Annotated in this window: 56 protein-coding genes, 1 tRNA gene and 1 other RNA gene (2 of these 58 running past the window's edge); 30 read left to right on the top strand and 28 right to left on the bottom strand. The window is 70.5% G+C overall.

The window, feature by feature from the left end:
* Nucleotides 1-563, top strand: partial view of a class I SAM-dependent methyltransferase gene (locus AC5Y4Z_RS07375; protein ID WP_499962154.1) — the 3' portion only. It extends 124 nt beyond the left edge of the window; 563 of the gene's 687 nt are visible here — the last part of the coding sequence; its start codon lies beyond the left edge, outside the window; the stop codon is at nt 561-563.
* A gap of 32 nt (nt 564-595) precedes the next feature.
* Here the strand turns inward: AC5Y4Z_RS07375 and AC5Y4Z_RS07370 are convergent, their stop codons facing one another.
* From AC5Y4Z_RS07370 to AC5Y4Z_RS07330, 9 genes are all read right to left on the bottom strand, one after another.
* A complete protein-coding gene (locus AC5Y4Z_RS07370) occupies nt 596-1,849 on the bottom strand; it encodes a PE family protein (RefSeq protein ID WP_499962152.1) in 1,254 nt (417 codons plus the stop codon).
* An 81-nt stretch (nt 1,850-1,930) separates the two neighbouring features.
* On the bottom strand, nt 1,931-3,073 hold the full coding sequence (gene egtE / locus AC5Y4Z_RS07365) for an ergothioneine biosynthesis PLP-dependent enzyme EgtE (protein WP_499962150.1): 1,143 nt from the start codon (nt 3,071-3,073) through the stop codon (nt 1,931-1,933).
* Nucleotides 3,070-4,035 carry an L-histidine N(alpha)-methyltransferase gene (gene egtD, locus AC5Y4Z_RS07360; RefSeq protein WP_499962148.1) on the bottom strand — a complete coding sequence of 322 codons (966 nt, stop codon included), beginning with the start codon at nt 4,033-4,035 and terminating at the stop codon, nt 3,070-3,072. The genes egtE and egtD overlap by 4 nt, the downstream gene beginning before the upstream one ends.
* A gap of 21 nt (nt 4,036-4,056) precedes the next feature.
* Nucleotides 4,057-4,740: an ergothioneine biosynthesis protein EgtC gene (gene egtC / locus AC5Y4Z_RS07355; protein WP_499962145.1), complete on the bottom strand. Its 684-nt coding sequence runs from the start codon at nt 4,738-4,740 to the stop codon at nt 4,057-4,059.
* Nucleotides 4,740-6,032, bottom strand: coding sequence for an ergothioneine biosynthesis protein EgtB (egtB, locus tag AC5Y4Z_RS07350; RefSeq protein ID WP_499962142.1), 1,293 nt, complete (start codon nt 6,030-6,032; stop codon nt 4,740-4,742). The genes egtC and egtB overlap by 1 nt, the downstream gene beginning before the upstream one ends.
* On the bottom strand, nt 6,029-7,306 hold the full coding sequence (gene egtA, locus AC5Y4Z_RS07345; RefSeq protein WP_499962140.1) for an ergothioneine biosynthesis glutamate--cysteine ligase EgtA: 1,278 nt from the start codon (nt 7,304-7,306) through the stop codon (nt 6,029-6,031). Before egtA ends, egtB begins: the two co-directional genes overlap by 4 nt.
* Before the next feature lie 166 nt (nt 7,307-7,472).
* Complete coding sequence (locus AC5Y4Z_RS07340) at nt 7,473-8,120, bottom strand: sensor domain-containing protein (RefSeq protein ID WP_499963261.1); 648 nt, start codon at nt 8,118-8,120, stop codon at nt 7,473-7,475.
* A gap of 65 nt (nt 8,121-8,185) precedes the next feature.
* A complete protein-coding gene (locus AC5Y4Z_RS07335; RefSeq protein WP_499962137.1) occupies nt 8,186-8,659 on the bottom strand; it encodes a hypothetical protein in 474 nt (157 codons plus the stop codon).
* A gap of 152 nt (nt 8,660-8,811) precedes the next feature.
* Complete coding sequence (locus AC5Y4Z_RS07330; RefSeq protein WP_499962133.1) at nt 8,812-9,189, bottom strand: hypothetical protein; 378 nt, start codon at nt 9,187-9,189, stop codon at nt 8,812-8,814.
* Between the two features lie 382 nt (nt 9,190-9,571).
* Between AC5Y4Z_RS07330 and AC5Y4Z_RS07325 the strand changes: the two genes are divergently transcribed.
* Nucleotides 9,572-10,237, top strand: a complete 666-nt coding sequence (locus AC5Y4Z_RS07325; protein WP_499962131.1) for a class I SAM-dependent methyltransferase — start codon at nt 9,572-9,574, stop codon at nt 10,235-10,237.
* On the opposite strand, the gene AC5Y4Z_RS07320 is transcribed toward AC5Y4Z_RS07325, so the two are convergent.
* From AC5Y4Z_RS07320 to AC5Y4Z_RS07310, 3 genes are read right to left on the bottom strand one after another with little or no spacing between them, the layout of a single operon-like run.
* Nucleotides 10,234-11,373 (bottom strand): DUF4185 domain-containing protein, encoded by a 1,140-nt coding sequence (locus AC5Y4Z_RS07320; RefSeq protein WP_499962128.1) that lies wholly within the window; start codon nt 11,371-11,373, stop codon nt 10,234-10,236. The genes AC5Y4Z_RS07325 and AC5Y4Z_RS07320 overlap by 4 nt on opposite strands.
* Nucleotides 11,370-12,413: an aspartate-semialdehyde dehydrogenase gene (locus AC5Y4Z_RS07315; protein ID WP_499962126.1), complete on the bottom strand. Its 1,044-nt coding sequence runs from the start codon at nt 12,411-12,413 to the stop codon at nt 11,370-11,372. Before AC5Y4Z_RS07315 ends, AC5Y4Z_RS07320 begins: the two co-directional genes overlap by 4 nt.
* The gene (locus tag AC5Y4Z_RS07310) at nt 12,414-13,679 is read right to left on the bottom strand and encodes an aspartate kinase (RefSeq protein ID WP_499962123.1); all 1,266 of its coding nucleotides are present in this window, start codon (nt 13,677-13,679) and stop codon (nt 12,414-12,416) included.
* Nucleotides 13,680-14,000: 321 nt separating this feature from the next.
* Here AC5Y4Z_RS07310 and leuA point away from each other — a divergent pair, with 321 nt between their 5' ends.
* Entirely contained in the window at nt 14,001-15,803 is a 1,803-nt protein-coding gene (leuA, locus tag AC5Y4Z_RS07305; RefSeq protein ID WP_499962121.1) for a 2-isopropylmalate synthase, read from the top strand.
* Nucleotides 15,804-15,807: 4 nt separating this feature from the next.
* Here leuA and AC5Y4Z_RS07300 read toward each other — a convergent pair whose 3' ends face one another.
* Nucleotides 15,808-16,800, bottom strand: a complete 993-nt coding sequence (locus tag AC5Y4Z_RS07300) for a DEDDh family exonuclease (protein ID WP_499962119.1) — start codon at nt 16,798-16,800, stop codon at nt 15,808-15,810.
* A gap of 88 nt (nt 16,801-16,888) precedes the next feature.
* Between AC5Y4Z_RS07300 and AC5Y4Z_RS07295 the strand changes: the two genes are divergently transcribed.
* The 3 genes from AC5Y4Z_RS07295 to AC5Y4Z_RS07285 all read left to right on the top strand — a co-directional run bounded on the left by AC5Y4Z_RS07295 (nt 16,889) and on the right by AC5Y4Z_RS07285 (nt 19,601).
* Nucleotides 16,889-18,118, top strand: a complete 1,230-nt coding sequence (locus tag AC5Y4Z_RS07295; protein WP_499962117.1) for a MurT ligase domain-containing protein — start codon at nt 16,889-16,891, stop codon at nt 18,116-18,118.
* 4 nt (nt 18,119-18,122) lie between these two features.
* Complete coding sequence (locus tag AC5Y4Z_RS07290; RefSeq protein ID WP_499963260.1) at nt 18,123-18,818, top strand: type 1 glutamine amidotransferase; 696 nt, start codon at nt 18,123-18,125, stop codon at nt 18,816-18,818.
* Between the two features lie 156 nt (nt 18,819-18,974).
* A complete protein-coding gene (locus AC5Y4Z_RS07285) occupies nt 18,975-19,601 on the top strand; it encodes a C39 family peptidase (RefSeq protein WP_499962115.1) in 627 nt (208 codons plus the stop codon).
* A 10-nt stretch (nt 19,602-19,611) separates the two neighbouring features.
* Here the strand turns inward: AC5Y4Z_RS07285 and recR are convergent, their stop codons facing one another.
* Together recR and AC5Y4Z_RS07275 are read right to left on the bottom strand one after the other, a co-directional pair.
* The gene (recR, locus tag AC5Y4Z_RS07280) at nt 19,612-20,223 is read right to left on the bottom strand and encodes a recombination mediator RecR (protein WP_499962113.1); all 612 of its coding nucleotides are present in this window, start codon (nt 20,221-20,223) and stop codon (nt 19,612-19,614) included.
* A gap of 13 nt (nt 20,224-20,236) precedes the next feature.
* Nucleotides 20,237-20,590 carry a YbaB/EbfC family nucleoid-associated protein gene (locus AC5Y4Z_RS07275; RefSeq protein ID WP_499962111.1) on the bottom strand — a complete coding sequence of 118 codons (354 nt, stop codon included), beginning with the start codon at nt 20,588-20,590 and terminating at the stop codon, nt 20,237-20,239.
* Between the two features lie 98 nt (nt 20,591-20,688).
* Here AC5Y4Z_RS07275 and AC5Y4Z_RS07270 point away from each other — a divergent pair, with 98 nt between their 5' ends.
* Nucleotides 20,689-21,462, top strand: coding sequence for an Rv3717 family N-acetylmuramoyl-L-alanine amidase (locus AC5Y4Z_RS07270; RefSeq protein ID WP_499962109.1), 774 nt, complete (start codon nt 20,689-20,691; stop codon nt 21,460-21,462).
* On the opposite strand, the gene AC5Y4Z_RS07265 is transcribed toward AC5Y4Z_RS07270, so the two are convergent.
* The gene (locus tag AC5Y4Z_RS07265; protein ID WP_499962107.1) at nt 21,459-21,896 is read right to left on the bottom strand and encodes an SRPBCC family protein; all 438 of its coding nucleotides are present in this window, start codon (nt 21,894-21,896) and stop codon (nt 21,459-21,461) included. The two genes, AC5Y4Z_RS07270 and AC5Y4Z_RS07265, sit on opposite strands and share 4 nt — an antisense overlap.
* Before the next feature lie 128 nt (nt 21,897-22,024).
* On the opposite strand from AC5Y4Z_RS07265, the gene AC5Y4Z_RS07260 reads away from it, so the two are divergent.
* The gene (locus tag AC5Y4Z_RS07260) at nt 22,025-23,359 is read left to right on the top strand and encodes an FAD-binding oxidoreductase (protein WP_499962105.1); all 1,335 of its coding nucleotides are present in this window, start codon (nt 22,025-22,027) and stop codon (nt 23,357-23,359) included.
* Complete coding sequence (locus AC5Y4Z_RS07255) at nt 23,356-24,675, top strand: class I SAM-dependent methyltransferase (protein WP_499962103.1); 1,320 nt, start codon at nt 23,356-23,358, stop codon at nt 24,673-24,675. The genes AC5Y4Z_RS07260 and AC5Y4Z_RS07255 overlap by 4 nt, the downstream gene beginning before the upstream one ends.
* Here AC5Y4Z_RS07255 and AC5Y4Z_RS07250 read toward each other — a convergent pair.
* The 3 genes from AC5Y4Z_RS07250 to ffs all read right to left on the bottom strand — a co-directional run bounded on the left by AC5Y4Z_RS07250 (nt 24,672) and on the right by ffs (nt 28,001).
* Nucleotides 24,672-26,459 (bottom strand): DNA polymerase III subunits gamma/tau, encoded by a 1,788-nt coding sequence (locus AC5Y4Z_RS07250; protein WP_499962100.1) that lies wholly within the window; start codon nt 26,457-26,459, stop codon nt 24,672-24,674. The genes AC5Y4Z_RS07255 and AC5Y4Z_RS07250 overlap by 4 nt on opposite strands.
* Nucleotides 26,460-26,559: 100 nt before the next feature.
* The gene (locus AC5Y4Z_RS07245) at nt 26,560-27,855 is read right to left on the bottom strand and encodes an aspartate aminotransferase type Ic (RefSeq protein ID WP_499962098.1); all 1,296 of its coding nucleotides are present in this window, start codon (nt 27,853-27,855) and stop codon (nt 26,560-26,562) included.
* A 51-nt stretch (nt 27,856-27,906) separates the two neighbouring features.
* Nucleotides 27,907-28,001, bottom strand: an RNA gene (gene ffs, locus AC5Y4Z_RS07240) — signal recognition particle sRNA small type.
* A gap of 53 nt (nt 28,002-28,054) precedes the next feature.
* Here ffs and AC5Y4Z_RS07235 point away from each other — a divergent pair.
* Both AC5Y4Z_RS07235 and lucA read left to right on the top strand, forming a co-directional pair.
* A tRNA-Ser gene (locus AC5Y4Z_RS07235) sits at nt 28,055-28,143 on the top strand.
* 58 nt (nt 28,144-28,201) lie between these two features.
* Nucleotides 28,202-28,987, top strand: a complete 786-nt coding sequence (lucA, locus tag AC5Y4Z_RS07230) for a lipid uptake coordinator LucA (protein ID WP_499962096.1) — start codon at nt 28,202-28,204, stop codon at nt 28,985-28,987.
* Between the two features lie 7 nt (nt 28,988-28,994).
* Here lucA and AC5Y4Z_RS07225 read toward each other — a convergent pair whose 3' ends face one another.
* Nucleotides 28,995-29,735, bottom strand: coding sequence for an enoyl-CoA hydratase/isomerase family protein (locus AC5Y4Z_RS07225; RefSeq protein ID WP_499962094.1), 741 nt, complete (start codon nt 29,733-29,735; stop codon nt 28,995-28,997).
* Nucleotides 29,736-29,844: 109 nt separating this feature from the next.
* Here AC5Y4Z_RS07225 and AC5Y4Z_RS07220 point away from each other — a divergent pair, with 109 nt between their 5' ends.
* From AC5Y4Z_RS07220 to AC5Y4Z_RS07210, 3 genes are all read left to right on the top strand, one after another.
* Entirely contained in the window at nt 29,845-30,324 is a 480-nt protein-coding gene (locus AC5Y4Z_RS07220) for a lipoprotein LpqH (protein WP_499962092.1), read from the top strand.
* A 95-nt stretch (nt 30,325-30,419) separates the two neighbouring features.
* Nucleotides 30,420-32,117, top strand: coding sequence for a hypothetical protein (locus tag AC5Y4Z_RS07215; RefSeq protein ID WP_499962090.1), 1,698 nt, complete (start codon nt 30,420-30,422; stop codon nt 32,115-32,117).
* Nucleotides 32,114-33,445: a CHAT domain-containing protein gene (locus AC5Y4Z_RS07210; RefSeq protein ID WP_499962088.1), complete on the top strand. Its 1,332-nt coding sequence runs from the start codon at nt 32,114-32,116 to the stop codon at nt 33,443-33,445. Before AC5Y4Z_RS07215 ends, AC5Y4Z_RS07210 begins: the two co-directional genes overlap by 4 nt.
* Here AC5Y4Z_RS07210 and AC5Y4Z_RS07205 read toward each other — a convergent pair.
* The gene (locus AC5Y4Z_RS07205; protein ID WP_499962086.1) at nt 33,417-33,776 is read right to left on the bottom strand and encodes a hypothetical protein; all 360 of its coding nucleotides are present in this window, start codon (nt 33,774-33,776) and stop codon (nt 33,417-33,419) included. The genes AC5Y4Z_RS07210 and AC5Y4Z_RS07205 overlap by 29 nt on opposite strands.
* A gap of 44 nt (nt 33,777-33,820) precedes the next feature.
* On the opposite strand from AC5Y4Z_RS07205, the gene AC5Y4Z_RS07200 reads away from it, so the two are divergent.
* The 3 genes from AC5Y4Z_RS07200 to AC5Y4Z_RS07190 are packed head-to-tail and all read left to right on the top strand — an operon-like array spanning nt 33,821 to nt 37,367.
* Nucleotides 33,821-35,140 (top strand): hypothetical protein, encoded by a 1,320-nt coding sequence (locus AC5Y4Z_RS07200; protein WP_499962084.1) that lies wholly within the window; start codon nt 33,821-33,823, stop codon nt 35,138-35,140.
* Complete coding sequence (locus AC5Y4Z_RS07195) at nt 35,137-36,273, top strand: hypothetical protein (RefSeq protein WP_499962082.1); 1,137 nt, start codon at nt 35,137-35,139, stop codon at nt 36,271-36,273. The genes AC5Y4Z_RS07200 and AC5Y4Z_RS07195 overlap by 4 nt, the downstream gene beginning before the upstream one ends.
* A gap of 38 nt (nt 36,274-36,311) precedes the next feature.
* A complete protein-coding gene (locus AC5Y4Z_RS07190) occupies nt 36,312-37,367 on the top strand; it encodes an NAD(P)H-dependent amine dehydrogenase family protein (RefSeq protein ID WP_499962080.1) in 1,056 nt (351 codons plus the stop codon).
* On the opposite strand, the gene lipL is transcribed toward AC5Y4Z_RS07190, so the two are convergent.
* Nucleotides 37,357-38,625, bottom strand: coding sequence for an esterase/beta-lactamase LipL (lipL, locus tag AC5Y4Z_RS07185; protein WP_499962078.1), 1,269 nt, complete (start codon nt 38,623-38,625; stop codon nt 37,357-37,359). The two genes, AC5Y4Z_RS07190 and lipL, sit on opposite strands and share 11 nt — an antisense overlap.
* A gap of 13 nt (nt 38,626-38,638) precedes the next feature.
* Nucleotides 38,639-38,791: a hypothetical protein gene (locus tag AC5Y4Z_RS07180; RefSeq protein ID WP_499963356.1), complete on the bottom strand. Its 153-nt coding sequence runs from the start codon at nt 38,789-38,791 to the stop codon at nt 38,639-38,641.
* A gap of 83 nt (nt 38,792-38,874) precedes the next feature.
* On the opposite strand from AC5Y4Z_RS07180, the gene AC5Y4Z_RS07175 reads away from it, so the two are divergent.
* The 4 genes from AC5Y4Z_RS07175 to AC5Y4Z_RS07160 all read left to right on the top strand — a co-directional run bounded on the left by AC5Y4Z_RS07175 (nt 38,875) and on the right by AC5Y4Z_RS07160 (nt 42,013).
* Entirely contained in the window at nt 38,875-39,048 is a 174-nt protein-coding gene (locus AC5Y4Z_RS07175; RefSeq protein WP_499962076.1) for a CsbD family protein, read from the top strand.
* 2 nt (nt 39,049-39,050) lie between these two features.
* Nucleotides 39,051-39,737, top strand: coding sequence for a cutinase family protein (locus AC5Y4Z_RS07170; RefSeq protein WP_499963259.1), 687 nt, complete (start codon nt 39,051-39,053; stop codon nt 39,735-39,737).
* A gap of 30 nt (nt 39,738-39,767) precedes the next feature.
* Complete coding sequence (locus AC5Y4Z_RS07165; protein ID WP_499962075.1) at nt 39,768-40,745, top strand: SDR family NAD(P)-dependent oxidoreductase; 978 nt, start codon at nt 39,768-39,770, stop codon at nt 40,743-40,745.
* A gap of 104 nt (nt 40,746-40,849) precedes the next feature.
* A complete protein-coding gene (locus AC5Y4Z_RS07160; RefSeq protein ID WP_499962074.1) occupies nt 40,850-42,013 on the top strand; it encodes a zinc-binding dehydrogenase in 1,164 nt (387 codons plus the stop codon).
* On the opposite strand, the gene AC5Y4Z_RS07155 is transcribed toward AC5Y4Z_RS07160, so the two are convergent.
* Nucleotides 42,010-42,393, bottom strand: coding sequence for a PPOX class F420-dependent oxidoreductase (locus AC5Y4Z_RS07155; RefSeq protein ID WP_499962073.1), 384 nt, complete (start codon nt 42,391-42,393; stop codon nt 42,010-42,012). The genes AC5Y4Z_RS07160 and AC5Y4Z_RS07155 overlap by 4 nt on opposite strands.
* 252 nt (nt 42,394-42,645) lie before the next feature.
* Here AC5Y4Z_RS07155 and AC5Y4Z_RS07150 point away from each other — a divergent pair, with 252 nt between their 5' ends.
* Both AC5Y4Z_RS07150 and AC5Y4Z_RS07145 read left to right on the top strand, forming a co-directional pair.
* Nucleotides 42,646-42,951, top strand: a complete 306-nt coding sequence (locus tag AC5Y4Z_RS07150; protein ID WP_499963355.1) for a nucleotidyl cyclase domain-containing protein — start codon at nt 42,646-42,648, stop codon at nt 42,949-42,951.
* Nucleotides 42,948-45,284 (top strand): ATP-binding protein, encoded by a 2,337-nt coding sequence (locus AC5Y4Z_RS07145; protein WP_499962072.1) that lies wholly within the window; start codon nt 42,948-42,950, stop codon nt 45,282-45,284. Before AC5Y4Z_RS07150 ends, AC5Y4Z_RS07145 begins: the two co-directional genes overlap by 4 nt.
* Nucleotides 45,285-45,293: 9 nt before the next feature.
* Here AC5Y4Z_RS07145 and AC5Y4Z_RS07140 read toward each other — a convergent pair whose 3' ends face one another.
* Both AC5Y4Z_RS07140 and AC5Y4Z_RS07135 read right to left on the bottom strand, forming a co-directional pair.
* On the bottom strand, nt 45,294-46,745 hold the full coding sequence (locus AC5Y4Z_RS07140) for an aldehyde dehydrogenase (protein WP_499962071.1): 1,452 nt from the start codon (nt 46,743-46,745) through the stop codon (nt 45,294-45,296).
* 9 nt (nt 46,746-46,754) lie between these two features.
* Nucleotides 46,755-47,459, bottom strand: a complete 705-nt coding sequence (locus AC5Y4Z_RS07135) for an SDR family NAD(P)-dependent oxidoreductase (RefSeq protein ID WP_499962069.1) — start codon at nt 47,457-47,459, stop codon at nt 46,755-46,757.
* A 77-nt stretch (nt 47,460-47,536) separates the two neighbouring features.
* On the opposite strand from AC5Y4Z_RS07135, the gene AC5Y4Z_RS07130 reads away from it, so the two are divergent.
* The 7 genes from AC5Y4Z_RS07130 (at nt 47,537) to AC5Y4Z_RS07100 (ending at nt 53,815) form a co-directional block, all read left to right on the top strand.
* Entirely contained in the window at nt 47,537-48,502 is a 966-nt protein-coding gene (locus tag AC5Y4Z_RS07130) for a TIGR03621 family F420-dependent LLM class oxidoreductase (RefSeq protein ID WP_499962067.1), read from the top strand.
* Nucleotides 48,503-48,565: 63 nt separating this feature from the next.
* The gene (locus tag AC5Y4Z_RS07125; protein WP_499962065.1) at nt 48,566-49,447 is read left to right on the top strand and encodes an enoyl-CoA hydratase/isomerase family protein; all 882 of its coding nucleotides are present in this window, start codon (nt 48,566-48,568) and stop codon (nt 49,445-49,447) included.
* Nucleotides 49,444-50,748 carry an aromatic ring-hydroxylating oxygenase subunit alpha gene (locus AC5Y4Z_RS07120; RefSeq protein ID WP_499962063.1) on the top strand — a complete coding sequence of 435 codons (1,305 nt, stop codon included), beginning with the start codon at nt 49,444-49,446 and terminating at the stop codon, nt 50,746-50,748. The genes AC5Y4Z_RS07125 and AC5Y4Z_RS07120 overlap by 4 nt, the downstream gene beginning before the upstream one ends.
* A complete protein-coding gene (locus tag AC5Y4Z_RS07115) occupies nt 50,745-51,077 on the top strand; it encodes a hypothetical protein (RefSeq protein WP_499962061.1) in 333 nt (110 codons plus the stop codon). The genes AC5Y4Z_RS07120 and AC5Y4Z_RS07115 overlap by 4 nt, the downstream gene beginning before the upstream one ends.
* A 7-nt stretch (nt 51,078-51,084) precedes the next feature.
* The gene (locus AC5Y4Z_RS07110; RefSeq protein ID WP_499962059.1) at nt 51,085-52,284 is read left to right on the top strand and encodes a CaiB/BaiF CoA transferase family protein; all 1,200 of its coding nucleotides are present in this window, start codon (nt 51,085-51,087) and stop codon (nt 52,282-52,284) included.
* Between the two features lie 17 nt (nt 52,285-52,301).
* Nucleotides 52,302-53,216 carry an HpcH/HpaI aldolase/citrate lyase family protein gene (locus tag AC5Y4Z_RS07105; protein WP_499962057.1) on the top strand — a complete coding sequence of 305 codons (915 nt, stop codon included), beginning with the start codon at nt 52,302-52,304 and terminating at the stop codon, nt 53,214-53,216.
* Nucleotides 53,213-53,815: a TetR/AcrR family transcriptional regulator gene (locus AC5Y4Z_RS07100; protein ID WP_499962055.1), complete on the top strand. Its 603-nt coding sequence runs from the start codon at nt 53,213-53,215 to the stop codon at nt 53,813-53,815. Before AC5Y4Z_RS07105 ends, AC5Y4Z_RS07100 begins: the two co-directional genes overlap by 4 nt.
* Before the next feature lie 7 nt (nt 53,816-53,822).
* On the opposite strand, the gene AC5Y4Z_RS07095 is transcribed toward AC5Y4Z_RS07100, so the two are convergent.
* Both AC5Y4Z_RS07095 and AC5Y4Z_RS07090 read right to left on the bottom strand, forming a co-directional pair.
* On the bottom strand, nt 53,823-55,025 hold the full coding sequence (locus AC5Y4Z_RS07095; RefSeq protein ID WP_499962052.1) for a cytochrome P450: 1,203 nt from the start codon (nt 55,023-55,025) through the stop codon (nt 53,823-53,825).
* A 90-nt stretch (nt 55,026-55,115) separates the two neighbouring features.
* Nucleotides 55,116-55,376, bottom strand: the 3' portion of a protein-coding gene (locus AC5Y4Z_RS07090) for a type II toxin-antitoxin system VapC family toxin (RefSeq protein WP_499962050.1). 126 nt of this gene lie beyond the right edge of the window; only the last 261 of its 387 coding nucleotides appear in the window; its start codon lies beyond the right edge, outside the window — the gene reads right to left on this strand; it ends in the stop codon at nt 55,116-55,118.

Below are 55,376 nucleotides of genomic sequence, written 5' to 3'. Positions count from 1 at the left end.
TCCGCAGCGACGTGCTGGACGCCGGGTGCGGGTTCGCCGAGCTGTCGCTGGCGCTGGCCGCGCAGGGCTACACCGTGGTCGGCATCGATCTCACGCCGACCGCGGTCGCGGCCGCCACCAAGGCGGCCGCCGAGCGGGGCCTGACCACTGCCGCTTTCGCGCAGGCTGATATCACCGACTTCACCGGCTACCCAACGGGATCCGAGGGCCGGTTCAACACCGTGGTCGACAGCACGTTGTTCCACTCGCTGCCGGTGGAGGGCCGCGACGGCTACCTGCGCTCGATCCACCGCGCGGCGGCGCCGGGGGCAAGCTATTTCGTGCTGGTGTTCGCCAAGGGCGCCTTCCCCGCGGAGTGGGACACCAAACCCAACGAGGTCGACGAGGACGAGCTGCGCGCCGCGGTGAGCAAGTACTGGGACATCGACGAGATCCGGCCGGCCCACATCCACGCGAACATTCCCCCGGTTGCGGACGCGCCGTTCGAATTCCCGCAGCACGGCCGCGACGAGAAGGGCCGAATGAAGTTGCCGGCCTACCTGCTCACCGCGCACAAGACCTAGCGGCGTGAGCTGCCCGGCGCCCCGGGGCCGCCCTACAGCAGGCCGCCGGTGCCGCCGGCGCCCGCCGAGCCCGCGAGCCCGCTGAAGCCGCCGGTGCCGGTGCCGCTCCCCGCGGTGCCGCCGGCGCCACCCGCTCCGCCGACGCCGATCAGCCGGGCGTTGCCGCCGTTGCCACCATTGCCGCCGTTGGCCCCGCCGAGTCCGCTGCCGCTGTTGGCGCCGTTGCCGCCGTCACCGCCGGCGCCGCCGGCGCCGTACAGCCATCCCCCGGCGCCGCCGGTTCCCCCGGCCCCGCCGGGGCCGCCGACGGTGCTGTTGCTGGTGGTGCTGGTGTTGGGGCCGCCGTCGCCGCCCAGTCCGCCGTGCCCGCCGGTGCCCAGCAGTCCGGCGATGCCGCCCGTGCCGCCCGTGCCGCCCGCGCCGCCGCTGCTGGCGCTGAAAGAGCCGGTGCCGCCGCCCTTTCCGCCGTTGCCGCCGTCGCCGGCCAGGCCGTTCCAGAACCCGGCGGCGCCGCCGGCCCCGCCGCTGCCGCCGGTGCCGCCGTTGCCGCCGTTGCCGCCGCTCTTGCCGCCCGCGCCCCCGTCGCCGCCACCACCGCCGCTGCCCCACATCCCGGCCGACCCACCGGCACCCCCGTTGCCGCCGTTGCCGCCGTTGACGTAGCTGCCGTTGGTCCCGGCGACGCCGGCCCCGCCGGCGCCGCCGTGTCCGCCGTTGCCGAACAGCCACCCGCCGTGCCCCCCGGCCCCGCCGGCCGCGCCGCCGCCGCCACTGCCCCCGCCGCCCCCGTTGCCCCACAGCCCGGCGGACCCACCGGCACCGCCGGCCACCCCCGCGCTGGTGCTGTTGCCGCCTGCCCCGCCGCTGCCGTACAGGAATCCGCCGGGGCCCCCGGGCTGCCCCACGCCGTTGACCGTCGACCCGTTGGCGCCGTCACCGATCAGCGGGCGTCCGAACAGCGCCTGGGTCGGTGCGTTGATGACGTTGAGCAGGTTCTGTTCGGCGTTCTGCAGCTCGGTGCCCACGTACTGCGCCGCGCCGCCGTTGACGAGCTGCACGAACTGCTGATGGAACGACGCGGCCTGCGCGCTCGCCGCCTGATAGGCCTGCCCGTGCCCGGACAGCAGGGCCGCAATCGCGGCCGACACCTCGTCCGCGCCCGCGCCGACGACCGCCGTCGTCCCGGCCGCCGCCGCCGCGTTCGCCGCGCTGATTGTCGAACCGAGACTTGCCAATTCGTTCGCCGCCGCCGCCACCGTCGCCGGCTCGACCAGTAGGTAAGACATCGCCGCCTTCCGCTCGTTGGGCCATCACGCAACGGCCGAAGCGTACCGGCGGCGGAGGCTGGCTTGGCGGTACGACGCGGGCTAAGTTGTCGCGGCGGTGGCCGCGATGAGCGCCTCGGCGAAGGTCTCCAGGTCGTCGGCCGTGGTGTCGACGTGCGGCGAGATCCGCAGCCGGGGCCCGGCGAGCTCCAGGGGCGCCCGCGGCACCCCGACGAAGGTGGTGACGATCCGCCGCTCGGCCAGCAGCCAGTCGCGCACCGCCTGCGGATCGGCGCCGTCGACCGGCGCCAGCGTGGTGATCGAGCTCGGCTCGTCGGCCTCCTCGACCACCGCCCAGCCGGGCACATCGGCCAGCGTGGTGCGGGCGAGCCCGCCCAACTCGGCCAGCCGCCCGCGCACCGCCTCGGGCCCGTACGCCAGGTGCTCCCCCAGCGCCAGCGAAAAACCCACGCGCGCAGCGATATTGGCCTCGCCGAACTCGAGCTGCCGGGCCACCGGCACCGACGCCATCCACTCGGGCGCCGGAAGCCGCGGCCGCAACCGCTCCATCAGGTCCGGGCGCACCGCGAGGAACCCGACCCCGCGGGGCCCGGCGATCCACTTGCGCGACGACGCGTAGGTCACGTCGGCGCCCACCGCGCAATCCACCTGACCCAGCGCCTGGGCGGCGTCCACGACCAGCGGCAGCCCGAGTTGGCCGCAGAGTTCGGCGAGCATCGGCAGCGGCTGCACCACCCCGCTGTGGCTGCCGACCGCGGTCAGGTGCACCAGATCGGGCGGGTCATTGTCCAGCTCCAGCGCGGCGTCGTCGAGGGCCAGCCGGCCGTCGTCCAGGGTCGGCAGCGGCCGGCGCTCGAACCCGTGGGCGGCCATCATGGCCAAGTTGGGACCGTATTCGCCGGGCAGGCACGCCAGTGTCCGTTTCTCCGCCGGCCAGCCGCCCAGCAGCAGGTCCAGCGCGTTCAGCGAGCCGGTGGTGAACACGACGTCGGCGTCGGGCAGGCCGCTCAGCGCGGCGGCCACCAGGCGCCCGGCGTCCAGCGCGGGCGCGGCCGCCTCGGCGGCGACATACCCGCCAACCTCGGCCTCGTTGCGGGCGTGCTGGGCGGCGGCGTCGATGACGGCCAGGCTCTGCCGCGAGCAGGCCGCGCTGTCCAGGTGCAGCCCGGCCACCGGCGGGCGGGCCGCGCGCCACCGGCGGGCCAGCGAGTCGCCGAGGGTCACTTCACGGCCAGCGACAGGCCGAAGTCGCCCGCGCCGTCGGTCCACCACCGCACGCGACGCAGTCCCGCGGCGGCCAGTTCGGCGCTCACGCCGTCCGGGCGGAACTTGCACGACACCTCGGTGAGCATCTCCTCGCCGGCGGCGAAATCGACGGTCAGGTCGAGCGCTTCGACGCGCACCCGCTGACGGGCGCCGGCCCGCAGCCACATCTCGATGCGTTCCTCGTCCGCGTTCCATCGGGCGACGTGCTGGTAGGCGTCGACGTCGAAGTCGGCGTCGAGTTGCCGGTTGATCACCGCGAGCACGTTGCGGTTGAAGCGGGCCGTCACGCCGGCCGCGTCGTCATAGGCGCGGACCAGCCGCCCGGCGTCCTTGACCAGGTCGGTGCCCAGCAGCAGGGTGTCCCCCGCCCGCATCACCCCGGCCAGCGTCGAGAGGAATTGCGCGCGCGGCCCGGGCGTGAGGTTGCCGATCGTCGACCCCAAGAACACGAACAACCGCCGCCCGCCGCCGGGGATCTCGCTCAGGTGTTCCTCGAAATCCCCACAGACGGCGTTGATTTCGACGCCGGGGTATTCGCGCTGGACGGCGGTCGCGGTCGCCGACAAGACGCTGGCGTCGACGTCGAACGGCACGAACCCGCGCAGCGAGCCGCGGCCGCGCAGCGCGTCCAGCAGGCGCCGGGTCTTCTCCGACGTTCCGGCGCCCAGCTCGACGAGCGTGTCGGCTTCGCTGGCCGACGCGACCTCGGCCGACCGGTCGCGCAGGATCTCGGCCTCGGCGCGCGTCGGGTAATACTCAGGCAGTCGGGTGATCTGGTCGAACAGGTCGCTACCCACGGAGTCGTAGAACCACTTGGGCGGCAAGGATTTCGGCGTCCGCTGCAGGCCGTCGAGCACGTCGCGGCGCAATGCCTGCTCCGCCGAGTCGGCGGCGAGGTGATTGGACAGCGTCAGCGTCATCGAGATCCTTTCCAAAACAGGCTAATCGAGCGGAGTCATCCGGACGCCGTCGGCGGTCACCTCGACCAGGTGCCGGTCGGGAACGTCGTCCCAGTCGGGCGCGTCGTCGTAGGGCTCGCTGGCCAGCACCACCCCGTCGGCGCGGCGCAGGATGGACAGGGTGTCGCCCCAGGTGGTCGCTATCAGCCGGGAGCCGTTGGCGGCCAACACATTCAGCCGCGCCAGGGGGTCGGCCGTCCCGATCTCGGCGATGGTCTCGCCCAGCGCGTCGAGCCCGCGCTCGTAGATGACCGCCGCGAGGATGGCACTGTCGCATACCGATTCGGCGGCCGCGGCGACCGGCAGCACCGCGCGGTCGACGACGCCGTTATGCGACAGCAGCCATCGCCCGTCGGTGAACGGGGCGGTCGCGCTGGCTTCGATCGGCATCCCGACGGTCGCCGAGCGCACCGCGGCCACCACGCAGTGGCTGCGCAGCGCCGGCGCGATCGAGGCGAACGACGCGTCGCCCCACAGCGGTGCCGGGCTGCGCCACCGCCGCGGCAGCGCCTCGTCGAAAAACCCGACGCCCCAACCGTCGGCGTTCATCAGGCCGTGCTTCTGGCGGCGCGGGGCGTAGGACTGCACCCGCAGCCCACAGGGCGGGTCGAGCACCAGCGAGGAGACGGTCACGGCGGCGCCGAGCCAGCCCAGGTGGCGACACATCAGGCGGCCACGTCCCACGCCAGGCGGACCCCCGAGAAGATCTGGCGCCGCACCGGGTGGTCCCAGTTGCGGAAGCTGGGCCGCAGGATCGCCGGCTCCACCGCCCACGAGCCGCCGCGCAGCACCCGGTAGTCGCCGTCGAAGAACGGCTGCGAGTAGCGCTCGTAGATCATCGGGACGAAGCCGGGCCAGGGGCGCAGCGGCGAGGCGGTCCATTCCCACACGTCGCCCAGCATCTGCTCGACTCCGTAGGCCGACGCGCCGGCCGGGTACGCGCCGACGGGCGCGGGACGCAACGCGTCGCCGCCCAGATTGGCCAACCCCGCCGACGGCTCCTGCTCCCCCCACGGGTAGCGGCGCCTAGCGCCGGCGGCCGGATCCCACGCGCAGGCCTTCTCCCATTCGATCTCGGTGGGCAGCCGCGCGCCGGCCCAGGCCGCATAGGCCTCGGCCTCGAAGTAGGTGACATGCTGCACCGGCTCGTCGGCGGAGATGTCCTCGATGCGGCCGAACCGGGTGCGGCTGCGCGCGTCGGCGCTCCAGAACTGCGGCCCGGTCAGGCCCGCGGTCTGCCGGTGCTGCCAGCCACGCTCGGACCACCAGCGCGGCCGGTCGTAGCCGCCGTCGTCGATGAACTGTTGCCACTCGCCGTTGGTGACCGGGACCCGTCCGATCCGGAAGGCCGCGACGTCGACGACGTGGGCGGGGCGTTCGTTGTCGAGCGAGTACGGTTCGCTCGCGGCGTCGACGCCCAGCACGAACGGGCCGCCGGGGATCAGCACCGACGTCCCCGCCACGCCCGGCCGGCCGGCGGGCAACACCGAATCGTCGTGCAGCAGCGGCTCGCCGGTGCGCAGGTTGAGCGCCTGCAACATCGTTTCGTCGTGCTGGTTTTCGTGGCTGACCACCATCCCGAACGCGAAGGCCGCGCGGTCGCCGGCCGGGTCGTCGGGCAGCGCGTCGAGGGCGTCCAGCGCCGCGGATCGCACTGTGCGGCAATAGGAGTGGGCCTGCTTCGGGGACAGCAGCGGCAGGTCGGCCCGGCTGGCCCGGGAATGCTCGAACGCGTCGTAGAGGCCCTCGACGGCCTGGGGCAGGATTCCTGGGCGGTCCGGGTCGCCGCCGCGCAACAGCCAGAACTCCTCCTGCTGGCCGATGTGCGCCAGGTCCCACACCAGCGGGCTCATCAATGGGTCGTACTGCCGGCGCAGTTCGGCGTCGTCGAAGTCGACGAGCCGCAGCGTGCGCGTGCGCGCCCGCGCCAGCTCGTCGGCGAGCCGTTGCCGGATCACGGGCCCCCTCGCGACGAGCGCGCGGCCTCGGAGACCGTGGCGGCGATGCCGTGCTCGACGACGCGGTCGGAGAAGTCGTCGCCGGGACACCGGCCTTGCTCGACGGCGCCGGCCAGCAGCTGCATCGCGTCGGTCAGCGCCGCCGGTGCCCGCTCGGCGGCCAGCGCCACGCACCGGGTGGCCGCCTCGTGCAGCCGCCGGTCGCGCAGGCCGGCGCGCGCCGCGGTGTCCCAGGCGGTGGCCACCGGTTCGACGGCCTCGGCCGCCAGGTCGGCGGCGACCGAGTCGTCGAGTAACGCCACCAGGGTGAACACCACGGCCGCCCACAGCGGCTCGGGCACGCTGTCGAGGTAGCGGATCTCCAGCCACTGCCTCGGTCGCACCGGCGGGAACAGCGTGGTCAGGTGGTATTCCAGGTCGGCGACCGTCGGGCGCCGGTCGCCCAGCAGCACCCGCCCGTCGACCCAGTCGGCGAACGGCACCCACCGCGTGACCGCCGTCAGCTCCGAGCCATCGGCGCTGTGCACCAGCATCACCGGGGCCTTGAGCGCGTAGCGCGCCCAGTCGGTGCCCGGGTCGTCGCCGCTGGCGCCCAGGATCGGCCCGCAGCGCGCCGAGTCCATATCGCCCCACACCCGCTGCCGCGTGGAGGCCCAGCCGGTGAACTCGCCGCCAAGCATGGGGGAGTTGGCGGCGATCGCGATCATGGTGGGGCCCAAGGCGTGGGCCAGCCGGACCCGCGCGGCCCAGCCGGCCTGGGGCCCGGCGTCGAGGTTCACCTGGATCGCCGCGGTGGACGTCATCATCGCCGCGCCCGCCTCGCCGGAGCGGCTGGTGGCGAAGAAGCGTTCCATCGCGCGGTAGCGCGAGCCGGGGTTGATGCGCTTCGGCGGCCGCAGCGGGTCCGCCCCGAGAAAAACCAGGCCCAGCCCGGCGTCCGCGAAGCCGGCCCGCAGCACGTCTTGATCGCGTTTCATCGCCGCGATGGCGTCCACCACCCCGCCGGCCGGCGGACCGGACAGCTCGACGGCGCCGCCGGGTTCGACGGTCACCACGCTGCCGGCCGGCATTGCGGGCAGACGCTCGAGGACGTCTGCGATTTCGGACCAGCCGGGCCGCCGGGACGGGTCGGCCGGATCGTGGCAATGGGCTTCGAGCTCCAGTCCGACGCGGCGCACCGGGCCGTCGGCGAGGCAGGTTTCGGCGATGTACTTCGCGGCGGCGGCGGAGTCGGCCACCTCGGCTTGGGCTGCGCTGAGGGCGGCGGACGTCATATCACGATCCCTTCAGGGCCCGCCCCCGCCCGTAGTGGCCCGCGGACCGCTTGTTGCGCAGCTAACCGGAAAATAATCGCCACTACTTCATCTTGCAGATCGCCCCGACATATTCCCGTCCTGCCGGAATTCGCGTGCACGGCCCACCCGAGTAGCCGGCTCCACGCTACTGGCCCAGCGCGTTCTGCATCGCTCCGGCCAAGACGTTGACCGCGGGGCCCGCGTTGCCAGACTGGCAGACCTTGGCCTGCAACAACACGTTTTCACGCAGCCTGGTTTGATCGAAGCACCGCCGGTCGGTGCCGGCTTCCTGCTTGGTCCAATTCGCGTCGGTGCCCGTCGCCGGGCCGCCGTCGAACGACCACACCTGGGTGGTCCCGTTGTCCAGATGCATCGCGGTGGTCTGCCCCGAGCAGCCGACGGTCCGGTCCACGACACGATGGAAGGCCCGGCCCGCGGCGTCGTTGTTGGCGAACACCCCGACCGCCTGCTTGACGTAGTGGGTCTGGTCGCTGGGCGACGTCTGGGTGATCGCCCCGTTGAACGACGCCAGGTCCGGATCGTCGAACACCTCGGGCAGCCCGATGTCCGCCCAGTTGTTGCACACCGGCAGGTCGACCGAAAAGCCCTGCACGGGCTGGGTGAACACCGATTCCCAGCCCATCGGGCCGCCGACGATGTTGCCCACCGATCCCTTACCGAGGACCGCGTAGTTGACCACCCCCGGCTCCGACGGGTGGGCGGCCGCGACCGGGACGCTCGACGCTCCCCCGACCGCGACCCCCACGGTCACCACCGCGGCGACGATCCGCATGGTCATGGGTTTCGATCATGCCAGGGCGGCCGCCGCCTGGCTCGCCCCAACCCGATGGGGCGCTGTTACGGGCGCGGATTACCCGGGGTGTTGGGCGCCGGCGCCGGCGGACTCGGTGTCGGTGCCTGGGCGGGGCCCCCCGGGCCGCCCGGACCGCCGGGACCAAAGCCCGGGGGCGGACCGAACGGGCCGCCCGGACCTTCGGGACCGAAGCCCGGCGGCGGCGGCGGACCGAACGGGCCCATCCCCGGACCGCCCGGGCCGAACTGCCACGGCCCGCCGCCCGGGCCGCCGGGACCGCCCGGGCCGTACATCATGCCGTGGTGGTGTTTGTGGTGGCAGTGCGGACCGAAGCCCATCACCATGGCGCCGGCGAAGAAGACGGTGGACAGGATGAAGACGATGCCGGCGACGATCACCACCCATGCGGCGGCCACGTAGAGCTTGGGGGGCTTGGCTCGCTCGTACGGCGGGGCCAGGGCCGCGGCCGCTGCTGGGACGGGGGTCGGCTGCGCTGACGGTTCGGGTGTTTGGGTCATGCCTTGCATAGTGCCCCGGCCCGCGGACGCGTAACAGGCTCGCGCACCAAATGTTGCTGTGAATTGGCCTATCGGTTGTCGAACGAAAACGCGGCCCGACGCTCACGCGAGCGCCGGGCCGCTGGGTGCTGGGTTATCGACCCGGCCGTGTGTTACGGGGTGCGGGTCGGGGCGACCGACGACGGAATCTGGCTGGGCCCGGGGGCGCCGGGCGCGACGGAAGCGGGTCCGCCCTGGTTGGCGCCCGGGGGGCCACCCGCGCCGGGGCCGCCGGGGCCACCGGGACCGAAGCGGTGCGGATGCATCATCATGTGCTGCTTGTGGTGATGGTGGTGATGGCCGCCGTGATGCCCCAGCGCCATCCCCGTGAAGAAGATGACCGAGACGATGAACACGATGCCGGCGACGATGGCGACCCACGCCGCGGCGATGAAGACCCGCGGGGTCTTGTAGGCAACCGGCTCTACCGCCGGCGCTGTTGCGGGTGCGGTAGAGGTCCGCACGGTTGGGGTGTCAGATGTTTCACTCATGAGACACATGATGCAGGCGTTACCAATAGTTGCGGCTATGCGCCACTTATGTAGCAGCTATGAGACAAAAGCGGTCCTCACGTGGTGAAACCCGGCGGGCGGGCTGGTGCACGACGCCTCGGCCGAGTCCGAAGCCGCCACCGCCGGCGCGGGGCGGGGCGGGTTTGCTGGTGGAAACGGCTCGGCGCGCGGATTTGCGCGTTAACGTAGCCAACCCACCAAGGAGGTTTGCTTTGAGCCAGCAAGAAACCCAGAGCGGCGAGTATTTCTGGAGCGACCACGAAGCCGACGACGAGCTGACGCGCCTGCGACTGATCGAGCGGTTCAACGACCCCTCGACGTTTCGCCAGCTCGCCGCGATCGGCGTCGCCGACGGTTGGCGGTGCCTCGAGGTGGGCGCCGGCGCCGGATCCGTGACGCGCTGGCTCTCGCACGGGTGGGTTCCACCGGCAAAGTCGTGGCCGCCGACCTCGATGTGCGGTTCCTCGGCGAGATCGGCGCACCGAACGTCGAGGTCCGCCAGTGCGACGTCACCCAGGACCCACTCGAGCCGGCCTCGTATGACCTCGTCCACGCTCGCTCGGTCCTGACACATCTGCGCGATCCGGTCGCGGTGCTGCGCCGCCTGACCGCCGCGCTGCGCCCGCGCGGCTGGCTGATGATCGAAGACACCGACAACGGCACCGTTGAAGCGACCAATCCCGCGCACCCCGACGCCACGGCATTCGACCTTTGCGCCCAGGCACGCATCAAATTCCTGTTGGCGGCAGGCGTCATGGACCTGCGCTACGGCCGCACCCTGCCGGCCCACATGGCCGAGTTGGGGTTGACCGATATGGACAACGAAGCCGTCGCCCTGGTCGGACCCGGACGCAGCCCGATGTCGCAGTTGATGATGCGGTCTTTCCTGCCGATCGATGACGCCATGGTCGCCAACGACGTCATCGCAGCCTCCGACGCGGCCGGTGCCCGGCAGGCCTTCGACGACCCGTCGTTCCTCTACCGGGGCGGCTTGGTCGTCGCCGTCTGGGGTCGCAAGCCGGACTAGAGCTTGAACGGGTTGACGGCGAACTGGATCACCCGATACGGCGCGCTCGCCCTGGTCCTGGTATCCCACTGGCTGACGAATATCCGTAGCTCATCGAGGGTGGACCCGGGCGAGATGTACCCGCCGTAGGGCTGGGCCAGGCGATTGTCGTACGGGGGCGGGAGGCTTTCCGCCGGGTCCGGCCACTCGTCGTGCTGGACCACCGTCGTCACCGGCGCGGTGCCCAGCGACGTGGGGTCGTCGGCCACCCGGACCTCCATGTTTCCCGTGCTGGCGTTGAAATATGACAGCACCGCCTTGCCGTCGATCTGCCGGATGCACATCTCGCCCACCTGATCGGGCCACAGCGGCGTCGGCGTCTTGTTCCACCCGCCGTCGGGGCCCGCCGCCCAGCCCTGCCACCGCGACCGGTCGGTGAAGGTTTGCGGCGTCGCGCGGTACAGCAGCACCGGATCGCGCCGCGTGAAGCTGTTGGCCACCACATACACCCAGCCGGTCGGCGAGTCGGGGGTGGGGATCGGGTCGTAGTACCCGCTGATCTGTGTCTGCGAGCCACCCTGGTAGGACGCGTCCCGCCGGGACCCCGGCACGGTCTGCCAGCCGCCGCGCGCGGCCTCGGGGGCGACGAGCCGGGAGTTCACCGGCGCCAGGTTGTGGGTGGTGGTCACCATCAGGTAGCTGCGCCGGTTGATCTGCACCACCCCGGCGGGCAGCTGCGAGTCCCCCGCCGGGGTGGGGTCGGCCAGCAGCGGCTTGGTGATCCCGGTGACGCCCGTGTAGCGCACCCCGGCGGGATCGTCGACCGACGCGGTGTCGACGTGCAGCGCCACCGGCGAGTACCAGCCGCCGAACCCGACGCCCTGGCCGGCGAAGCTGTCGCCGCACACCTGCAGCAGCTCGGTGGGGAACTCGACGAACTCACACAGGTCGGTCGCGCCGATGCCGTAGTCGCGGGTGGGGGTGCCGGTTCCGGCCGTCGGGCCGATCCGCAGCACCTGACCGGGCGCCAGCGGCTGCAGGACGGGCTCGGGGACCGGCGCCGGGGGATCCGCGTGCGCCACCCAAAGCAATTGCGGCGCAAGCAAAGTCAGTGCGAGCAGCGAGCACCGCGTGGCGGAGCTCACCCGCGGATTCACAACGAAGAGCGTATTTCAGCGGCCAGCAGCTCGGCGATCTGGATGGTATTGAGCGCCGCACCCTTGCGCAGGTTGTCCCCGGCGACGAACAGCGCCAGGCCGCGCCCGTCGGGCACGCCGGGGTCCTGGCGGATGCGGCCGACCAGCGACTCGTCGACGCCCGCGGCGGCCAGTGGCGTCGGCACGTCGACCACCTTGACGCCCGGGGCGCCGTCAAGCAGTTCGGTGGCGCGCTGCGGCGAGAGCGGCCGCGCGAACTCGGCGTTGATCGACAGCGAGTGCCCGGTGAACACCGGGACCCGCACGCAGGTGCCGCTGACCAGCAGGTCGGGGATGTCGAGGATCTTGCGGCTCTCGTGGCGCAGCTTCTGGTCCTCGTCGGTCTCCCCGGAGCCGTCGTCCACCAGGGACCCGGCCACCGGCACCACGTTGAACGCGATCGGCGCCAGGTAGGTCTTGGGCTCCGGGAACTCGCACGCGCCGCCGTCGTACACCAGCCGCTCGGCCCCGTCGATGACGGCGCGGGCCTGGCCGGCCAGCTCCTCGACCCCGGCGAGGCCGCTGCCGGACACCGCCTGGTAGCTCGAGACCACCAGGCGCACCAGTTGCGCCTCGTCGTGCAGCACCTTGAGCACCGGCATGGCGGCCATGGTCGTGCAGTTCGGGTTGGCGATGATGCCCTTCGGCCGGTTGCGGGCGGCGGCGAAGTTGACCTCGGACACCACCAGCGGCACGTCGGGGTCCTTGCGCCAGGCCGAGGAGTTGTCGATCACGGTCACCCCGGCGGCGGCGAACCGCGGCGCCTGCACCAGCGACATCGTCTTGCCGGCCGAGAACACCGCGATGTCCAGCCCGGCCGGATCGGCCGTCGCGGCGTCCTCGACCTCGATCTCCTGGCCGCGGAATCCCAGCTTGCGGCCCTGCGAGCGGGCGGACGCGAAAAACCGCACCGACGTCGCGGGAAAGTCCCGCTCGTCGAGCAGCGTGCGCATCACCTGGCCCACCTGGCCGGTGGCGCCCACTACACCGATGGCGACCATCTATCTGCCCGTCCCCGCGTACACCGTGGCCGACTCCTCCCCGCCGAGCCCGAACGCCTCGTGCAACGCCACGACCGCCTTGTCCAGTTCGGTGTCGCGGCACAGCACCGAGATGCGGATCTCGGAGGTGGAAATCAGCTCGATGTTGACGCCCACCTGGGCCAGCGCCTCGCAGAAGGTGGCGGTGACGCCGGGGTGGCTGCGCATGCCCGCGCCGATCAGCGACACCTTGCCGATGTGGTCGTCGTAGAGCAGCTGGGTGAACCCGATCTCCGTTTGCAGCGCGTCCAACTTGGCCACCGCGGTGGGCCCGCTGTCGCGCGAGCAGGTGAAGGTGATGTCGGTCTTGCCGTCCTCGACCTTGGACACGTTCTGCAGCACCATGTCGATGTTCACGTCGGCGTCGGCGATGGCCCGGAAGACCTTCGCCGCGTAGCCGGGGATGTCGGGGATCCCGACGACGGTCACCTTGGCCTCGCTGCGGTCGTGCGCGACTCCGGTGAGGATGGGGTCTTCCATGGGCGTGTCCTTGATCGATCCCTTGACGACGGTGCCTGGTTTGTCCGAGTACGACGACCGGACGTGCACCGGCATGTCGTAGCGGCGAGCGTATTCGACGCAGCGCAGCATCAGCACTTTGGCGCCGCAGGCCGCCATCTCGAGCATCTCCTCGAAGGTGACCGTGTCCAGCCTGCGGGCGTTGTGCACGATGCGCGGGTCCGCGCTGAAGATGCCGTCGACGTCGGTGTAGATCTCGCAGACGTCGGCGCCGAGCGCCGCGGCCAGCGCGACCGCGGTGGTGTCCGAGCCGCCGCGACCCAGCGTGGTGACGTCGCGGGTGTCCTGGCTGACCCCCTGGAACCCGGCGACCAGCACGATGCGCCCCTCGTCGAGCGCTTCGCGCAGGCGTCCCGGCGTGACCTCGATGATCTTGGCGTTGCCGTGGGTGCCGGTGGTGAGCACGCCGGCCTGCGAGCCGGTGAACGAGCGGGCCTGCGCGCCCAGCGATTCGATCGCCATCGCCACCAGGGCATTCGAGATGCGTTCGCCGGCGGTGAGCAGCATGTCCAGTTCCCGCGGCGGCGGGGCCGGGCAGACCTGCTGGGCCAGGTCGAGCAGGTCGTCGGTGGTGTCGCCCATCGCGGAGACGACGACGACTACATCGTTGCCTTGCTTCTTGGTCGCGACGATGCGCTCGGCCACGCGGCGGATACGGTCGGCGTCCGCCACGGATGATCCGCCGTACTTCTGCACGACGAGCGCCACTGTTGCTCTTCTCTGTCTCGGATTGCCAGCGCCACTTTGCGCGTTTGAGTCCACAACAGAATACGTGGCTGCGCATCCGGATTTTCCGCGCGGCCGAGGCCCTCGACCGTGGGCCCTACGTAGGAAAACGGCGCCGGTGGCGTCCGCAAGCCCCACGGTCGGCGCGTTTTGGTCCCGGCACCGATAGCGGTAGAGTGCACACCGTGCAACGGGTGCTCCTCCTCGGACGCCGCGACGGGGCCTGATCCAGACCGGCCTCCCGTCGCGGGAGTCGTCGATGCGCCGGTCTGAGGTTCCTTCTAAACCCCCGGAGCAACTACCGTGACTATCCCTGATTCACCCGACGCCTATCGGTCAGCACACACCATCGTCAAACCCGCCGGCCCGCCCGGGCCGGGCCAGCCCGCGTGGAATCCCCAGCGCGGCTCGTCGATGCCGGTCAACCGGTATCGGCCCTTCGCCGAGGAAGTCGAGCCCATCCGGGTGCCCGACCGCACCTGGCCCGACCGCGTCATCACCCGCGCCCCGCTGTGGTGCGCGGTGGACCTGCGCGACGGCAACCAGGCGCTGATCGACCCGATGAGCCCGGCCCGCAAGCGGCGCATGTTCGACCTGCTGGTCCGCATGGGCTACAAGGAGATCGAGGTCGGATTCCCGTCGGCCAGCCAGACCGACTTCGACTTCGTCCGCGAGATCATCGCCGAGGGCGCCATCCCCGACGACGTCACCATCCAGGTGCTGACCCAGTGCCGCCCGGAGCTGATCGAGCGCACATTCGAGGCGTGCGACGGCGCGCCGCGCGCCATCGTGCACTTCTACAACTCGACGTCGATCCTGCAGCGCCGCGTGGTGTTCCGCGCCGACCGGGCCGCGGTGCAGGCCATCGCGACCGACGGCGCGCGCAAGTGCGTCGAGGAGGCCGCCAAGCGCCCCGGCACGCACTGGCGATTCGAGTACTCCCCGGAGTCCTACACCGGCACCGAGCTGGAGTACGCGAAAGACGTGTGCGACGCCGTCGGCGACATCATCGGCCCCACGCCGGACAACCCGATCATCTTCAACCTGCCGGCCACCGTGGAGATGGCCACGCCCAACGTCTACGCCGACTCGATCGAGTGGATGAGCCGCAACCTGGCCAACCGGCAATCCGTCATCCTGAGCCTGCACCCGCACAACGACCGCGGAACCGCCGTTGCCGCAGCCGAATTGGGCTACCAGGCCGGCGCCGACCGGATCGAGGGCTGCCTGTTCGGCAACGGAGAGCGCACCGGCAACGTGTGCCTGGTGACGCTGGGGCTCAACCTGTTCAGCCGCGGGGTGGACCCCCAGATCGACTTCTCCAACATCGACGAGATCCGGCGCACCGTCGAGTACTGCAACCAGCTGCCGGTGCCCGAGCGGCACCCCTACGGCGGGGACCTGGTCTACACCGCGTTCTCCGGCAGCCACCAGGACGCCATCAACAAGGGCCTGGACCAAATGAAGATCGACGCTGACCGCGACGGCTCCGATGTTGAAGACATGCTCTGGCAGGTCCCGTACCTGCCGATCGACCCCAAGGACGTCGGGCGCACCTACGAGGCGGTGATCCGGGTCAACTCGCAGTCCGGCAAGGGCGGGGTGGCCTACATCATGAAGGCCGACCACGGGTTGGCGCTGCCGCGACGGCTGCAGATCGAGTTCTCCCAGGTGATCCAGAAGATCGCCGACGGTGAGGGCGGCGAGATCTCGCCGAAGGAGATGTGGGACGCGTTCTCCGAGGAGTACCTGGCCCCGGTGCGCCCGCTGGAGCGGATCAAGCAGCGCGTCGACGCCTCGGACGACGACGGCGTCACCACCATCGCCGCGACCGTCAAGGTCGACGGGGTGGAGACCGAGATCAGCGGCTCCGGCAACGGCCCGCTCGCCGCTTTCGTCGACGCGCTGGGCCACGTCGGCTTCGAGGTCGCCGTCCTGGACTACTCCGAGCACGCGATGAGCGCCGGCGACGACGCGCAGGCGGCGGCCTACGTGGAGGCCTCGGTGTCCGGCCGGACCGTGTGGGGCGTCGGGATCGCGCCGTCGATCACCGCCGCGTCTCTGCGGGCCGTGGTGTCGGCGGTCAACCGGGCTTCCCGAAACTAGGGCGCTAGAACAAGGCGAGCTGCTGGTCGGCCGCCGTCGCGTCGGTGAATTCCTCCATGCTGGTGCCGCCGGCGACCGTGCCGACGCTGTCCATGAACTGCGCGTCGGACAGCACCGGCACCCCCAGCCGCAGGGCGTGATAGCCCTTGCCCTGCTCGGGGGCGGCGTCGTTGCAGACCACCAGCGAGGTCTCGCCGTCCACGACGTCGCTGTAGGCCAGCCCGGCGTGCAGGATCCGCTCGACGAGTTCCTCGTGGGTGCGCCGCACCTCGGCGGCCAGCGCCACCCGCATGCCCTGGATCAGCGGGCGGCCGCGGACGTAGGGCCCCGGGTTGAGGTAGGGGCACGGCATCCGGGACGCCAGCACCTTCAACGGGCGCAGCTCGTCGTGGGTGACCCGCCCGTTCGGCCATTGGCGCCGCGTCACCGGATGCACCGGCAGCCAGATGTCGCGCTCGCGCGCCCGCTGCAGCGCCGACTCCAGCACGCCGGTGAGCACCAGGGCGTCGTCGAACGCGTCGTGCGGCCGCTCCTGGGTCACGCCCCAGTGCGCGGCGAGCGTCTCGAGCCGCAGGTTGTCGACCCCGAGGTCGAGGCGGCGCGCCAGCTCGACGGTGCACATCACGTCGTCGATGGGCAGCTCCGCCTCGGCGAGTTCGGCTTCGGCGGCCAGGAAGGCGTAGTCGAAGGCGACGTTGTGCGCCACCAGCGTGCGCCCGCGCAGCACCTCCACCAGGTCACCGACGATGTCGGCGAACTGCGGCTGGTCCTCGAGCATGGCGGCGGTCAGGCCGTGCACGTGGGTGGGGCCGGGGTCGACGCCCGGGTTGAGCAGGCTGACCACGGACTGCTCGACCCGGCCCCTGGGGTCGAGGCCGAGCGCGGCAATGCTGATGATGCGGGCCTGACCCGGGCGAAAACCCGAGGTCTCGACGTCGATGACGGCCCAACCCGCGCCCGGCTCGGTGGCCGGACGACCCCAGGACACCGCGTTCATACGCTGAGGATGGCACGTCGGACCGACATCGCCGGGGCGCTACGGCGTCGTGTCGGCACGTAAAGCTGATGCCTTTTAAACTGCGCGGGTGGTCACCACCCGGGCACGCCTCGCACTCGCCGCCGGCGCTAGCGCGCGATGGGCCTCGCGAGTCACCGGGCGCGGTGCCGGAGCGATGATCGGCGGCCTGGTCGCGATGACCCTGGACCGTTCGATCCTCCGGCAGCTCGGGGCGGGCCGGCGCGCCGTCATCGTCACCGGCACCAACGGCAAGTCGACGACGACCCGCATGACCGCGGCCGCGCTGAGCACGCTCGGCCCGGTGGCGACCAACGCCGAGGGCGCCAACATGGACGCCGGCCTGGTGGCCGCGCTGGCCGCCGACCGCCGGGCCGGGCTGGCCGCGCTGGAGGTCGACGAGATGCACGTGCCCCACGTCTCCGATGCCGTCGATCCGAGCGTGCTGGTCCTGCTCAACCTGAGCCGTGACCAGCTGGACCGGGTCGGCGAGATCAACGTCATCGAGCGCACGCTGCGCGCCGGCCTGGCCGGGCACCCGAACGCGGTCGTCGTCGCCAACTGTGACGACGTGCTGATGACCTCCGCCGCCTACGACAGCCCCCACGTGGTGTGGGTGGCCGCGGGCGGCGCCTGGGCCAACGACTCGGTCAGCTGCCCGCGCAGCGGCGAGGTCATCGTCCGCGACAAGGGGCATTGGTATTCCACCGGCGCCGACTTCAAGCGGCCCAGCCCGCAGTGGTGGTTCGACGACGACACGCTGTACGGGCCCGACGACCTGGCCCTGCCGATGCGGCTGGCGCTGCCCGGCGCGGTGAACCGCGGCAACGCCGCCCAGGCCGTGGCCGCGGCCGTCGCGCTCGGCGCGGACCCCGCGAAGGCCGTCGCGGCGGTGTCGAATGTCGACGAGGTCGCCGGGCGATACCGCAGCGTCGAGGTGGGCGAGCACCAGGCGCGGATCCTGTTGGCCAAGAACCCCGCCGGCTGGCAGGAGGCGCTGTCGATGGTGGACAAGCGCGCGGCCGGGGTGGTCATCGCGGTCAACGGGCAGGTGCCCGACGGCGAGGACCTGTCCTGGCTGTGGGATGTGCGCTTCGAACACTTCGAAGACACCCAGGTCGTGGCCGCCGGGGAGCGCGCCACCGACCTCGCGGTGCGGCTCGGGTACGCGGGCGTCGAGCACACCCTGGTGCACGACACCGTCGCCGCCATCGCGTCGTGCCCGCCCGGGCGGGTCGAGGTCGTCGCCAACTACACCGCGTTCTTGCAGCTGCAGCGCAGGCTGGCGCGCCATGGCTGACTCGGTGATCCGGATCGGGCTGGTGCTGCCCGACGTGATGGGCACCTACGGCGACGGCGGCAACGCCGTGGTGCTGCGCCAACGGCTGCTGTTGCGGGGCATCGCGGCCGAGATCGTCGAGATCACGCTGGCCGATCCGGTGCCCGAGACGCTGGACCTGTACACGCTGGGCGGGGCCGAAGACTACGCGCAGCGGCTGGCCACCCGGCACCTGATCCGTTACCCCGGGCTGCAGCGCGCCGCGGACCGCGGCGCGCCCGTGCTGGCGATCTGCGCGGCCGTCCAGGTGCTGGGGCGTTGGTACGAGACGTCGTCGGGGGAACGTGTCGACGGCGTCGGCATGCTGGACGCGACGACGTCCCCGCAGGATGCGCGCACCATCGGCGAGCTGGTCAGCAAGCCGCTTCTGGCCGGGCTGACCCAGCGGCTCACCGGCTTCGAAAACCACCGGGGCGGCACCGTTTTGGGGGTCGCGGCGTCGCCGCTGGGCGCGGTGGTCAAGGGCGCCGGCAACCGGGCCGGCGATGGCTTCGACGGGGTGGTGCAGGGCAGCGTCGTCGCGACCTACATGCACGGGCCATGCCTGGCCCGCAACCCGGAGCTGGCCGACCTGCTGCTGGGCAAGGTGACGGGCGACCTGCCGCCGTTGGAGCTGCCCGAGGTGGACCAGCTGCGCCGCGAGCGCCTCGCGGCCCGCTGAGCGCGTTTGGACGCCGAGACATAACCCACCGCGCCCCGACTCGGCGTGTCTTGTGCGTGGCTTATATGTCGAAATGAGACCAAGCGGTCCCGCACCCACGAGCGCTCCAAGTTTTCTTCAAGAATCCGCAGAGGGCGCGGGCGCAGCCTTTGGCCCATGAGCAACCCCAGAACGATCGTCGCCGCGGTGGGACTCGCGGCGGCACTGAGCGCGGCCGTCGGCGCGGCGGTCGGATTCGCGGCGACGGCCTACGCGGCCGTCGGAATGCACGGCGACCCGGCCGGCGCGGCGCCCTACTGGCGCTATCAACAGCAGGACAAGGACTGCGGGGAGATGGCGGTCGCCGACGTCGTCGGGCAGGTCACCGGCCACGAACCCACCGAGGACGAGATCACCGGTGTGGCCGCGAACATCCCGAGCGTGAGCCACCCCGGGCCGATCTACCGGCCCTCGGGCAACACCAAAAACTCCGACCTGCCCGTGCTGCTGGCGCACTACGATGTCCCGGCCACGGCGGTCCACACCAACATCGACGCCCTCGCGCAGGACCTGGACCGCGGGCGCAAGGTGATCGTCGGGCTCAACGACAAGACCATCTGGGACGAGCCCGGCGACCGGTCCCAGGAGAACCACTTCGTCGTCGTCATCGGCATCGACACCAAGGCCGGCGTGGTGCACCTCAACGACAGCGGCATCAGGGCCGGCCGCGACGAACAGGTGCCTATCACCACGTTCGAAGCGGCATGGAAGACCAGCGACGACTTCGCTGTGGTGACGCGGTGACCGGGCCCCGTCAGACCATCGCCCGGCGGCCGGTCAGTGCGCGGCCCAGCGTCAGCTCGTCGGCGAATTCCAGGTCGCCGCCCATCGGGAGCCCGGACGCGATCCGGGTCACGGTCAAACCGGGGATGTCGCGCAGCATCCGAACCAGGTAGGTGGCGGTCGCCTCGCCCTCGGTGTTGGGGTCGGTGGCGATGATGACCTCGGTGATGTCGACGTCGTCGACGCGCTCGCCGATGCGGCTCAGCAGCTCGCGGATGCGCAGCTGTTCGGGACCGACGCCGGACAGCGGATCGAGCGCACCGCCCAGCACGTGGTAGCGGCCGCGGAATTCGCGGGTGCGCTCGACGGCCTGGATGTCCTTCGGCTCCTCGACCACACACACCAACGACCCGTCCCGGCGCGGGTCGGCGCAGATGCGGCACCGCTCGTCGTCGGAGACGTTGCCGCACACCGCGCAGAACCGCACGCCGTCGCGGACTTTGCCCAGCACCGCGGTCAGCCGGTCGATCTCGGGCGGTTCCACCGACAGCAGGTGAAACGCGATGCGCTGGGCGCTCTTGGGTCCGATACCCGGCAGCTTGCCGAGCTCGTCGATGAGGTCCTGGACCGGTCCTTCGAACATGTCGTCCCGAGGTCTACAGCCCCGGCATCTGGGTGGGGGGCGCCGGCGGCGGAGCCGGTGGGCCGCCCATGCCGCCGGCCAGGGCGCCCAGCCGCTCCTGCGCCATCTTGGTGACCTGCGACGAAGCGTCGCCCATGGCGCCGACGATCAGGTCCTGCAGGGTCTCGATGTCCCCGGGGTCGACGACCTTGGGGTCGATCTTCACCGCGACCACCTCGCCGCTGCCCTTGACGACGACCTCGACCAAGCCGCCGCCGGCCTGGCCCCGCACCTCGGCGTTGGCGAGCTGGTGCTGGGCTTCCAGTAGCTTTTGCTGCATCTGCTGCGCCTGGGCGAGCAGCGCCGACATGTCGCCTCCGGGTTGCATGACAATCCCCTTGCATCTCGGTCTCGAGTTGGTTTCGCCTGCGTGTGCCGGGCGATTCGAAACCCCCAGCGTAGACCGCGCGACGTTACCTTTGCGCCGTGGACCTACGAGTGAGCACGCGTGTCGGAATCAAATTGGCGGTCGCTGCGCTGGTCGCCGCCGCCACCGCCATCACGCCGACGGCGACCCCGGCAGCGTGGGGGGTGCCGTCCAACATCGCCGGCATGGTCGTCTTCATCGACCCCGGCCACAACGGCGCCAACGACGCCTCCATCAACCGTCAGGTGCCCACCGGGCGCGGCGGCACGAAAGACTGCCAGGCCAGCGGGACCTCCACCAACAGCGGTTACCCGGAGCACACGTTCACCTGGGACACCGCCCTGCGGGTGCGCGCCGAGCTCAACGCCCTGGGCGTGCGGACCGCTCTGTCGCGCGGCAACGACACCGGGCTGGGGCCGTGCGTCGACGCGCGCGCCAACGCCGCCAACGCGATGCACCCCAACGCGATCCTGAGCATCCACGCCGACGGCGGACCGGCCTCGGGGCGGGGATTCCACGTCAACTACTCCGCACCGCCGCTCAACCCGGCGCAGGCCGGGCCGTCGGTGCAGTACGCCCGGATCATGCGCGACCAGATGCAGACGTCGGGCATTCCGCCGGCCAACTACATCGGCCAGGACGGCTTGTACGGGCGTTCGGATCTGGCCGGGCTGAACCTGGCGCAGTACCCGTCGGTCCTCGTCGAATGCGGCAACATGAAGAACCCCGCGGATTCGGCGCTGATGGAGTCGCCCGAGGGCCGGCAGAAGTACGCCGACGCGCTCGTCCGCGGCGTCGCGGGCTTCCTGGCCACCCAGGGCCAGGCGCGCTAGCTCTCCAGTTCGTTCTTCAGATTCGTCAACACCTCGGACTGAATCCTCTTCAGCCCCAAGGGCGCAAAGGTCTTTTCGAAGAAGCCCTTGACTCCGCCCGCACCGGTCCAGGTGGTCTTCACGGTGACGCTGGAGCCCGGGCCGGCGGGTGCCACCGTCCAGTTGGTGACCATCGACGAGTTGGCATCCTTTTCGATGACGGTGTGGCCGGCCACGTCGACGTCGACCTGCACGTCGCGCACCCGTGACTTGGTGGCCTGCAGCTTCCATTTGGCGACGGTGCCGGCCCCCTGCCCGCCCTGCACCACCTGGTACTCGCTGTACTGCGGGGACAGGATCTTCGGGCGCACCTTCTGATAGTCCGCAACCGCGGCGAGGGTGGCCTCGGGCTCGGCGTTGATCAAGATCGTGCTGGCTGCGCTCACCTGGCCCATCGGGCGCGTCTCCTCGTAGTGATGCCGCCCGCGCGCGGGTGCACGGGCTGTTTCCGAAGACTAGGGTATATGTGGTGCCTGTCCCTGGATCTGCACTCTCCGCTCACGCAGCGGGCGTTGACCGGTTGATGGCGAGCTATCGATCCATCCCCGCAACGTCCGCCGTCCGGCTGGCCAAGCCGACGTCAAATCTGTTCCGCGCCCGCACCAAACACGAAGCGCGCGGCCTGGATACGTCCGGTTTGACCGGCGTTTTATCGGTCGATCCCGAGGCGCGCACCGCCGACGTGGCGGGCATGTGCACCTACGAGGACCTGGTCGCCGCGACCCTTCCGTACGGCCTGTCGCCGCTGGTGGTCCCGCAACTGAAAACCATCACCCTCGGCGGCGCTGTCAGCGGCCTGGGCATCGAGTCGGCGTCGTTTCGCAACGGCCTGCCGCACGAGTCGGTGCTGGAGATGGACATCCTCACCGGTGCAGGCGAATTGCTCACCGCGTCGCGCACCGAGCACCCCGAACTGTTCCGCGCGTTCCCCAATTCCTATGGGACATTGGGGTATTCGACGCGGCTGCGGATCGAGCTGGAGCCCGTCGCGCCGTTCGTGGCGCTGCGCCACATCCGGTTCCGCTCGCTGCCCGAGCTGGTCGCCGCGGCCGAGCGCATCATCGACACCGGCGGGCAGGGTGGCACCCCGGTGGACTACCTGGACGGCGTGGTGTTCAGCGCCGACGAAAGCTACCTGTGCGTGGGCCGGCGCACCACCACCCCGGGCCCGGTCAGCGACTACACCGGCAAAAACATTTACTACCAATCAATTCGGCACGACTCGGCCGGCGCGGAAGCCACCAAGGACGACCGGCTGACGATTCACGACTACCTGTGGCGCTGGGACACCGACTGGTTTTGGTGCTCGCGCGCGTTCGGCGCGCAGAACCCGCGACTGCGCCGCTGGTGGCCGCGCCGGTACCGGCGCAGCAGCGTCTACTGGAAACTCGTCGCGCTGGACCAGCGGTTCGGCATCGCCGACCGGATCGAGGAGCGTAACGGCCACCCGCCCCGCGAACGGGTGGTGCAGGACATCGAGGTGCCGATCGAGCGGACCTCCGCGTTCCTGGAGTGGTTCCTGGACAACGTCCCCATCACGCCGATCTGGCTGTGCCCGTTGCGGCTGCGCGATCACGACGGCTGGCCGCTGTATCCGATGCGGCCGGACCACACCTACGTCAACATCGGGTTTTGGTCATCGGTGCCCGCGGGTACCACCGAAGGCGTCACGAATCGGGCGATCGAGGCAAAGGTGAGCGAACTCGACGGGCACAAGTCGCTGTACTCGGATTCCTTCTACTCCCGCGAGGAGTTTGACGAGCTCTACGGCGGGGAGGCTTGCAAGACGGTCAAGAAAACCTACGATCCGGATTCTCGACTCCTCGACCTCTATGCGAAGGCGGTGCAACGGCGATGACGACTACCAAAGAGCCCAATCACGCGACCTCCCGCTCCGGGGGCAAGCTGAGCATGGCGGAGATCCTGGAGCTGTTCACCGCGACCGGGCACCAGCCGCTGAAGTTCACCGCGTACGACGGCAGTTGCGCGGGCAGCGAGGACGCCGCGCTGGGCCTGGACCTGCGCAGTCCCCGCGGCGCCACCTACCTGGCGACCGCGCCGGGCGAGCTCGGCCTGGCCCGCGCGTACGTGTCGGGTGACCTGTGCACCTACGGCGTCCACCCCGGCGACCCGTATCCGCTGCTCAAGACGCTGACCGACCGGGTCGAATTCAGGCGGCCGTCGGCGCGGGTGCTGGCCAACGTCGTCCGTTCCATCGGCGTCGAGCACCTGCTGCCCGTCGCCCCGCCCCCGGAGGAGGCGCCGCCGCGGTGGCGGCGGGTGGCCGCCGGCGTCGTGCACAGCAAGACCCGCGACGCCGAGGCCATCCACCACCACTACGACGTGTCCAACACCTTCTACGAGTGGGTGCTCGGGCCGTCGATGACCTACACCTGCGCGGTCTATCCCGACGCGGACGCGACGTTGGAGCAGGCCCAGGAGAACAAGTACCGGCTGATCTTCGACAAGCTGCGGCTGCAACCGGGCGACCGGCTGCTCGACGTCGGCTGCGGCTGGGGCGGCATGGTGCGCTACGCGGCGCGGCACGGCGTCCGCGCGATCGGCGCCACCCTGTCGGCCGAGCAGGCGGCGTGGGCCCAACGCGCGATCGAGGACGAAGGGCTGACCGGCCTCGCCGAGGTGCGCCACTCCGACTACCGTGACGTCGGCGAGGCCGACTTCGACGCCGTGTCCTCCATCGGCTTGACCGAGCACATCGGCGTCAAGAACTACCCGGCGTACTTCGGCTTCCTGAAGTCCAAGCTGCGCACCGGCGGCCTGCTGCTCAACCACTGCATCACCCGCCACGACAACAAGTCGACGCCCTTCGCCGGCGGCTTCACCGACCGCTACGTGTTCCCGGACGGGGAGCTGACCGGCTCGGGGCGCATCGTCAGCGACATCCAGGACACCGGTTTCGAGGTGCTGCACGAGGAGAACTTCCGCCATCACTACGCGATGACGCTGCGCGACTGGTGCCGCAACCTGGTCGAGCACTGGGACCAGGCGGTCGCCGAGGTCGGATTGGCCACGGCCAAGGTGTGGGGCCTGTATATGGCGGCCTCGCGGGTGGCCTTCGAGAAGAACAACCTGCAGCTGCATCACGTGCTGGCGGCGAACGTCGACGCCACCGGCGACGACGCGCTGCCGCTGCGACCGTGGTGGCAGCCCTAGACGTTGTCGATTCGACGCGCGCCCAGTTCGTTCTGCAGCAGCTCGAGTGCGACTTCTTCGGGGTCGCGCCGGGGCGCCGACGACTCGCCGCGTCCGGCCTCGGCGAGCATGTGTTCCTCTTCGTCCCGCTGAGCCGAGTCCGCGGCGGCGGGCTCGTCGGGGGGAGCTTCCTGCCTGACGGGCGACGGAGCGCTCACGGGGGGCTCACCCGCGCCGACCTCGCACCGCACCCGCCAGTTCACCCCCAAGGCGTCCTTGAGCGCCTCGGCGATGACGTCGGCGTTGCGCTGTTCGCACAGCCGCTTGGCCAGCGGCGCCGACGCGTGGGTCAGCACCAGCGTGTCGCCCTCGACCGCGCGGACGGTGGCGCCCGCCAGCATCACCTCGGTGGTGCGGCTGCGCTGGCGCACCTTGTCGCGCACCGTCGGCCACATGGTCCGAACCGACGCCGCGCTGAGTTCGCCCGGGGCAGAGGGTGATTCGGGCTCGGGCGCGGGTTCGGGGGCCGGCTCGGGTTTCGGGTCGGGCTTGACGACGGGCGCCGCGGCCTCCCGGCGGGGCCGAGCCGGGGCCTTCTCCGGGGCCACTGCGGGTGCCTTTTCCGGAGCCCTGTCGGAGGCGGGGATGGACACGCTGAGCCGGGCCTCGATGCGCTCGACGCGCTGCAGCAGCGCCGACTCGGCGTCGCTGGCCGACGGCAACAGCAGTCGCGCGCACACCACCTCGAGCAGCAGCCGCGGCGCCGTCGCGCCGCGCATCTCACCCAGCCCGGCCTGCACGACCTCGGCATATCGGGTCAGGGTCGCCGGGCCGATGCGCGCGGCCTGCTCGCGCATCCGGTCCAGCACGTCCTCGGGCGCGTCCACCACGCCGCGGCTCACGGCATCCGGAACCGCTTGCAGCACAATGAGATCGCGGAACCGCTCCAGCAGGTCGGTGGCGAAGCGCCGCGGGTCGTGGCCGGCGTCGATCACCGATTCGACCGCGCCGAACAACGCGGCGGCATCCGAGGCGGCCAGCGCGTCGACGGCGTCGTCGATCAGCGCGACGTCGGTGGCGCCCAACAGGCCCAGCGCCCGCTGGTAGGTCACGTGCCCGCCCTCGGAGCCCGCCAGCAGCTGATCCAGCACCGACAGCGTGTCGCGCGGTGAGCCGCCGCCGGCCCGGATCACCAGCGGGTACACCGCGTCGTCGACGACGACGCCCTCCTGCTCGCAGATGCGCCCGATCAGCGCCCGCATGGTGCGCGGCGGCAGCAGCCGGAACGGGTAGTGGTGCGTGCGCGACCGGATCGTCGGCAGCACCTTTTCCGGTTCGGTGGTGGCGAAGATGAAGATGAGGTGCTCGGGTGGCTCCTCGACGATCTTGAGCAGCGCGTTGAACCCGGCGGTGGTCACCATGTGCGCCTCGTCGACGATGAACACCCGGTAGCGCGACTGCGCCGGAGCGTAGAAGGCGCGGTCGCGCAGCTCGCGCGTGTCGTCCACGCCGCCGTGGCTGGCCGCGTCGAGCTCCACCACGTCGATGCTGCCGGGCGCGTTGGGCGCCAGCGCGACGCAGGATTCGCAGACCCCGCACGGACTGGCCGTCGGCCCCTGCGCGCAGTTCAGCGACCGGGCCAAAATCCGCGCCGACGACGTCTTTCCGCAACCGCGCGGCCCGGAAAACAGGTAGGCGTGGTTGATCCGGCCGGCTTCCAGGGCGATCGACAGCGGCTCGGTGACGTGCTCCTGCCCCACCACCTCGGCGAAGGTTGCCGGCCGGTATTTGCGGTAGAGGGCCACGGTCAGCCAGGCTACTCAGCGCCGGTGACGACCGCTCGGCTGGCGTTCACTCTGCGCTCAGGGCGCAGGCCACTCGCACTTTCGCGCCACCAGCGCAGAATCAAACCCGAATATCGGCCGCCGGCGACGCCAGCAACGCCTCGGACGCGGCCAGCAGCGCGCACGTCGCCAGCCCGTCGACCGCGTCACGCAGGTCCGGCAGCGACGGGAAGGTGGGCGCGATCCGGATGTTCTTGTCGTCCGGGTCTTTTCGGTACGGGAACGTGGCGCCCGCCTCGGTCACCGCGATGCCGGCGTCCTTGGCCAGGGCGACGGTCCGCCGCGCCGTGCCCGGCAGGACGTCGAGGCTGATGAAGTAGCCGCCCTTGGGCTCGGTCCACGACGCGATCTTGGAATCGCTCAGCCGCTCGTCCAGGATCTCGGCCGTCAGCGCGAACTTCGGCGCCAGGATCTGCTGGTGGCGCTGCATGTGCAGGCGCACCCCGTCGGCGTCGCCGAAGAAGCGCAGGTGCCGCAGCTGGTTGACCTTGTCCGGCCCGATCGACTTCTTGCCCGCGTATTGCAGATACCAGGCGATGTTGCCCAGCGATCCGCCGAAGAAGCTGACGCCCGCGCCGGCGAAGGTGATCTTGGAGGTGGACGCGAAGACGTAGGGCCGGTTGGGGTTGCCGGCCTTGGCCGCCAGCCCGAGCACGTCGACCTGGCGGATGAAGTCGTGCGTCAGGGTGTGCACCGCGTAGGCGTTGTCCCAGAACAGCCGGAAGTCGGGCGCGGCCGTGCGCATCTGCGTGAGCCGGCGGGCGGTCTCCCAGGAGTAGGTGATGCCGGTGGGGTTGCCGAACACCGGTACCGCCCACAGGCCCTTGATGGCGGGGTCGGTCGCGACCAGCTCCTCGATCAGGTCGACATCGGGGCCGTCGTGCAGCATCGGCACCGGGATCATCTCGATGCCCATCGTCTCGGTGATGGCGAAGTGGCGGTCGTAGCCGGGGACCGGGCACAGGAATTTGACGGCCGGTTCGTCTTTCCAGGGCCGTGGCGAATCCACCCCGCCGTACAACAGCGAGAAGACGACGAGATCGTGCATCAGCTCCAGGCTGGAGTTGTTGCCGGCGATCAGGTTTTGCACGGGGATGCCCAGCAGCTCCCCGAAGATGGCCCGCAGTTCCGGCAGGCCGTGCAGGCCGCCGTAGTTGCGGGTGTCGGTGCCCTCAGCGTCGCGGTAGACGTCCCCGGGCAGGCTCAGCAGCGGGTTGGACAGGTCGAGCTGCTCCGCCGACGGCTTGCCGCGGGTCAAATCCAAAGCCAGCTTTTTGGCCTGCAGCTCCGCGTAGTCCTGCTGGTTGCGCGAGTGCCGCGCGGCCAGCTCGTCAGGGCTGAGGGAATCGAACGACACCATGGGCCCTCTCGCTGTCGAACGTCGGGGGTTGTTTCGGGGCCTGCTCCCGATAGGGGACCCCGCGCACCCGACAGAGCCCATTGACCCTTGCTGCCTTCCGGCCCTGGGGGAGTTCACAGGATAGACGCCGCGCGGGGTCCATCGCGAGTGTACGGCAACCGGCGGCGCCCGCTGGACACTCGGTTACCATGGCCACGGAGGATTCGCCTAGTGGCCTATGGCGCTCGCCTGGAACGCGGGTTGGGTTAATAGCCCTCGCGGGTTCAAATCCCGCATCCTCCGCCAAGCAGGGGGCTTGTTCGCCGAACGCGTCGAGTGGCCCACCACCAGCATGAGGAGGCGTATGGGGCGCAAGGTCGCCATACCGTGGCACGCGTCGTTTTCGATCGCCGCCGGCGTCCTCTATTTCTTCTTCGTGTTGCCCCGCTGGCCCGAGCTGATGGGCGACACCAAGCATTCGTTGGGGACGACGCTGCGGATCGTGGCGGGCGCGTTGACGGGCCTGGCCGCGCTGCCGGTGGTATTCACGCTGCTGCGCACCCGCAAGCCCGAGCTGGGCACCCCGCAGTTGGCCCTGTCGATACGGGTCTGGTCGATCGTGGCCCACGTGCTGGCCGGGGTGCTGATCATCGGCACCGCGATCAGCGAGCTGTGGCTCAGCCTGGACACGTTCGGCCAGTGGCTGTTCGGCATCTACGGCGCCGCCGCGGCGATCGCGTTGCTCGGGTTCTTCGCCTTCTACCTGTCGTTCGTCGCCGAGTTGCCCCCGCCGCCGCCGAAACCGATCAAGCCGAAGAAGCAAAAGCAGCCCAAACGGCGCGGCCTGCGGCGCAAGAAGAGCGACGGGGCCGACGAGACCGAGGCGGCCGAAGAGGCCCAAGAGGCCACCGAGGAAACCGAAGAAGCTGCGGAAGAGCCGGCGGAAGCCACCGAAGACGAGCCGGCAGAGACCGAAGAAACCGTGGTAGCCGAGGCGCCCACCGAAGAAGCGCCGGAGCCGGAAGACGCCGAGGCGAGCGAAACCACCGAAGAGGCGCGCGGCGGCTTACAGAACCGCCGCCCGACGGGCAAGGGCACGCACCGGATGCGGCGCCGGCGCACCCGCGGTGGGGTCGCGCTCGACGAGTGACCCGGCTTCAGCGGCGCCGCAGGCTTTCGACGTAGGCGGCGATGCGCCGCTGCGTCTCGTCCGCCCCCCACAGCCGGCGCACCTCGTCGTCGACGGGGCCGCCCTCACGCATCCGCGCCAGGGCGGGAGCGCGCAGCTGCGCCTTGGTGTGGCGGTACGCGTCGGCCGGGATGCCCCCGAGGTCGCCCGCCTCCGCCACCGCCGCCTCGACGAGGTCGTCGGCGACGACGCGGTGGGCCAGCCCGTGGGCGATCGCCTCGTCACCCCGGTACAGGCGGCCGCCCAGCAGCACGTCCTCGGCGCGGTCGCCGCACGCGTGGCGCATCACCTCGAGCGCGGCGACCGGGAACGGCACGCCGACGCGGACCTCCGACGCCCCGATCTGCGCCTCGGCGCCGATCAGCCGGCGGTCGCACGCGCAGGCCAGCACGCACCCGCCCGCGATGGCCGCCCCGTTGATCGCTGCCACCGTTGGCCCCGGGTAGGAGAACACCGCCTCGAACGCCTCGGACAGGGCGGGGACCAGCCGGTCGGTGTAGCCCGCTCCCCCGTCGACGACACGGTTGAGCTCGACGCCGGCGCTGAACGCGCGGCCGGCGCCGGTCACGACGACCGCGCCTGCTCCCGAGTGCTGCAGCTCGCCGAACGCGTCGGTCAGCTCCCCTAGCAGCTCGACGTCCATGGCGTTGACCCGCCCGGACGACAGGGTCAGCACCCGGACCGCGCCGACGGACTCGATCTCGATCACGCTGACACCATAACGGGCGCCCGGAATTTGGGATCGGTAGCGATGCGCCGGGTCTGTACTTGCGCCCATGGCGGCGCCAATGGGGCGGCGCACGAAGGAAGGAATTGCAGTGAAACGTCTCCTCGCGGGTGCGATAGGAACCCTCGCGGCTTCGGCCGCGCTGGTGGGCTGCTCGAGCGGCGGCCACACGGCCGCCCCGGCTTCGAGCACGGCGCCCAGTGCCGCCGGCGGCTCCGCCGCGCAGGTCAAGGTGGGCGGCACCGACCTAGCGGGCCTCAACCCGTCCTCGGTGACCTGCGTCCGGACCGGCGGCAAGATCGACATCGGCAGCGGCGCCGCGGGACCCCAGCAGGCGCTGGCCGTGGTCATGACCGACGAGGCCACCCCGAAGGTGGAGTCTCTCGCCCTCGTGGTCGACGGCAACGCGTTGTCGGTCAGCAACGGCATGGGCGCCAAGGTCGGCTCGGCCAACGTGGCGGTGGACGGCAAGACCTACACCATCACCGGCCAGGCGCAGGGCGCCGACCTGAAGAATCCGATGGCCGGAATGATCACCAAGGACTTCAACATCAAGGTGACTTGCGGTTGATCGACCGAACGCCGGGGCGGCGGGCGTGCCTTCACTCACACGTCCGCCGCTTCGGTTTCCGGGCGCGTGGGCGGCGGCGGACTTATGATGCAGCCGTGTCGATCCCCGGCGAACTGGACAGGGCGCGCCGGCTGGCCTTTGCCGCCGACGAGGCGCAAGCTCGGGATCTGCTGCTGTCGCTGGTTCCCCAGATCGAACGCGACGATCGCGACGATCTCATGCTGGAAGTCCTTGCGCAGCTTGGCGAGATCTATCTCGCGCGCGGCCAGCACGACGGCGTGCGCGAGTCGGTCCGGCGCATCAGCGACTGCCTGGACGCCTACGCGGGCATCGGCTCCGATGTCGATGTGGCGCGGATGGTGTGCCGATACTCGCGGCGCGCACAGTTTTTGGAGACGGGCCTGGCCGCCGCCGTCGGCGATCACGAGGGTGCCGCGGCGGCGCTGGCGGCGTTGCGCGACGCCGCATTCGACGAGCAGCAAGCCGAATCCGACGACGAATCCGCATACCTGTGTAGCCACGCCCACGTCTTGTGTGCCAGCGCGCTGTGCGACGACGACCTGCACGTCGACTCGGTCCCGTTGTGGGAGCGGGCGCTTGACGGCGTGGACGAGCTCCGGCACGGCGAATTCGCCGATCACCTCCTGGTGACCACGGGCACCGCGTACGGCAGGTTCTGCGTCGAGACGGGCCGGCTGCCCGAGGCCGAGCAGTGGTTGCGCCGCGCGGGCGCCCGGGCGCAGGCGCTGGGCTGGGAATTGGCCTACGCCAGAACGCAATTGGAGCGCGCGGCGGCGGCCTGGTCGGTCGGAGACCATGCGACGACCGAGGCTCTGGTCTCCGAGGCGCAGCCCGTCATCGCGCGATACGGCCGGGCGCACGACACCGCTCGCTGCTGGTTGTATCTGGGGCTCACCCGGCTGGGATCCGGCGCGCTGGAAGCCGCCGACGAATGCTGGGAGCACGCCGAACGGCTCTGGCGTGAGTTGGGAAAGCCGTTGCCCCTGCATCGGATCCTGTTGCAGCGCAGCTGGATAGCCATCTTCTGGAGCCGCTTCGATGCGGCGGTCGAGCTGATCGCCCAGGCCCGGGAGCTGCTCGACTCGTCGCCGCGCAGCAGCTGGCTGCAGTACGCGCGGCTGGACAACCATCTCGGCACGGTGTGGCGCGCGGATGCCTTGGCGGACCTCGGCTTCGACAGTTCCGGCGACCCGGAAGAGACGCTGCAGGAAACCGAGGCGCGCCAGGCCGAGGGGATCGGCATCCTGACCGGCGAGGTCGGCACCCCCGAATACTGGCGCGCGATGACCAAACTCGAGCAGGCCGCCGAACTCAAGGTTCCGGCCGCGCTCGCGGTCGACTCGGTGCGGTATTCGATCGCCGACGGGGACGCCAGAGCGCGCTGGGCGACGAGCGTCTCCGCGCCCATCCTGGCCGGCGCCTTCGCCGTCGCCTGGGAGTGGGAGAACACCCAGCTGATCAGCGAGCTGGTCGAATACCACAGCGCGCGCGGGACTTTCGACACGGAACTGCAGCGGCCCGCGATCGGCGAATGGGCGTCGGCGGCCCCCGCCGCCGTGCTCGTCGACCCCGACACGGAACCGGCGGCAGCGCTGGCGGCCGCAGGTCCGCCGGCGCGTGCCGGCGGCTCGCTGACCCGGCTCGGACCGTTGCCGCCGCTACAGATGCAGCCCGACACCGAGCCCATCATGAGTCACTACCGCGCGCTGGCCTTCGAACGCTACGGTCGTGCCGTCACCGCCCCCGAACCCGCCTGGCGCACCTGGCCATGACCGAGACGCTGGTGCTGCGGTACGCCGATCTGGGCATCGCGACCTACGCCAGCCTGCGGGTGGTCGGCCAGCCGTCGAAAACCGTCAACTGGGTGGTGGAGGAGCCGATCCTGCTCGCCGCGCTGCAGGAACTCGCCGAGGCGCTGCCCGAGCCGCACGGCTCCGAGGCCCCGACCGACGCGATCGAAAGGGCATTGGCGAGCGGTCCTTTCGCGAAACCGGACACCGAACTCACGCTCGCCTACATCCTGGGCGTGCTGCTGATCGATGCCCGCGGGTGGCAGCTGCTGACGGAGTGCGTGTCGTCACCACGCGCGACGCTGTTCGTCTCGCCCAGCGCGCGACTGGCGCGGGTCCCGTGGGGGCTGCTGGCGATGCCGAAAGCCGGCCCGAGCAAGGAGGAACTGGTGCGCGACCGCCAGGACGCGATCACCGCCAGCGGCCGGGCTGCGGCGCAAATCCCCTGGCAGCTGGGCGATATGGCGCAGCTGACCGACGGCCATCGGCTGATCGAGCTGGTCGACGTGCTGATGGCCGCGCCGCCCAACATCGTGAACTCGCCGCGCGCGCCCGCGGGATGGGACGGCCGGCGCGACGGTCCGCCGCTGCTGGTCCTCGACCCCAGGGTGCCCGGCCAGCGGCCGGACTCCGCGCTGGGCTCGGTGCTCGGCAGGCCCTCGCCGCAAACGCGATTGGCGCGACACTTCGCCGAGCTGATGGCCCGCCGGCCGGTGCTGCCGGAGGTCGACGACGCGGTCGAGTTGTTCCGCCGCCCGGATGCCGACCGCGCCTGGCTGGCCAAGCAGCTGGCGCAGGGCCCGAGCCGGCTGATGTACGTCGGCCACGCCAGCTCGGCGCAGGGCCAGGCCGACCGGGCCGCGCTGCACCTGGCCTGCGCGGCCGCAATTCCGGGCGACGCCGAGGCCGTCGGCGACCACCGCCCGCTGACCGCCTCGGACCTGATGGCGTCGCAATTGCCCATCCCGCCGCGGGTTGCACTGCTGGCGTGTGGATCGGGCGGCGACTACCAGTTCGACGAGGCGACCGGCCTGGCGGCGGCGATGATCCTGGGCGGCGCGCAATTGGTGACCGCCACCCTGTGGTCGCTGCCCACCGCCGTCGCCTATGGCCGGTTCGCGATCGCGGGGGCAGATCCGATGTCCGATGCCGTGGTCGCCGTGGACGACGCGCACGAAGGCGCCGACGCCGGGCGCGCGGTGAATCGTTGGCAGCGCGCCCAGATGCGGCGCTGGCGCGACGGTGACGCCACCGCGAGCCCCGTGTATTGGGGCGCCCTGGTCAGTTTCGCCGTGGACGGGGCGCGATAGCGCTCGCGGCCAGCACGGCCTCCTCGCCCCTGGGCAGCGAGAGTTCCTCGGGCGCAGCGGGATCGAACGCCACTAGGACGACGAGCCCTGGCCGCAGCGTCGATACGTCCGGATCGCCTTCGGGGCGCGACAGTCTCCCGATGAACGTCTCGCCCGACACGGCGACCACCTCGACGAGAACCTGACGCTCGCTGCCGACGGTGCGCACGGTGCCCACCCCGACGGTGGGGCCGGGCGCGATCCGACGTCGCCCGAACGGGGTCCCCGACACCAGCTTGATGAGCTTTCTCATGTCACCAGGGTCCGGCCGCCGAGCGGCTACCGAACCCAACTTTTCGGCTGCCGATTTGTCGGCGATGCCCCTATTCTGTGCTGATGAGCGCGGATTCGCAGGTGGCCACTGCGGTCACGGTGGGCAATCCGCGCCGGCTGGTGATCGACCGGGCGTGGCGCGCGATCGGCCCCGGCGTCGAGGTGCTCAGCGGCGACGACGGCGGACCGTTGACCCGGACGGTCAAACGCATCATCGACCCCTTGGTGCTGCGGCTACGATCCAACCCCCAGTACTCGGCCCCCGTCGTCACGCCGGAAACGGCGGCGGCGATGCACGACCTGATAGTCGGGAGCGCACGCGAACTGCGTTCCGCCGCAGCGTGGTTCGACACCCTCAAGCTCGAGCGCCGCAGGCAACGGATCCGCAGCGGCAACGCCCAGGAATTGTACTTCCCGGCGTGCTTCGAGCTCGCGGTGACGAAAGGCGCTCCGGCGCCACAGGATACCGAGACGGCGGCGTCGGTGCTCGCCGATATTCACCAGGGCCGCGACCGCACGGCGATCGAGGTGCTGCACCTGTATGTGGCCAACCCGGACATCGTCGACAGGCTCGCCGACCAGCTCGAGCGCAGCTGGGGCGACGTGCGCGCGGGTGACGTCGCGACCGGCCCGTTCCTGGCCGAGCTCGCCACGGTGCTCGGGCCCGCCAACGGCCATCGCGCGGCGGCGGCGCGGCAGCGGGTCTGGTCGGCGGTGATCGCCGGCCCCACCCCGTACAACCTGGGGGCGGCGGCGCGCGCGCAACCCGACGCGCTGCCGTGGTCGATCGTCGAGTTGGGCTTGACTTCGGTTGAGCCACAACGGCGACCGGGCATCGCCGGCGGCTCCGACAGCGATCGCCCGCTGGACCGCAGCGTGGTCGACCGGGTACGCGCGACGCTGCGGCGCGCGCTGGACCGCGACGCGCTGCCCGACATCCCGCTGCTGTGCGAGGAGGAAGTCGACCGCTCCGCCGCGCCCTGGGGCCTGCTGGGCGAGGACAAGCAGGCCACCCTGGTGGCCGGCATCGAGGTGGCCGTCGAGCTGGCCCCGCTGGACCCCACCGCGGGCAGCCGCTACGCGCTGGCCGCGCAGATCCAGGCCCGCCTGCGCAAGGAGGCCTACGTGCTGCACGCCCGGCGCTATCTCGCCGAGGGCGGCCCGATCCACCCGCGCCAGCGGCAGGTGGTCGACGACCTCGCCGCGTACGCGCAGCCGTACCTGAGCCGGCTGTGGGCGCGGCTGCACGGGCGCGACGTGTGGCAGGAGCCCTGTGACGACGTCGACGAGGTGCGGTCCCTGTTGGAGGGGGTCGCGCGGTCGGTCAGCCTCGACCACCGGCAACGGATCAAGGCGATGCTGGAATTGGCGGTGGCCGGATGAGATTGGTCGCCGACTCCGGTCTGTGGAAGACCGGGCCCGCTGCCGCGGACACGACACTGGCCGCGGTGCTGGAAGTCAGTGGCGCCGTGCTGTCCTGGGCGATCGACGAACCGGCCGCGTCACCCGCGATCACCTTCACCGATCTCGCACGCGCCGACTGGCTTTGGCGCGTGTTCGGGCAGGACGGACACGTCGCGCTGGCCGCCGCGCTGACCGAGGAAACGCCGGAGGCCATCGACCTCGCCGGCGTCGACATGGTGCCCGGATCGACCGACCCGCTGCGGCGGCTGGCCGTGGGCCATTGGCTGCGGCGGTGGTGGCCGGCGAGCCGACGCGACGGCATCGCCTGGCTGGACCGCGCGCTGCTCGACGCCGAGGTCGCGGTGCTGACCTCCGGCGCGCAGGGCTACTTCACCGACGACACCCTGGATTCGGACGTGGCGGGGCTGCTGGCACCGCACGCCGCGGCCCTGGCCGCCCACCTCCGCGACGGCCATCCCCGGGTCGTCGACCTGGTGCGCGCCGGCGCCGGGCTGGCCGACGAGGCCGGCGTGGACGGCGCCGGGTGGCCGGAACTGTATGCGGCCCTGGATGATCCGCAAGTGGCCCTCGCGATCCCGGGCGGGCGCCGCGACGACTACGCGCTGGCCGCGGGACAGGCGGCGGGCCCACGGGATGCCACCCCGATCGCGCGGGGTGTCGCGTCGATCGACTGGAGCGCCGTGCCGCCGGGAATCTTCGACGCGGGCGAGGACACCGTCGACTGGAGCGTCGTGGCGGCCGGGGACACGGTGGTCGCCGTCGTCCGGGCCGCCGTCATCGGGCCCGACCCGGCCACCGGCGTCGCGGTGCGGTTGCGCGCCGGGGCCATCGGCGGCGCGGGCGCCCTGGACGCCGACGGCGGCGCCACCCTGCCCCTGGTCGACGACCGGCAGCGGCCGCTGACGGAATCGGCGGCGTGGGACCACGATTGGTCGGGGGCCTGCGCGGTGCTCGTCGGGGCCCAAATGTCTCAGGCATCGGAAACGCGCGAAATGCGGGAGCGGATCCGCCGCTGGGCGCGCTCCCGGCTGGACCACTCGCCCGGCGACGCCTTCCTGGCCGAGATCCTGGCCGCAGAATCTGCCTATTAGGCCTACTAAGAACCCGGCTGATTCCCTATGCTGAGCGAGTGCCAAACAACTATCGCGTCGTGCAGTGGAACACCGGGAACGTGGGCAAGAGCTCGCTGAAATCGATCGTCGCCAACCCCACGCTGGAGTTGGTGGGCTGCTACGCGTGGTCGCCGGACAAGGTCGGCCGCGACGCGGGCGAGCTCGTCGGGATTGCGCCCATCGGGGTGAAAGCGACCAACGACGTCGAGGAGCTGCTCGGGCTCAAGCCGGACTGCGTGGTCTACAACCCGATGTGGATCGACGTCGACGAGCTGGTCCGCATCCTGTCCGCCGGAGTCAACGTGGTGACCACGGCGTCCTTCATCACCGGACACAACCTCGGCGAGGGCCGCGACCGCATCCTCGAGGCCTGCCAGAAGGGCGGCTCGACGATCTTCGGGTCCGGGGTGAGCCCCGGCTTCGCCGAGCTGTTGGCGATCGTGTCCGCCATGGTGTGCAACCGGATCGACAAGGTCACCGTCAACGAGGCCGCCGACACCACCTTCTACGACTCGCCGGAGACGGAGAAGCCCGTCGGTTTCGGCCAGCCGATCGACCATCCCGACCTGCCGCAGATGGCCACCAAGGGCACGGCGATCTTCGGTGAGGCCGTGCGGCTGGTCGCCGACGCGCTCGGCATCGAACTCGACGACGTGCGGTGCGTGGCCGAGTTCGCCCAGACCACGGCGGACCTGGAGATGGCGTCCTGGACCATCCCCGCGGGCTGCGTGGCGGGCACCTACATCAGCTGGCAGGGCATCGTCGGCGACAAGACCGTGATCGACCTGAATGTCCGCTGGCGCAAGGGCCAGACGCTGGAGCCGGACTGGAAGATCGAACAGGACGGCTGGGTCATCCAGATCGACGGGCAGCCGACGGTGACCACAAAGGTCGGGTTCCTGCCGCCGCCGTACTTCGAGGCCACCACGATCGAGGAGTTCATGGACCTCGGGCACATCATGACGGCGATACCGCCGATCAACGCGATCCCGGCCGTCGTCGCCGCGGCGCCCGGCATCGCCACCTACGCCGATCTGCCGCTGACGGTCTCGCGGGGCTTCGTCAAGACCTGACGCGGGTCGTCCTGGCATAGGAAGCGCCCAGCCGCGGCACCTCGAGCGGACCCTGGTGGCGGGCGGCCTCGATGGCGTTGCGGAGCGGACCCGCCAGGCCGGCGAAGGATCCCATGTCGAACAGCAACGGGGTCAGCAGCCGGTTGTGGACGAACCCGAAGGCGCTGCCGGATTGCGGGTCGGCCCACCCGAGGGTGCCGCCCAGGCCGACGTGCCCGAAACCCTTGAGCAGGCCCGGCACCGGCGATTCGTGGTAGCCCAGATGAAATGGCATGGGCACCACCATGTTTGCGTCGGGCCACTTGCGTTGCGGCTGTCCCGCCAGCCCGCGCGCCAGCTCCTCGGACAGATACTTCTTGCCGTCGATGCGGCCGCCGTTGGCCAACACGGCGTACATCTTGGCCAGGCCGCGGCCGGTCACCACGCCGTTGGCCGCCGGCACCTCGCCGTCCAGAAAAGCGGTGTCCCCCTTGATCAGTGAGATGACCCCGGGGAAATACATCGCCCCGAGGGCGCCCGAGAACGGCAGCCCGGCCAGTTTGGGTGCGATGAAGTTGAATACCGGGGCGCGCAGCTTGCCCTGCGGTATCAGGATCTGCGCCGCCGCGGTCGGCGACCCTTCCGGCGGACGTCCGAGGTGTAGGCCGTCGGTGCCGAGCGGGCGCGCGATTTCCTGGCGGATCAGCTCCCGCATGCCCTTGCCCGTCACCGCCCGGGCTAGGCCGGAGAGCAGCCACCCGTAGGTGAGCGCGTGATAGGCCTGCACGCCACGCAGGTGGTCGACGGGCGCCGCGGCGAGCCGCTCCTCCATCACGAGGTGGTCCATCAGCTCCGCCTTGGTGACGCCCTTCAGGTGCGACAACCCGGAGCGGTGCCGCAGCACGTCGCGCACCGTGATCTCCGCCTTGCCGTTGGCCGCGAATTCCGGCCAGTAGGCGGCGACCGGTTCGTCGTAGGACAGCAGGCCCCGGTCCGCCAGCCGGTGGATCACCGTCGACGCGACGCCCTTGGTCGCCGAGAACACCATCGCGCCGGTGTCGGCGGTCCAGCGCTGGGCGCCGGCCCGGTCCGACCAGCCGGTCCACACGTCGACGACGGGCGCGCCGTCGATGTAGACGCACAGCGCTCCCCCGCCGAACCGGCGGCCGGGAAACAGCCGCGAGAACAGCCCGACGACGTTGCCGAAGCGGGGGTCGGCCGCGCCGGACACGCCGCGGGGCAACCCGTCGTCGGTGACCAGCAGGTTCGGCGCGACCACGAGAGTGAAGCTATCAGTCCGGGGGCGGGGGGAGGTCGTTTCCGGGAGCCGGCTCCGGCGGCGCCTCGTTCAGCCACTTCCGCAGCCGAACCAGCTGGTTGACCACCATGCCGATGCCCAACAGCATCAGCACCACCACTATTGCCACCACGATCGCGGTGCCCACGGGATCCATCATGGCTTGTTTCGGGATCTACCGCCGGAGGGTAGTTACAAGCAGCACACCGAACCGGCAGGAGGTCAGGACCCATGAGCGGCGCGGACAAGGTGAAGAACAAGATCGAGGACCTGGGCGGGCGGGCCAAGGAGGCCATCGGCAAGGCCACCGGCGACCCCGACACCCGCAACGAGGGCCGGGCGGACCAGGCGAAGTCGAGCCTCAAAGACGCCGGCGAGAAGGTGAAGGACGCGTTCAAGAAGTGACGATCCACGCAACGCGCCGGCTCGCGGCGGCACTCGCGGCGGCGGGGGTACTAGGCGCCGCCACCCTGTTCGGCGCGCCGTCGGCGGTGGCCGAGCCGTGTCCCGACGTCGAGGTGGTGTTCGCCCGCGGCACCGGCGAGCCGCCCGGTGTCGGCGGCATCGGCGGGGCGTTCGTCGACGCGTTGCGCGGTCAGCTCGGCGGCAGGTCCCTCGGCGTGTATCCGGTCAACTACCAGGCCAGCAGCGACTTTCAGAACCCCGACTTCCCGGTGACCGTCATCGACGGCATCCGCGACGCCGGCGCACACATCGAGTCGATGGCGGCGAACTGCCCCAACACCCGGGAGGTGCTCGGCGGCTACTCGCAGGGCGCGGCCCTGGCCGGCTACGTGACTTCAGCGTCGGTGCCCAAGGGCGTGCCGCCCGCGGCGGTGCCCCCGCCGATGCCGCCCGACGTCGCGAAGCACGTCGCCGCCGTCACGCTGTTCGGGACGCCGTCTGGTGAGTTCCTGGAGAAGTATCACGCCCCATCGCTCGTCATCGGCCCGCTGTATCAGCCGAAAACCCTCGAGTTGTGCGCCCCCGGCGACCCGATCTGCAGCGACGGCGGCAACCCCGCCGCACACACCGCGTACGTCGCCAACGGGATGACGGGCGAGGCCGCGACCTACGCCGCGACCCACCTGTAGCCCGGTAAACCAATACAGCAGAATCGCAGCATGCACGTTCTGGTCACGGGCGGCACGGGGTTCGTCGGCGGGTGGACCGCGAAGGTCATCGCCGACGCCGGGCACTCCATCCGGTTTCTGGTCCGAAATCCCGACCGGCTGCACACCTCGGTGGCCAAGCTGGGCGTCGACGTGTCGGACTTCGCCGTCGGCGACATCACCGACCGCGTTTCGGTGCGGGAGGCGCTGCGCGGTTGCGACGCCGTCGTGCACAGCGCCGCGCTGGTTGCGGTCGACCCCCGCCAGACCAACGAGATGCTGACCACCAACATGCAGGGCGCCCAGAACGTCCTCGGCCAGTCGGTGGAGCTGGGCCTGGACCCGATCGTTCACGTGTCGAGCTTCACCGCGCTGTTCCATCCCGGTTTGCAGACGCTGACGGCGGACCTGCCGGTGGTCGGCGGCGCCGACGGGTACGGCACGTCGAAGGCGCAGGTCGAAATCTATGCCCGCGGTCTGCAGGACGCCGGCGCGCCGGTGAACATCACCTATCCCGGCATGGTTCTCGGCCCGCCGGTGGGCGACCAGTTCGGCGAGGCCGGCGAGGGCGTCCGCGCGGCGTTGCAGATGCACGCGATCCCGGGGCGCAGCGCGGCGTGGCTGGTGGTCGACGTGCGCGACCTGGCCGCGTTGCACGCCGCGCTGCTGGAGCCGGGGCGCGGGCCGCGCCGCTACACCGCGGGCGGTCATCGGGTTCCCGCGGCCGAGCTCGCGACGATGCTCGGCGAGGTGGCCGGGACGCCGATGGTCGCCGTGCCCATCCCCGACACCGCGCTGCGCGTCGCCGGGGCGGTGCTGGACCGGGCGGGCCGGTTCCTGCCCTTCGACACGCCGTTCACGTCGGCGGGGATGCAGTACTACACGCAGATGCCGGCGTCGGACGACTCGCCCAGCGAGCGCGAACTCGGCATCGCTTATCGCGATCCGCGGGACACCGTCGCCGACACGTACGCCGCGCTCCACCTTTAGCCGCCCTTCTTTAGCCGTGAAAGTGCAACTACCGACGCCGCCACTCGGGAAATGCGTCGCCAGTTGCACTTTCACGGGCGGCGGCGGCGTAGGAGGATCGACGGATGAAGAGCGTCATCTGCACCAACGCGAGGCTCGAGGTCGTCGACCGTCCGGCGCCGACGCCGGCGAAGGGCCAGTTGCTGATCGAGGTGCTGCGGTGCGGCATCTGCGGGTCGGACCTGCACGCCCGCCACCACTGCGACGAACTGGCCGACATGATGGCCGAGTCGGGCTACGACGCCTTCATGCGATCCGACCAGCAGGTGGTGTTCGGTCACGAATTCTGCGGCGAGGTCCTCGATCGCGGCCCCGGCACCCTCAAGGCCCCACGGCGCGGCACTCGGGTCGTCGCCCTGCCGCTGCTGCGCCGCGGCAAGGAGGTGCACGGGATCGGGCTGTCGACGCAGGCGCCGGGCGCCTACGCCGAGCAGCTCCTCGTCGAGCAGTCGCTGACGGTCCCCGTACCTAACGGCCTGTCCCCGGAGGTGGCCGCCCTGACCGAGCCGATGGCCGTCGGGTGGCACGCCGTGCGCCGGGGCGAGGTGGGCAAGGGCGACGTCGCGATCGTCATCGGCTGCGGCCCGATCGGCCTCGCGGTGATCTGCATGCTCAAGGCGCACGGGGTGCGCACCGTGATCGCCAGCGACTTCTCGGCGGGCCGACGCGCGCTGGCGACGGCGTGCGGCGCCGACATCGTCGTCGACCCCGGGCAGGACTCGCCGTACACCACCGACGCGAGCCGCAAACACCTGCAGGGCATCCTCGAGGCGTTCGACTTGGCCGTCGGTACGATCGAGAAGCTGCAGAAGCTGCGGCTGCCGTGGTGGCATGTCTGGCGCGTCGCCGAGGCCGCGGGCGCCGCGACGCCCAAGCATCCCGTCGTCTTCGAATGTGTCGGTGTCCCAGGCATTATCGACGGCATCATCGCCGGCGCGCCGCTGTTCTCGCGCGTCGTGGTGGTCGGCGTCTGCATGGGCAACGACCAGATCCGGCCGGCGATGGCGATCAACAAGGAGATCGACCTGCGGTTCGTGCTCGGCTACACCCCGCTGGAGTTCCGCGACACGCTGCACATGCTCGCCGACGGCAAGGTCAACGTCGCGCCGCTGATTACCGGGACAGTCGGGCTGCCGGGCGTTGCGGCCGCGTTCGACGCGCTGGGCGATCCCGAGACCCACGCGAAGATCCTGATCGACCCCAAGAGCGGGGCGACAACCCCTGCCTAGGCGGGCTCGATCTCGAGGCCGACGTGCACCTTGTCGATGCCGCCGCGCACGATCGAGTGCGCGTAGAACCACCAGGCGTGGTACCAGTACCGCTTGAGCACGGCGTTGTAGACGCGTCGTGTCTCGGACTTGGGCAGGACCCGGCCGACCCCTTCGACCGCCTCGCTCTTGGGCTTGCCCAGTGCGGCGCTGCGCGCGATCGTCACCCGCGGCGTGTTGCGGATCCGCCGCACCTTCCACGACCCGTCGTCGGTGATGACGAGGAGCTTGCCGCCCGCGGGCACGCCCCAGATCGGCGTCGGCTTGGCGCGGCCGTCCTTGGTGAACGTCGTCAACAGCAGGTACTTGGACTTGATGACGTCCTGGAAGCTGGTTGCCACGGCAGAACAGTTTCCCGCTGACGCGGGTTTCTAATCACCGCGCGTGAACGTCAAAGAGCCGCAATCGAAATCGACTGGCTCAGCGGCCCCGCGCGGGCTTGCCGCGTGGCCCCACGAGACGCGCGGCGCGGCCGCTGCCGATCAACAGCGCAGCGGCCTCCCAAAGCAGCTATTTCCGGCGCGCGTCCGTTGTGCCATTCTGCGTTGGTGTCCGCTTCCCGGGCGGCTGCCCCGTCAGGGGCGGTGACATTCTTGTTCACCGATATCGAGGGTTCGACCCGTCGGTGGGAGTCCGACGCGGATGGCATGCGGACGGCGCTGGCCGCCCATGACGAGGTGCTGCGCGCCGCGGTCGAGGGACGCGGGGGTTTTCTGTTCAAGCACACCGGTGACGGGGTGTGCGCCGCGTTCGCTTCACCGCGCTCGGCGATCGACGCGGCGATCGCCGCGCAGCAGAAGTTGGAGTTGCCGGTGCGCATGGGGATTGCGACGGGCGAAGCGGAGCTCCGCGACGATGACTATCACGGTGCGGTGCTCAATCGCGTGGCGCGCGTGTGACCGCCGGGCATGGCGGCCAGATCCTGGTGGCCGAGTCGACGGCGGGTCTGCTCAACGGAGTTGATCTGGTGGATCTGGGGCCGCGCAGGTTGCGCGATCTGCCCGTCCCGGTCGGGATGTTTCAGGTCCGAGCGGCGGGGCTGCGCACGGAGTTTCCTCCGTTGCGGGCGCTGGATGTCACTCCGGGCAACCTGCGGGCCGCGATCACCAGCTTCATCGGGCGCGAGTCGGAGGTCGCCTCGCTGCAGGCCGCGGTGAAGGCTCATCGGTTGGTGACGCTGACCGGGGTCGGCGGGGTGGGCAAAACCCGGCTGGCGCTCGAGGTGGCGGAGCGACTGGGCGATGAATTCCCCGACGGGGTCTGGTTTTTCGAGCTGGCCACGGTCGCCGATCCGGCGGCGGTGCCCGACGCGGTGGCCGCGGTGTTGGGCGTCGTCCAACAGCCGGGCAAGACGGTGACCGAGTCGGTCGCGTCCGCGTTGGAGGGCCGGACACGGCTGCTCGTGTTCGACAACTGCGAGCACGTTCTCGACAGCGCGGCGGAGCTGGCCGAGACGGTTCTGGCCGCCTCGGCGAGCGTCACGATTCTGGCGACCAGCCGGGAAGGGTTGGGGGTCAGCGAAGAACAGCTGTGGCAGGTCCCGTCGCTCGACGTCAATTCGGGATCCGAATCCGCCGCGGTGGACCTGTTCGTCGACCGCGCCCAAAGTGTCGCGCCGGACTTCTCGCTGGCCCAACCCGGCGAGGCGGACGCTGTCGTGGAAGTCTGCCGTCGCCTCGACGGCATCCCGTTGGCCATCGAGTTGGCTGCCTCGCGGATGGCGTCGATGACCGCCGGCGAGGTCCGGGATCGCCTGGATCAGCGGTTCCGGCTGCTGGTGGGTTCGCGACGCGGCCTGGAACGCCATCAAACCCTGCGCCACGCGGTCGGGTGGTCCTATGACCTGCTCGGCGACCCGGAAAAGGCGTTGCTGGACAGGTGCTCGGTGTTCGCCGGTGGATTCGAGCTCCAAAGCGCCTGTGCGGTAGGGGGTCTCCCAGAAAGCCGAGATGAGTTCGCCGCCTTGGATCTGCTGCATGCCCTGGTGCGCAAGTCGCTGCTGGTCGCTGACAGGTCGTCTGGGCGGACCCGGTTTTCGATGCTGGAGACGATCCGCCAATTCGCCGCGGAGCAACTGGTCGCCCGCGGCGAAGCGCCCGAGATCCGGGCCGCGCACGCGCGGTACTTCGCCGGACGCGAAGCCGACATCGTGGCCCTGTGGGACAGCCCGCGCCAGCGGGAGGCCTACGACTGGTTCACCGTCGAGCTGGCCAATCTGCGCACCGCATTTCGCTGGGCCGCCGACCACGCCGATCTGGATGTCGCCGCCACCATCGCCACCTATGTGGGGTGGCTCGGCGCGTGCGTCCAAACCCTTGAGCCGATCGCCTGGGCCGAAGAGCTGGTCGAGCCCGCCCGCGCGGTCGACCATCCGCGGCTGGCGTTCCTGTACATGATCGCGTCGCGGTGCTTCACGACCGGACGAATCGAGGCGGCCCTCGGCTATAGCGAAGCCGGGCAGATCGTTCTCGACAGGAGCCGCGGTGGGCTGCCGTACGGCGACGAGGGCGTGCTCGGGGTTGTCTACCTCACCACCGGACAGCCCGAACGGCTGGCCGAGTTGTGCCGCACCCGGCTCGCACGCCGCCGCGACGACGATGTGCACCTCCGGGCATGGCTGGTCGCCGCTCTTGCATTGGCCGATCGCGGCGGCGAGGCGAGGGATGGCGCCGATGCCCTCATCGAGGCCGCGGAGGCAACAGGCAACCCGCGCTTGCTCGGCTTGGCGCTCGGTTCCTACGGCGGGGCTTTCCGTAACGCGGATCCCGTCGCGGCGCGCAACGCCTTCGAGCGGGGTCTGGTCATCGCTCAAGACAGCGGCAACCTCAGCATCGGGTCAACAGTGGCGAGCAATCTGGCACGACTCGAGGCCGAACAGGGCGACCCGGTGGCCGCGCTCGATCACCTCACTCTGGCGATCCGCAACTACCACAATGCGGGCGACGTCACCACGATCCGCGTCCCCCTGGCCATCCTCACCGCTCTGTTCGACCGCCTCGGACGCTATGAACCGGCGGCCACCATCGCCGGGTTCGCCGTCGGTGCCATGGCCGGGCGTTTCCCTGAATTCCCCGTCGCGATCGCCCACCTCCGCGAGGTCCTCGGGAAGGCGACCTACGAAACGCTCGCGCGCAAGGGTGAGGCGATGACCACCGCCGCCATCGCGATCTACGCCTACGACCAAATCGACCAGGCCCGAGCAGGACTCGAGCAGCCCCGGGCCGTTACCTAGGCAGGCGCCTCACCGGGTGGCCGCAACCGAAATCGACTGGCTCACCGTGTAACTGTCGATTCCTTCGGTGCCCAGCTCGCGGCCGTAGCCGCTGTTCTTGACCCCGCCGAACGGTGCGGCCGGGTCCATAATGTAGCCCTCGTTGACGCCGAAGGTGCCGGACCGCACCAGGGCGGCGACGCCGTACCCGCGCTCGACGTCGGCGGTGAACACCGAGCCGGCCAGCCCGTATTCGGAGTCGTTGGCGATGCGGATCGCCTCGTCCTGGTCGCGGTAGGGGATGACGGTCAGCACGGGGCCGAAGATTTCCTCGCGGGCGATGCGCATGTCGTTGCCGGCGTCGCTGAACAGCGTCGGCCTTACGTACCAACCGGTTTCGAGGCCGTCGGGCATGTCGGCGCCACCGGTCACCAGGCGCGCCCCCTGGCTTTTGCCCGACTCGATATAGTCGCGGACGCGCTCCTGCTGGCGCTGGGCCACCAGCGGGCCGATCTGCGTGCCGGGATCCGATGGGTCGCCCACCGTCATCGCCTCCATCCCGGCGGCCAGCGCGTCGACGAAGTCGTCCTTGCGTGCCGTCGGGACCAGAATCCGGCTCAGCGCGTTGCACACCTGGCCGCTGTTGGCCAGGCTGGCCATCTGGACGGCGGCGGCGACCGAAGCCGGGTCGGCGTCGTCGAGCACGATCGCCGCCGACTTGCCGCCGAGTTCCAGGCTCACCTGCTTGAGCCCCTCGGCGCATGCGCGCGCCACCTGCCGCCCGGCGGCGGTGGAGCCGGTGAACGAGACCTTGTCGACGCCCGGGTGGCTCACCAGCAGTTCGCCGACGTCGCGGCCGCCGGGCACCACGTTGAACACGCCGGGCGGAAGGTCGGCCGCGTCGACCAACTCCGCCAGCAGCTGGGCGTCGAGCACCGACTCGGGAGCGGGCTTGAGGACCACCGAGCACCCCGCAAGCAGCGCCGGCACGATCTTGGTGACGGTGAGGAACTGCGGCATGTTCCACGGCACCACCGCGGCCACCACCCCCACCGGTCGCTTGGCGATCCGAATGTCCTTGCCGTACAAGCCCGGACGGTCCTGCTGCCACTCGTAGTTCGCGGCCATGCCGCAGAACGCCGAGATCATGGTCAGGGGAAGGCGGACCTGAGCCATCTTGGCGAAGGTGATGGGCGCGCCGATCTCGGCGGAGATCAGCGCCGCCATGTCGGCTCGCCGCTCCTTGTAGATGCCGGCCAGCCGGGTGAGCGCCTCGATCCGCTCGGCGGGTTGCATGCGTGGCCACGGCCCGGCGTCGAAGGCCACCCGGGCGGCGTCGACCGCGCGGTCCACGTCCGCGGGTCCCGCGCAGGCGGCGCGGCCGATGACCGCCTCGCTGTGGGGCGATACGACCGAGATGACCGAGTCAGAATCCGGGGCGGTCCACTTGCCGTCGATGAACAGTTGGTCCCTGTCGTACATCCCTTTTCCTCACGTGTTGCGGCCGCCGTTGACGCCGAGTATCTGACCGGTGATGTAACCGGCCTCCTCGGAGGCGAAGAAGGCGCACGCCGCGGCGATATCCTCGGGCCTGCCCACGCGGCGCACCGGCGTGCGCTCGATGTGGTCCTCGACGGTTCCGCCGAGCAGGTGCCTGCTCTCGGCGCTGCGCAGCATCGGGGTGTCGATGAATCCCGGCGGGACGGCGTTGACGGTGATTCCACTGGGGCCGTATTCGAGCGCGAGCGACTTGGTCAGGCCGTTGACCGCCGACTTGGCGGCCACGTAGTGGGCCATGAACGGCTGCCCCGAATGCGTGCTGGACGACGAGATGTTGACGATGCGTCCCCATCCGGCTTCGACCATGTCGGGCAGCACGGCCTGAATGGTGTGGAAAACCCCGTTGAGGTTCACGTCGATCACCCGGGACCAGTCCTCGAAGGACATGCCCAGGAATTTCTTGAAGCCTTCCACCCCGGCGGCGTTGACCAGCACCAGGATCGGGCCGAACGCGTCCCGGATCGCCGATATCGCGGCATCCACCTGCGCGCGGTCGGTGACGTCGGCGACGTAGCCGGACCCGTCGTCGGTGGGTGAGAGATCGACGACGGCGACGCGGAATCCGTCGCTGCGCAATCGCTCGGCGACGGCGCGGCCGATTCCTGACGCACCGCCGGTCACGACCGCCGTCTTCACACGCGCCCCTTCCTGAGCGACCGCCCAACCGATAAGCTCCCCATGCCTATCACCCGGCGTCGATTAGGGTCAAGCCCATGGACAGGCCGCCGTTTCGCTTTGCAGTGCAGGCGACCAACGCTGCCGGGGCGCGCGAGTGGCGCGATACCGTCCGCAAGGTCGAAGACCTCGGGTACGCAACGCTTTTCCTGGCGGATCACTACCTGGGTCCGGGGCCCGCGCAGCGCGCCGCGCGCACCCCGCGTCAGGACCTGGCCCCGATCGCGGCGATGGCCGCGGCGGCCGCTTACAGCGAGACGCTGCGCATCGGGTGCCGGGTGTTCTGCATCGACTACCACGTGCCGGCGGTGCTGGCCAAGGAGGCCGCCACGCTGGATCTGTTGTCGGACGGTCGCCTGGAGATGGGCATCGGCGCCGGCTGGAGCGAAATCGAGTACACCGCGATGGGCCTCGAATTCGACCGCCCCGGGCGGCGAATCGCCAAACTCGCCGAAGTCGTGGCCCTCATCAAGGCGCATTGGCAAGGCGAGGAACTGGACTGTGCGGGCGAGTTCGTCCACGTGCGCGGGTACGCGGGGCGGCCGCGCCCGTCACAGCGGCCCCATCCGCCGATCATGATCGGCGGCGGCGGGCAGCGCATCCTGTCGTTCGCCGGCCGCGAGGCCGACATCGTCAGCATGTCCACCGTGCCCTTCGTCGCGCGCGACGCCGACGGGCTGGATCCGCAGGCCGTCGCCCGCCGCAGGATCGACACGGTCCGGGCGGCGGCCGGCGAGCGCTACGACCGTCTCGACGTCGAAAGCTCGCCCTACTTCACCGAGATCACCGACGATCCCGAGACCGTGCTGGCGGGGCTGGCGAAGTCGACGGGCATCCCGGTCGGCCTGTTGCGCGACCACCCGAATGTGCTGATCGGCTCGGCGGAAAGCGTTGCGGACGCGCTGCGTTCGCGCCGCGACGCTTTCGGCGTCAACTACGTCACGGTGCAGCAATCGCAGATCGAATCCTTCGCGCCCGTGGTCCGCCTGCTGCGCGACCGTTAAACCTTGACCGCCGCGATCACAGGTGGGACTATTTGGGCGATCGCTCAAAGGGAATGAGACTCCATGGCAAAGCGGACCAGATACAGCGAATACCACGATCGCTACGCCAACTACCGGTTCGAACTTTCCGACGACGGCATCCTGCTCATGCAATGCCACACCAACGGCGGTCCCCTGGTGTGGGACTGGCGGGCGCACGACGACATGTCCGATGCGTTCGCCGACGTCGCGGGCGACCGCGAGATCAAGGTGCTGATCCATACCGGCACCGGCGACACCTACAACGCCACCTGGGGGCGCATGCCCAATGGTGAGCCCGTCGAGAAGCCCGAGTACCTGTTGATGCCGGGCACCCGCGGCCTGCTCAAGCTCGACGAAAAGGCCTGGTATGCGCGGCATCTCATCACCAACGTGCTCGACGTCGACGTGCCGATGATCAGCGCCGTCAACGGCCCGTGCAACATGCATTCCGAGGTGCCGCTGCTGGGCGACATCGTGCTGGCCTGCGACGACGCCTATTTCCAGGACGCGTCGCACTTCCCGCGCGGCCAGGTGCCCGGCGACGGTCAGCACATCATCTGGAGTTTTCTGGCCGGCCACACCCGCGCCCGCTATTTCCTGCTGACCGGCATGAAGCTCGGCGCCCACGAGGCCAAGGAGTGGGGCGTGGTCAACGAGGTCCTGCCCAAGGACCAATTGCTGGACAGGGCTTGGGAACTCGCCCGGGAACTGGTCAAGCGCCCACCGCTGACCCTGCGCTACTCGCGCCAGCTGTTCACCAACCCGCTCAAACGGGCCTTCATCGACGAGCTCGGCCACGGCCTGGCCCGGGAGACCTACGCGCAGCGGGCCTTCTTCCCCTTCGGCGGGGAGATGGCACCGCTGGACCGGGCCTGGGACCAGCAGCCCTGGACAGGTTCCCAGCGCGAAGGAGTCCCGTCGTGACTGGCATCCAGCAGCGCCTTTCCACGGGGCGCGGCAAGTTCACCACCGACTATCCGGAGCTCGGAACCGGCCCGGTCGGCTACGACGATTCCATCTCCGAGGAGTTCTTCGCCGACGAACGCAAGGCGGTCTTCGAACGAAACTGGTTGTGCGTCGGGCGAATCGAGCGGCTGCCCCGCAAGGGCTCGTACTTCACCCGCGAGCTGCCCGGCGGTCTGGCCTCGATCGTCATCGCCCGGGACCTGGACGACACCGTGCACGCCTTCCACAACGTGTGCGCCCACCGCGGCAACAAGGTGGTGTGGCAGGAGCACCCCGCGCGGGAGTCCTCCGGGAACTGTCGCGCGTTCGCCTGCAAGTACCACGGCTGGCGCTACGGCCTGGACGGGCGGGTCAACCACATCACCAACGAGGACGAGTTCTTCGACCTGGACAAGGACGCGCTGCGCATGCCGCCGGTGCACTGCGAGGCGTGGGCGGGGTTCATCTTCGTCAACCTCGCCGAAAACCCGGTCCCGCTGCGCAGCTTCCTCGGCGACGGGCTCGCGCCGATTGAGACGTACCCCTTCGACAAGATGACGCAGCGCTACGGGTTTTCCACCCGGATCCACGGGAACTGGAAGCTGGCCGTCGACTCGGTGTGCGAGTGGTACCACCCCCCGTATGTGCACGGGCGCTTCATCGACCCCGACGTCGCGAAGGCCGAACAGATGGTGCCGCCCGTCGACGCCTACCACTACGAGCTGTTCCGGCCGCACATGCTCACCTCGGTCCCCGGGCCGCCGCCGCTGCCGCCCCGCGAACCCGGAACCGCCGGCCCGGCCCGGCAGGACCAGCGCTGGGTCTACAAGCTGTTCCGCGCCGGGCTTTTCGGACCCGACGACGTCCCCGACTTGGGCTTTGAAGGACCGCAACCCGGATTTCTCAACCGCGGCAACATCGCGTCGTGGGGCAACGACCAGTTCTGGATCTTCCCGAACATCTCGATCCAGATCTGGGCGCGCGGGTACTACATCACCTATACCTACTGGCCCGAGACCGTCGATTCGCACATCTACGAGATCGACATGTACTTCGTGCCGCCCGCCAACGCCGCCGAGCGGCTCGCCCAGGAGTTGGTGGTCGACAGCACCATCGAGTTCGCCATGCAGGACGTGAACACCATCGAGGCCACTCACTCGGCCCTGAAGACGCGGGCGCAGAACATGTTTCACCTCAGCGACCAGGAACTGCTCATCCGCCAGTTCCACACGGTCATCCGTGACACGGTGGACGCCTACCGGACCGGGGAGTCGTCATGACCGGCACCCTGCCCGACGGCTTCGGCGACCTCGAACCCTTCGTCGCCGACTGGGCGTTGCCGACCCGCGCGCAGCGCTACGCGGCCCGGCTGTCGCGGCCCTACGACGAACTCGTCCGGTTCTACGACGCCATCGCCCCGAGGACGGAGGAGGCGATCGCGTACCTGAACGAGCTCGACATCGACGCGCTGCCCGCCGACGCGACGCGGCTGCTGCACCTGCTGTACTCGATGATCCTGGTCTCCTACGCCGTCAACGTGTTCAAGCAGAACCGCATCCCCGACTCCGGCGCCGCCTTCTTCGACATGGTCGCCGAGCCGGCGGTGTGATCCGCCCGTGGCCAACGCCTTGCCGCTGTCCGGCCTGCGGGTGATCGACACCGCGACGCTGGCCGCGGGGCCGCTGGTCGCCACCGCGCTCGGCGAGTTCGGCGCGGAGGTGATCAAGGTCGAGGAGCCGCGAGCCGGGGACCCGCTGCGCACCTGGGGTCCCCGCCGCGACGGTGTGGGTCTGGTCTGGAAGAGCGTGAGCCGCAACAAGAAATGCGTCACCCTCGACCTGCGCTGCGCCGACGGCCGGGACGTGCTGCACCGACTGCTGGACGTCAGCGACGTGCTGGTGACCAACACCCGGCCGAGCACACTGACCCGCTGGCAACTGGACTACGAGTCGCTACACGCGCGCCATCCGCGGCTCGTCGTGCTCCATGTCACCGGTTACGGGCGCGGCGGCCCGAAAAGCGACCGCCCCGGGTACGGGACGCTGGCCGAGGCGATGAGCGGCTTCGCCCACGTCACCGGCCAGCCGGGCGGCCCGCCCACCCTGCCGCCGTTCATGCTGGCCGACGGTGTCGCGTCGCTGGCCGCCACCTATGCGGTCATGATGGCGCTGTACCACCGCGACGTGCACGGCGCACCGGGCCAGCTGGTCGACGTCAACCTCATCGAACCGCTCGCCCGGCTGATCGAGCAGTCGACGCTGGCCTATGACCAGCTCGGCGTGATCGACGCGCGGGCCGGAAACCGCGCCGACGCCAGCGCGCCGCGCAACGTCTACCGCACGTCCGACGGACAGTGGATCGCGTTGTCGAGCGCGTCGGACAGCACCGCGGCGCGGGTGTACAAGGCGATCGAAAGACCCGACCTGGCAACGCGTCCGGACTACGTCGAGCACGTGGCGCGCCAGGAACGGGCCGCCGAGGTCGATGCGCTGGTGGCCGCGTGGGTCGCCGCGCACACCATGGACGACGCGATGGCGGTGTTGCTCGATGCGGGTGTGGCGGCGGCCCCGGTCTACGACGCCCCACAACTGTTGGCCGACGAGCACCTGCGCGCCCGCGGCACGTTCGTCACCGCCGACGACCCGGAGCTGGGCGCGGTGACCGTGCAGGCGCCCGTCGCCCAGCTGAGCGAAACCCCCGGCCGCATCGCGCATTTGGGTGCCGCGCTCGGCGCCGACAACCACGCCGTCTACGGCACGCTGCTGGGCATGGACGCCGAGCGAATCGGCGCCCTGCGGGCCGCGGGCACGATCTGAGACCACGGGAGGACACGGTGACGAAGCCCCGCAGGCGGCGCTCGGAGTTGGCCACCCCGGCCAGCAGCGCGCCCATGTGCGAAAAGGCCGCGCGCGCCGGCGCCGATCTGGTGTTCCTCGACCTGGAAGACGCGTGCGCGCCCGTGGCCAAGGAGGCCGCCCGCCACACCGCGGTGAGCGCGCTCACCGAACTCGACTGGGGCGCGACGCTTCGGGCCGTGCGCATCAACGGCCTGGAAACCCAGTGGTGCCACGGCGACATCGTCGAGGTGGTCACCGGCGCCCGCGACAACCTCGACGTCATCATCGTGCCCAAAGTCCGCTCCGCGCGCGACGTTTGGTGGGTCGACGTGCTGCTCACCCAGCTCGAGACGAAACTGCGACTCGTACGCCCCATCGCCTTGGAGGCGCTCATCGAGGAGGCGGAGGGACTGGTGAACGTGGCCGAGATCGCGCGCGCCAGCCCCCGGCTGGAGGCGTTGATCTTCGGGGCGGGCGACCTGTCGGCGTCGCTGCGGTCCCGCGTCGACGGCAACTTCGAGCCGGCCGGCGAATACCCCGGGGATTTCTGGCACGCCGTGCGAATCCAGGTGCTCGCCGCGGCACGGGCCGCCGGCATCGACGCGATCGACGCGCCGTATCCGGGCTACCAGGACACCGAGGGTTACCGGCGCAGCGCCACGCAGGCCGCCCTGCTCGGGTTCGACGGCAAGTGGGCGATCCATCCGGCCCAGGTACCGGTCGCCAACGCGGTGTTCACGCCGTCGCCCGAGGAGGTCGCGGCGGCACGGTCCCTCATCGACGACTACCGTCGCGCGGAGGCCGACGGCGTGGGCGCCGTGGGCAGGGACGGCAAGCTCGTCGACGCGGCGCTCATGCGGCACGCACACAACGTGCTGTACCGCGCAGGGATGGAGGACCACACGTCATGACCGCATCCCAGCGACCCAAGGCCCGGGACTCCACGACTCGGGACATGCTGATCGACGCGACGATTCGCATCATGATCGACGAGGGCTACGCCGCGGCCACGTCGCGGCGGGTGGCCGCCGAGGCCGGCGTCAAGCCCGCGTTGGTGCACTACTACTTCCCCACGATGGACGACCTGTACCTGGACGTGTTCCGCCGCGGCGCCGCGGTGTATCTGGAGCGCCAACAACAGGCGCTGGCTTCCGACCGGCCGCTGCATGCCTTCTGGGACACCCTGACCGCACCCAAGGACACCCGGCTGCTGCTGGAGTTCATGGGACTTGCCAACCACCGCAAGGAGATCCGGGCCGAGATCGCGGCCTGGTCGGAGCGCTGGCGCGAGCAGCAGATCACCGCGCTGAACTTCATCGCCCGCGAACACGGCCTCGACCCGGACGAGTTCCCGCCCGCGGGTCTCGCGGTCGTCATCGCGGCGATCGGGCGCACCCTCATCCTCGAACAGGGGCTCGGCACCAAGGGCGGCCACGACCAGGCCGTCGCGCTGGTCAACCGGTTCCTCGACCGGTTCGAGATGCCGGCGCCGAAGAAGCGGCGCGGCTAGGTCCCAGTCAGGGCAGCACGACCCGCAGGCGCTCCCAGCCGCGGACGGTCGACGTCGACGCCAATCGCGCTGTGTCGTAGTCGATGTCCCATTTGGGCCACCGGTTGAGCATCTCGTCGAGCGCGACACGGCCCTCGAGTCGCGCCAGGTTCGCCCCGAGGCAGTAGTGCACGCCCTTGCCGAAGGTGATGTGCGAGATATTGTCGCGCTCGATGTCGTAGGTGTCCGGATCGGCGTAGCGGCGGTGGTCGCGGTTGGCGGCGCCGAACAGCAGCAGCATGGCGCTGCCGGCCGGAACCGTTGTGCCGTAGCACTCGAAATCCCTTGCCATCCACCGCGCGACGTGGGGCCCGGTGGGCTCGAAGCGCAGCGTCTCGTCCACGGTGCGGGTCAGCAGCGAACGATCCTGGTAGACCTTGCGGCGCTGGTCGGGGTGCTCCGCGAGCACCTTGGCCAGCCAGCCGATCAGCCGGCCGGTGGTCTCGTTGCCCGCACCGGCGACGACCTGGGTGTAGTGCAGGACCTCTTTGCGGGTCAGCTTGCGGTGTACGCCCTCGTCGTCGTCGAACTCGACGTTGAGCAGCGTCGTCATCAGGTCGTCGGAGGGGTTTTTGGAACGCCATTCGACGTAGTCGGCGTAGATCCGGCCGTCGGCGATGGAGTCGGCGTCGGCGACCTTCAGGGGTGCTCCCGGCTTGGTGCGCAGGTTGGCGTCGTTGGCGTCGCGCACCGAAACCTGCTCGGACTCCGGGATTCCCAGCAGCATCCCGATCACCCGCATCGGCATCATCGAGGCGAGCTCGGCGATGATGTCGAATCCCCCGGACCCGACGAGCGGGTCCAGGCACCGCACGCAGTATTGGCGGATCTGGTCTTCGAGGGCGGCCATCCGGCGCGGGGTGAACACCCGCGACATCAGGCCGCGCAGCCTGGTGTGTTCGGGCGGGTCCTGGAACATCATCACCCCGCCGGGCATGTCGAATTTCGACTGGACCAGCTCGAGGATGTCGCTTCGCTTGTTGGAGAACGTTTCCCAGTTCGCCAGCGCCCCCTCGACGTCGGCGTGCCGGGACAGCGCCCAGAAGTCGTACCGCTCGTTGTAGTAGATCGGGGCTTGCTCGCGCAGCCGCGCGTAGGTCGGGTACGGGTCGGCGTTGATGCCGACGTCGTAGGGGTCGTAGTAGACGTCGGTGTCGTTGGTGACCGTCATCGATGCTTTCCTTACTTTGGGCGATCGCCCAAACTTCTGGCGCATGCCATGTTTAGCAGCAGGCCGACGAGCCCGTCAAGATCCTGGGCATCAGGCCCGGAAGACGCGCAGATTGCGCGCTTCGGCGGCCAAAAGGAGCCGCTCGTCGAATGACGCGACCGCCGCAGCGGCAGCCTCAGCGGCGAGAATGACGCAGCAATCCGGCATCTTGAGGCCTGTAACCGCACGCAACTCGGCGAGTCGCACCGCCGTGTCTGGCGGGAAAGGCAGTTCCTGGATCTCAAGCGCGCTAAGTGCCGCAGTAACTCGGTCCATGTGCCCGTCGCGGAGCGGCACGACCAGGACCTCGGC

Source organism: Mycobacterium sp. NGS63, assembly GCF_059812295.1.
This window is presented reverse-complemented; position numbering and strand designations above follow the sequence as displayed.

Excerpts from the sequence above, each read along its gene's own strand:
- AC5Y4Z_RS07370 (WP_499962152.1), bottom strand. The coding sequence starts at position 1,849 with ATGTCTTACCTACTGGTCGAGCCGGCGACGGTGGCGGCGGCGGCGAAC.
- egtD (WP_499962148.1), bottom strand. The coding sequence starts at position 4,035 with ATGACGCTGACGCTGTCCAATCACCTCGCCGCCGACTCGGCGGAGCAG.
- egtC (WP_499962145.1), bottom strand. The coding sequence starts at position 4,740 with ATGTGTCGCCACCTGGGCTGGCTCGGCGCCGCCGTGACCGTCTCCTCG.
- egtA (WP_499962140.1), bottom strand. The coding sequence starts at position 7,306 with ATGACGTCCGCCGCCCTCAGCGCAGCCCAAGCCGAGGTGGCCGACTCC.
- AC5Y4Z_RS07340 (WP_499963261.1), bottom strand. The coding sequence starts at position 8,120 with ATGCGGATCGTCGCCGCGGTGGTGACCGTGGGGGTCGCGGTCGGGGGA.
- AC5Y4Z_RS07335 (WP_499962137.1), bottom strand. The coding sequence starts at position 8,659 with ATGACCCAAACACCCGAACCGTCAGCGCAGCCGACCCCCGTCCCAGCA.
- AC5Y4Z_RS07330 (WP_499962133.1), bottom strand. The coding sequence starts at position 9,189 with ATGAGTGAAACATCTGACACCCCAACCGTGCGGACCTCTACCGCACCC.
- AC5Y4Z_RS07315 (WP_499962126.1), bottom strand. The coding sequence starts at position 12,413 with ATGGTCGCCATCGGTGTAGTGGGCGCCACCGGCCAGGTGGGCCAGGTG.
- AC5Y4Z_RS07300 (WP_499962119.1), bottom strand. The coding sequence starts at position 16,800 with ATGAACGCGGTGTCCTGGGGTCGTCCGGCCACCGAGCCGGGCGCGGGT.
- AC5Y4Z_RS07285 (WP_499962115.1), top strand. The coding sequence starts at position 18,975 with ATGAGCAACCCCAGAACGATCGTCGCCGCGGTGGGACTCGCGGCGGCA.
- recR (WP_499962113.1), bottom strand. The coding sequence starts at position 20,223 with ATGTTCGAAGGACCGGTCCAGGACCTCATCGACGAGCTCGGCAAGCTG.
- AC5Y4Z_RS07275 (WP_499962111.1), bottom strand. The coding sequence starts at position 20,590 with ATGCAACCCGGAGGCGACATGTCGGCGCTGCTCGCCCAGGCGCAGCAG.
- AC5Y4Z_RS07265 (WP_499962107.1), bottom strand. The coding sequence starts at position 21,896 with ATGGGCCAGGTGAGCGCAGCCAGCACGATCTTGATCAACGCCGAGCCC.
- AC5Y4Z_RS07260 (WP_499962105.1), top strand. The coding sequence starts at position 22,025 with ATGGCGAGCTATCGATCCATCCCCGCAACGTCCGCCGTCCGGCTGGCC.
- AC5Y4Z_RS07255 (WP_499962103.1), top strand. The coding sequence starts at position 23,356 with ATGACGACTACCAAAGAGCCCAATCACGCGACCTCCCGCTCCGGGGGC.
- lucA (WP_499962096.1), top strand. The coding sequence starts at position 28,202 with ATGGGGCGCAAGGTCGCCATACCGTGGCACGCGTCGTTTTCGATCGCC.
- AC5Y4Z_RS07210 (WP_499962088.1), top strand. The coding sequence starts at position 32,114 with ATGACCGAGACGCTGGTGCTGCGGTACGCCGATCTGGGCATCGCGACC.
- AC5Y4Z_RS07200 (WP_499962084.1), top strand. The coding sequence starts at position 33,821 with ATGAGCGCGGATTCGCAGGTGGCCACTGCGGTCACGGTGGGCAATCCG.
- AC5Y4Z_RS07195 (WP_499962082.1), top strand. The coding sequence starts at position 35,137 with ATGAGATTGGTCGCCGACTCCGGTCTGTGGAAGACCGGGCCCGCTGCC.
- AC5Y4Z_RS07175 (WP_499962076.1), top strand. The coding sequence starts at position 38,875 with ATGAGCGGCGCGGACAAGGTGAAGAACAAGATCGAGGACCTGGGCGGG.
- AC5Y4Z_RS07165 (WP_499962075.1), top strand. The coding sequence starts at position 39,768 with ATGCACGTTCTGGTCACGGGCGGCACGGGGTTCGTCGGCGGGTGGACC.
- AC5Y4Z_RS07160 (WP_499962074.1), top strand. The coding sequence starts at position 40,850 with ATGAAGAGCGTCATCTGCACCAACGCGAGGCTCGAGGTCGTCGACCGT.
- AC5Y4Z_RS07140 (WP_499962071.1), bottom strand. The coding sequence starts at position 46,745 with ATGTACGACAGGGACCAACTGTTCATCGACGGCAAGTGGACCGCCCCG.
- AC5Y4Z_RS07130 (WP_499962067.1), top strand. The coding sequence starts at position 47,537 with ATGGACAGGCCGCCGTTTCGCTTTGCAGTGCAGGCGACCAACGCTGCC.
- AC5Y4Z_RS07125 (WP_499962065.1), top strand. The coding sequence starts at position 48,566 with ATGGCAAAGCGGACCAGATACAGCGAATACCACGATCGCTACGCCAAC.
- AC5Y4Z_RS07115 (WP_499962061.1), top strand. The coding sequence starts at position 50,745 with ATGACCGGCACCCTGCCCGACGGCTTCGGCGACCTCGAACCCTTCGTC.
- AC5Y4Z_RS07100 (WP_499962055.1), top strand. The coding sequence starts at position 53,213 with ATGACCGCATCCCAGCGACCCAAGGCCCGGGACTCCACGACTCGGGAC.
- AC5Y4Z_RS07095 (WP_499962052.1), bottom strand. The coding sequence starts at position 55,025 with ATGACGGTCACCAACGACACCGACGTCTACTACGACCCCTACGACGTC.